The organism is Paenibacillus sp. FSL E2-0190 (genome assembly GCF_037992965.1).
Classification (GTDB): domain Bacteria; phylum Bacillota; class Bacilli; order Paenibacillales; family Paenibacillaceae; genus Paenibacillus_AQ; species Paenibacillus_AQ odorifer.
The window spans coordinates 230,687-288,357 of record NZ_CP150306.1 but is presented as its reverse complement, the minus strand read 5'-3'; the positions used below and the strand labels follow the sequence as shown (position 1 = coordinate 288,357).

Genomic DNA, 57,671 nt, shown 5'->3' with positions numbered 1-57,671 from the left:
ATTCCATGCAATGATTCTGGGCTGGGTATTTAATAAACCGGTATTCCCTGTAGCCTACAGCAAAAAAATGGTCAATGTAATGGAAGATGTTGGATTCACAGGTCTGTATGCCGATTTCAACACGCTGGAACAGGTCCAGCCTGCACAGATTTTTGAAAGTATGATCACCTGCTCTATGGATGTCACACTGCAAGCAAAACAAGCCGAAAGACATTTCGAGCATCTAGATACGTATTTACCGCTTTACGAAAGGGGGATTCGTTATGAAAGCCAAGCGGAGCATTCTTAACTTATCCTTTGGACTGGGAAGTCAACTCATCACGATTATCCTCGGTTTTTTTATACCCAGACTGATAATGGTCAACTATGGCTCTGAGGCCAATGGGTTGATCGCTTCGATTGTGCAGATTATTAGTTATTTGGCGCTGCTGGAAGCAGGTGTTGGGGCGGCCTCGATCCAAGCACTTTACAAGCCGGTAGCTTCGGATAATAAAAACAATATCAACTCTATTCTGGCTGCCACCTCCAGCTATTATAAAAAAACAGGTATTTACTATTTCTTCGCCGTACTGCTACTCGCCATCGTGTACCCGCTAGTGATCTCGTCTGAGATCGATAAATTATCGATTATGGTCATTATTTTGCTTACGGGGATGGGCGGAGCAATCAATTATTATTTTCAGGGGAAATTCAAGGTCCTGCTCGCTGCGGAGGGAAAAAGCTATGTAGAGACTTCTATTGTCACTGTGGCTAATATTATGAACAGCCTGATCCGGATTCTGTTATTACTGCAAGGTGTGGACATTATTGCGGTTCAAGCTTCCTATTTTATCTTAACTTTACTTCAAATCATCGCTTTCTATATTTATATGAATAAGAATTACAAGTGGATCAACCTGAATCTCAAACCAGACTATGAAGCCATTGGTCAAAAGAATTCCGTATTAGTCCATGAAATCTCCTATTTGGTGTTTAGAAATACGGACGTACTTATATTAACCATCTTTACGAATCTAAAAATCGTCAGTATCTATGTTATGTACAATATGATTTTTACGATCGTGGATAATATCGTCCAGACCATAAACGGAAGTGTGAAGGCTGCCCTCGGGCAAAGCTACCATGAGAGTAAAGAAGCATTTATTAAATTTTATGATGCTTACGAAGTGTATTTTATGGGGCTTATCTTCTCGATTTTAACGGTGGCTTACATTTTGATTTTACCCTTTATGAAATTGTATACCGCTGGGGTAAACGACGTGAATTACATTGATATGTGGCTGCCGGTCTTGTTCGTAGTCATCAAATTATTAACCAATGCCAGAACGTCTTCCAATAATGTGATTACCATCGCTGGACATTTCAAAAAAACACAAAACCGTTCCATTCTGGAATCCGCCATTAATCTGGTGGCTTCTGTTGTCTTCGTAATCTTCATGGGAATTTACGGTGTACTGATGGGAACGATAGTTGCCCTCCTATACCGCTCCATAGATATTGTGATCTATGCCAGCAAACATTTGCTGGACCGCAGTCCATGGGTCACTTTTAGAAGATGGCTTACGAATGCAGTAGTTTTTGTAGGCATTATTCTCATCACAACTGCCATCGACATCCCGATCCATTCCTATCTGGGGCTTATGATCTGGGGTGTACTTCTAGGACTAGTGATCTTGCCTGTATATTTTGTAATCGGCTCTTTAATGGAACGGGAAGTCTTCCTCTATACATGGGAACATCTCAAAAAGTATCGATACAAACTCAAAAATAAAATTAACGCTCAGCCTGAGGTAAGTGGTTTATCCAAATAACACAACAGGAGGACTGGAAATGGATCATAGCGAGGTTTTGCAGCAAGCCTGTTACGTCTTTCTAAACGACCTAAATGATGAAATAAACCATTCACCCACCATCCAAATAGAGGATACAGAACTATTGCAAAGATGCCGCCAGATCATAGATCAAGAACAAAATGTACAAATCAAACCTTATCTGGAAACCTTATCTGAGGTTATTCATGCCTTTCTGACGGGGAGGGCTTCAGAGGATACTTTGAAATTCTATCTGTCTGAACAATTCAACATTGTTGCCAGTGATATCGCAGGTTTAATTCAGGGGTTGGTTAAAATGGAAAGCCGCATTTCGGATACGGAAATTTCCTACCCAACAATCCAATCCTTATCCGATTCTCCCAAGATCAGTGTCATTATCACCACCTATAATAGAAAAGCATTCCTATACCAAGCGATCCAAAGTATCTTAATGCAGGACTATCCCAATAAAGAGATTACAGTGATTGATGATTGTTCTACAGATGGCACGGAAGAGTTAATGCAGCAACACTTTGGGGCGGAGCCACGGGTCATTTACATGCGCAATGCTACCAATAGCGGACCTGGAAATAATCGCCGAAAAGCTTTTGCTGCACATGGTGATGGGGAATATGTTCTTTTTCTCGATGATGATGATTATCTGATCGACATGAATTATTTCAGTAAAGCAGTCCGCTTCCATCTCCTTCATCCCGAAATTTCATTTGTAGCTGCGAATGTGTTTCTGGAGTATTCCAAAGCCAAACAACTAAAAATCTCCAATCTGCAGCTTAGCAGCATTATTAAGAAACGCGATTATTTCATGAATTTCGAGAAAAAAGGATATCCAAAACCCGCCTCTACTTTAACTACTGTCTTTAAACGAGAGGCCTTAATGGCTATGGATATCCTAGATATGAATATGGTCAACGATGCTTCCATCTATTTGCGTTCCCTGCTGGTAGGTGATGCGGGCTTCATTGATGTGATTGCCGGCGTGTACAGAATACACGGGAACAATATCACCTTTAATCTGAGCCAAGGATTCTTAATTGAGAATCTGGAAGAAAAGAAACTCATTAAGAATATGGCCGTGCAGAAATATGGATATAACGCACAGGAAATGACGGAATGGTTCAACCACAATGCTTACGATACGATCTCATACTATTTAATAAATTCTGCAAAGGACGCTACAGACTTTAAATTCATGTACCATTGGGCGCTTAACCATTGCCCGCTGATCTACAATCAATTAAAAAATGAGTTTCGCATGAAGCTTATTAAAAAACAACTATTACGAATCTCCTTACTCCGCACGCTACTCGGCAGATGATTCGCTCATTAGCTTATCGAGCAGCAGAAAAAACTCTTTAAGTTTTTCTTTTGGGATGTCGGCATACTTATCTCCAATGCTGATCTCACAATAAGAAGCATGTTCCCCGGTAGCTCTTATACCCGCGCTTAAACCGATTCCTGTCGCCTCATACACCGCTGACAGAATCGGTTCAATTTGTTCCTTAGACATTTGAAAATGCATGTGAAACATATTGGAGACAGGTTGAGCGGGCAGAGTGGTTACGTCGTGACATTGATTAACCCAGGCAGCAAGCTCCTTTGCACCTTCATAATACTGCTGCATGTTGCCTTCTCTTTGCTGGTAATAATAATCAGAAGAAATGATGTACGGATATAAGCTGATTAAGTCTCCACCATGCCGCCGTTTCCATATCTTTGATTGCTTCGTAAAATCTTCACTGCCTGCAAGAATTGCCCCAGCGATTCCTCCAATTCCTTTATAAAAGGATATATACACACTATCAAAGAGTGCAGAGATTTCAGCTGCTGACTTCCCGTAATACGGGAGGATCTCAAATAATCTTGCCCCATCCAAATGCAATTTAATGCCGCGTGCACGGCAATGAGCAGAAATAGCTTCAAGCTCCGTGTACTCTGGCAGCTGACCACCAATCTCGCGCTGGGGTAATTCCAGCAACAAACAGGCGATATCCTCCTTTAGGTTCGCCACATCCTCCAAAGTGATTAATCGGTTCTTGTCCGCAAGCAAGATAGGCTCAATATGATGTAATTCCTTCAGGCCATCCTGCTCATGGATCTCCAAGTGACATAAGGGATGATAGGCTACCTTTTTCACCTCTTTTTCATCGCACCAAATTCTTAAAGCGATTTGCTGCGCCATCGTTCCGCTCGGAAAGAAAACCGCGGTTTCTTTGCCCAGGATATTCGCCATTTTCGTCTGGAAATCTTCAATCACTTCGCCCGTTCCATAAATATCAGATGCCGTACTGTTCTCTACGGCTGCCAAGGCTTCCTTCAACACTTGCACATCTCTATTCCCATTCCCTGCGATTCGATAGGCCGTTTCATTAAAAGCCTCTTGTACGGTTTTTTTTCCGTTCATTCGTTGGATAACCCCTTCCGGATTTGCCTTGTCCCTAATATAGACGAATTTCCAAAAATCCCATCTTAATTTTACCCGATCTAAGGTGAAAAAACATGAGCGCTGTGCTACAATATTGGAATTGCAACGGCAATCTTAGGGAGGGTTATTGAATCACATGCTCATTATTGGTATCGCCGGCGGCACCGGCTCGGGAAAAACAACCGTAGCCCGCTCCGTCATTGACCGTCTTGGAACGGGAAAGGTAACTTTCATATCTCAAGATAACTACTATAAGGATCACTCACATCTCAGCTTTGCTGAACGTGAATCCATTAATTACGATCATCCTTTCGCTTTCGATAACGAGCTGCTCATTGAGCATCTTAAATCTCTGCGCGAAGAACAGACCGCATTCGCTCCCGTGTATGACTTTACAGTCCATGCCCGCTCCACTACAGAGACGGTAGAACTGAAGCCAAACAATATTGTAATCATCGAGGGACTCCACATCCTTTCTGACGAGAATCTCCGTGAAATGCTCGACATCAAGGTATTCGTGGATGCCGATCCTGATGTACGCATTCTCCGCCGGGTCCTTAGAGATATTGAAGAACGTGGACGGAGCATCCAGTCGATCCATCATCAATATTTGAGTACAGTTAAACCCATGCATGAAGCTTTTATCGAACCATCCAAAAAATACGCTGACCTGATCATCCCTGAAGGTGGCCATAATGAGGTTGGTATTCAGTTGTTGTCCATCCTAACGGAGAAGCATCTATATAACGATTGGACGTCTTAAAGTCTTAATTAAGCGCTTCTAGCTAGCTGCAGAGAATCTCTCTGCGGCTTTTTTGATATGCGTTGACCCATCCATGGTTCAGAATAATCCCACCTCATTCTGGTAATAGCTATATTTACAGCACCAGCGGAAGAGGGATAACAACTATGGGATTTCTGAACAGAACAATAACAAAAGTTTTTAAGAACCCTTCATTAGGGCACCCTAACCCCACTAAAGAATTACCCAAGGAACCCATTAAAGAAAAACTTCAAGATAATATTCAATATATAAAAACAACACTCGGCAATAGTACAGATCTCGTGATTAGAGAATTCTTTATTGGTTCCAAACACCAGATTAAAGCAGCTATTTTCTATACAGATGGATTGGCGGATAGTAAAGCTATTCAGGATTTCATTCTGGAATCACTAATCTTAGAACTTCCAGATCCAAGTCTTGATACACAAACAGCCAACTATCAATTATTAAAAGATCACATGCTCACTGTAGGGGATATTAAAGATGCGACGGAGTTCAATTCTTTATTCACCTCTCTATTATCCGGAGATGTGATCCTCTTACTCAATGGATATACCAAAGGGTTCACCATAGGCATGCGTGACTGGAAAGACCGTGGCGTAACGGAAAGTGCCACTGAAACGGTGATTCGTGGACCTAAGGAAGCCTTCACAGAAAGCTTACGCACGAATACCGCATTAATCCGGCGGAAAATAAAAGACCCCAATCTTTGGTTAGAAACACAGCAAATTGGACGTGTAACACAGACAGACGTAGCCCTCATGTATATCAATGGCATTGTTAGTGATGAGATTCTGCAAGAAGTCCACTCACGTTTAGATCGGATCGACATTGACGGGATCCTGGAAAGTGGCTATATCGAAGAATTAATCGAGGATGAAACCTATACCCCATTTCCAACGATCCATCATACGGAACGCCCTGACGTTATAGCAGCTGCTCTTATGGAAGGAAAAGTAGCCATATTAGTAGATGGGACACCTATAGTAATGACGGTGCCTACCTTATTTGTTTCCTTCATGCAGACGGCGGAAGATTATTATCAACGTGCCGATGTTAGCACCTTAGTACGAATGCTTCGATACTTCAGTATTTTCATTTCACTACTTGCCCCATCTTTGTATGTAGCTATTACTACCTTTCATCAGGAGATGCTGCCCACAACCCTGCTGATCAGTCTAGCCGCACAACGGGAGGGCGTGCCGCTTCCAGCATTTATTGAAGCACTCTTAATGGAGCTTGCCTTTGAGATTATACGAGAAGCGAGTGTACGAATGCCTCAAACCATAGCCCAATCTGTATCCATTGTAGGCACCCTAGTGATTGGGACTGCGGCAGTTGATGCCGGCATTGTTTCTGCTGCCATGCTTATTGTCGTCGCTATTACTGCTATCTCCAGCTTTGTGCTGCCATCCTTCGATCTTGCCCTGACCATCAGAATGCTCCGTTTCCCAATGATGTTCCTTGCTGCATCCTTTGGATTGTTTGGGATCATTATCGGCGTTATTGCGATAGTTCTTCACATGTGCAGCTTACGTTCCTTTGGAATTCCTTATTTGAGCCCGTTTGCTCCCTATAATCTCGCCGATCAAAAGGACACCTTTTTCCGAATGCCGCATTGGGCTATGTTTACCCGCCCTAGACTTATCAATAAAAAAAATATCGTTCGGGAAAAGAGTACACCACCGGAGAAACCGGGAGATCTCACGGAGGAATAGCCCCTGAAACCTTGACCTATGAAGTGATAAATTGGAGTGAAGAAAGCCATGCTCGAAAAAGGTAAAATAAGTACTCGCCAGCTTACCATACTGGTTATGTTCCTTACGATCGGGGATTCCATTCTCGTAATCCCTCCCTCCACTTCACACTACGCCAGACAAAATGCCTGGATTTCCGCATTAATTGGTATGATCGTAGGTTTATTAGCCATCTATATGTACAGCAAGTTCGTAAAGTTGTACCCCAAACTAACGCTTATTGAGGCGATTCAAAAGGCTTTTGGAAAATGGATTGGGACTATTCTATCACTCTTGACCTTAATGTATTTTCTTATCGTCACCGTTGGAAGTATGCGAGAACTCAGTGAGTTCGTTACATCCGAAATATTACCGAGAACCCCTATTCCGGCTGTTTTAATCTTATTCATGGTGATCGTGATTATGGCTACACGACTAGGTATTGAAGTCATAGGACGAGCTGGAGAGATCTTTACACCTATGATTATTATCCTATTTCTGATTCTAACGGTCGCAATTATTCCTCAGATGGAGATTGTCAGATTACTGCCCATATTGGAGGATGGCATAAAACCAGTGTTGAGAGGGTCTATTTCCATTACGGCTTACACCTTTATAGAACCGGTTGTTTTTCTAATGTTTCTCCCTTATGTAAACCAACAACAAAAGATAACCAAAGGCTTACTACAAGGCTGTTTCTTAGGCGGTATTATTATCTTCCTGACGGTTACTATTTCCATATTAGTGCTAGGTCCAGATCTGACAACCAGGGATATCTATCCCAGTTATAACATTGCAAGGCGCATATCCGTTGGTGGTTTCTTCGAGCGGGTGGAAGCCATGATAGCACTACTTTGGATGTTAACCTTGTTTATAGAAGTTACCTTATACTTCTATGCTTTCGTTCTGGGGTTGTCTCAATTATTCAAACTAAAAGAGTACCGGGTGCTAACTCTACCCACAGGATTAATTTTGGTTACACTAGCACCTCTTATTGCGCCAAATTACACCTATTACAACAAAGTATTCGATAATTATTGGGTGTACTATGTTATAACCTTCGGGTTATTTCTACCTTTGGTGTTGTTAGGTGTGGGAATGTTTCGAAGGGCACTGGACAAAGGCTTAAAATCTCGAAGCTAAAGATGGGCTGGGAGACATGAATACCGAAAGATCTAACGGAGGATTAAACCATGAAACGAAGATCGCTTCTGATTTGTGTTCTTATTCTCATGCAAATATTTGTAACAGGTTGCTGGAGCCGCCGAGAATTAAATGATCTTGCGATTGCTGTAGGAATAGGGATCGATAAAATTGGAGATCAATATCAAGTTTCTGCACAAGTGGTCTTACCCAGTCAAATCGCTGGCTCCAAGGGAGGCTCTCCTCAAGCACCCGTCAACCTTTATAAAGCGACAGGAAATACTGTATATGAAGCCCTTAGAAAAATCACAACCGTTAGCCCACGTAAAATTTATATCTCTCATTTACGAATCCTAGTCCTTGGCGAGGATTTGGCTAAAGAGGGAATCAACGATGTTCTTGATTTCATGTCAAGAGACACTGATACGCGAAATGATTATTTTATAGTGGTGGCAAAGGATGCAAAGGCAGAAGATGCGTTGAAAATATTAACCAGTCTTGAAAAGATTCCTGCCGTGCGATTGTTTTCCAGTCTGGAAAGCTCGGAGAAAAATTGGGCACCTACATCTACTGTGACATTAGGAACCCTAATTACAGAACTTGTCAGTAAGGGTAAGAATCCAGTCTTAACAGGTGTTGTCATCGAGGGGAGTGTAGATGTAGGAGAAACTCCGAATAATGTTGAAACGGTAGACTCTCCAACAGAATTGAAATACTCCGGATTGGCCGTATTCAAGGAAGACAAATTGATTGGTTGGCTAAATCCTGAGGAATCAAAAGTGTATAACTATTTAACCAATAAAGTAGAGAGTACTGTTTTCTATATCCAATGTCCCGAAGGTAAAAAGGTTTCGCTTGATGTATTTGAAGCCCGTTCCAAAATGAAAGGCAGCATCCATAATGACAAACCAGAAATCAGTATTGAGCAACATATAGAATCAGATATAGGGGAGGTTCAGTGTAGAAATCTTGAACTGACAGACACAAAAACTATCACCGAATTAGAACAAATCGCCAATAAAAAAGTCCAGAATTTATTCAAAACTACTATTAAAAAGGTACAGAATGAATACAAAAGCGATATTTTTGGATTCGGTGAAATCATCCATCGTTCTAACCCGCAGGCGTGGAAGAAACTGCGAAACAATTGGGATGAGACCTTTGTTAACCTTCCAATAAGCGTAAAGATGGATATTAAGATTCGCCTGTTAGGGAAAGTGACTAACTCTTTCCTAGAAGAGACGAAGTGATGAATTGGAGTCACAAAACCATGTATAACATCGCAAGGTGCCCAACTATTAAAATTGAAAGAGTATCGAGTGTTAACCAAATTACACTTATTACAGCGAAATTGTAGTAATGTTCAGAAGAGCACTGAGCAAAGACTTAATAGCTCGAAACTAGATGGTTTGGGAGGTTGTGAATATTGGGTATAGTAGTGATTCTCATAGTTGTAGCCGTTATAGCAGCCATTGAAGTTCCCCTGATGTGGAGGAAAAAATTAATCAAGGAGATGTGGGTTTTCTCATTTCTTCTGTTGCTGGGAACCTTCTTCAGTCTTATTAATGCGTTACATATTTCGGTCTCTAACCCATTGGGATGGATGATATTTATCTATAAACCCGTCTCCGATATGGTAAATGCCTGGTTATCCTAAAATGGGACTGAACCATTCCCTTGAGATGGCTTAGTCCCCATGATTAAACGACGTTGCCAAATCAGCAAGCGCCCTAAAGTTTGTTGCTAGCCGTTCACGCGCCAGCCAGTAATAGACTTCCTGGCCTCTCTTTTTATGATCAACAATGCGGGCATCCCGTAGGATTTTGAGATGATGTGAAATCGCTGGCCTGCTTATTTCGAATTCACCTGCAATTTCCCCAACATTCAGCCGACCTTTATTCCCTAATAACGTAACAATCCGAATCCGAGTAGGATCACCAAATGCGGTGAGAAACCGTGTGATGCTGTTGATATCGTTAGGTTTAATCTCTTGCGGTTCTATCTCCCCACCCCGATTCGTAAATAAACTTAAACATACTCACTTGTTGAAACTACAATAAAGACCTCGTAGACTCTCTAACAATTAATTCTGCCGGAAAAATCTGATGCGCATGATTAACCTTTTTATTGATGAGATCAAAAAGAATCTTAATCGTTGCTTCCGCAATCTCCACTACCGGCTGTTTGATGGTAGTAATAGAAGGATTATAATAGAAGGAAATATCCAGTCCGTCATAACCAGCCACAGAGTAATCTTCCGGGACTCGCTTGCCCGCTTCAAATATTGCCTTACAGGCGCCGATAGCCATACTATCTGATAAGGTGAAAATAGCGGTGAACTCTTCTCCTAATTCTAGCAATTCTTTTGTAACCGCATACCCATTCTCCATGCTGTAGCTATCAATATCCTCTTTCATTCGCCGTACCAGTTGTTCATTATAAGCTATGCCATGATCAGCTAAAGCCTTTTTATAACCCTCGTATCTCAACTTACCTATACTTACATCTTCTTCTGGAGCAGTAATGACCGCAATTTTCTCATGCCCCTGATTACATAAATAGTCGACAATTTTATAGCTCTCATTAAAGTCATCGACAGATACAGAAGAATAGTCGCTCAAATCAAACTCTTCCGTCATCCCAATCGTACTAAGGACAAATGGAACCGTTAATTGCTGTAATTTTTCTTGAGAGTGTGAGAATAGCCCTCCTAAAAAGACAATTCCCTTCAACCGTTTTTCTTTCTCCAGCTCAATCGCCACTTCGATCTCATCTTGATTCTCATCAACTCGTTGTAGGATGAAGGAGTATTTCTTGCGTTGGATCTCTTTTTCGAACACTTTGATCATCGGGCTAAAAAATGGATTGGATATCCCTTTAATCAATACTGCAATCGTTTTCGAATCAGAACGTTTTAAATTTCTTGCACTGTTGTTCGGGACATAATGATTTTCCTTGATAACCCTCATAACCATAGCTTTTGTTTCTTCATTAATATCCGGATGATTGTTAATAGCCCTTGATACAGTAGTCACGCCAACACCGCATAATTTGGCGATGTCTATAATAGTCAGTCTCTCCATTTCTATCTATCCTTTACTTGTTAGTATCTATCAAACTCCTTAATCCTTATTCAACTTCATAGTCAAAATAAGAAAGCAGGGGATTCCTGATGGTCACCCATCAAGAAAAACACCCTACTCGCTTCTTACATGAATATTAATTTATTTAACGAGGTAGATCAAGCTTAACCCTTAACCGCACCCGCAACGACACCTTCGATGATGTACTTTTGACAAGTCAGGTAGAAAATGATGATTGGCACAATAGCTAAGACCAGCATCGCCATCATAGCTCCCATGTCAATCGATCCGTATCCACCTTTTAGGTACTGGATCGCAATAGGAATCGTTTTATATTCTGTACCAATCAGCAGGTCTGGCAATAGGAAGTCGTTCCATACCCACATTACATTAAGGATAGCTACAGTTACAGCAATAGGCTTCAGGATAGGCAATACCACTTTAAAGAAGGCCTGAGGTGGATTACAGCCATCAATCATTACCGCTTCTTCAACTTCAAGCGGGATAGACTTCACAAATCCGCTAAACATAAACACAGACAGCCCTGATCCAAACCCTAAATAGATTAAGATAATCCCTATCGGATTGTCGAGATGCAGCACGTTTGCGGTCTTAGTCATTGTGAACATAACCATTTGGAAAGGCACGATCATCGAGAATACAAACGCATAATACATCATGCCTGTAAATTTGGACTTCACCCGGGTAATGTACCATGCAGTCATGGAAGTAAATAACACGATCACAGCCACTGAGCATACCGTGATAAACAAGGACATTCCGAAGGCACTGAAGAAATCAATCTTTGTTACACCACTAGTATAGTTCTTTAAACCAACAAATGTAGTCTCATTAGGGAATAAGAACGGCGTATCACTAATGTAGAACTTACCCTTGAAGGAGTTCATCAGAACAATAAAAATAGGAGATAAGAACGCAATGGCCAAGACCAACAAAATGGTGAATATAGAGTAGTCTTTTGCTCTAGTCTTTTGCATTAGTTCTCAACCTCCTTTCTTCTAGTAATGACAAGTTGTATTAAGGCGATTAAGGCTACTAAAGCAAAGAATACGACGGCTTTCGCTTGACCGACACCTTCCCATCCTGATTTTCCGTAGAATGTATTGTAGATGTCCAGTGCTAACATGGAGGTCTGCTTAGACGGAGCACCAGCGGTTAACGCTAAGTTCTGGTCAAACAATTTAAATGAATTGGATAAGGTTAAGAATAAACAAATAGTAATGGACGGCATTACGAGTGGAATAGTCACATTACGCAAAATCTTAGAACGTGAAGCTCCATCAATTCTTGCGGCTTCTACTATATCTTTAGGAACATTCTGAATACCTGCAACATAGATAATCATCATGTACCCTATCAATTGCCAATTCATAAGAACGATTAGTCCCCAAAATCCATACGTTGCATCAGAGGTCAAAGTGACACCAAATTTGTACAAAATCCCATTAAAAATCAACTGCCAGATGTATCCTAATACGATACCGCCTATCAAGTTAGGCATAAAGAAGATCGTTCTAAATACGTTGGTACCTTTTAGCTTTCTAGTTAATAACATCGCCAAGATGAAGGCGAACACATTAATAGTAAGAACAGATAAAACTGTGAATTTAACGGTGAAACCTAATGCATTTAGAAACTCTTGATTCGAAAAAGCTTTAGCGTAATTGCCAAACCCTATCCATGTTGCATCATTGACTGTAGTAAACTCTGTAAAAGACAAATATATACCCAAAAGAAAAGGGATCACAAAGGCAATTCCAAAGGCTATTATGGTCGGTAATGCAAAAAGAGCAAAATATTTTTTTATCGATTTTTCCATGGAGTCTTCTCCTATCTCAGTATGGAAAATGATGAAACAGATGTAGCAAGATCCACTCCAATTGTTGCTTAGTGCCACTGAATCCCGAGGGAGCCCAGTGGCACTAAGCTTTTATCTGTATGACAACTGAGAGTTATTCAAGCATCTTTCCATGCATTTATTATTTTGCTTTTTCAGCCTTCCAAGTGTCCTTGAAGATGGTTACAACTTCATCCCAAGTTTTGTTTCCTTGAGCGTATTGCAAGAGGGCATCACCAAAGACGTTTTTGAATTCTTCACTTGGGAATGCTGCGAATGTCCAAGCTACAGAAGTAAGATCTTTTTCCATCCAAGCAGATACTTCTTTAGCAAGTGGATCTGCTGGTTTTTCGCTGTCTTCAAAGGTGTTGAATGGAGCGATGAAACCTAGATCGTTAGTCACATAAGCTTTACCTTTTTCACTGGAGAACAACCATTCCAAGAAAGCGATAGAAGCTTGTTGGTTCTCAGCAGATACTTTGCTGTTGATTGCGAAATAGTTTTCTGTACCTACAGCCAGACCTTGTTTTTCTTCGCCTTCCATACCTGTGTAAATAGGCAAGAATTTAATTTCTTCAGCTTTAACTACGTTACCGTCAACATCGTTGATTTGTGACCAAGCCCAGTTACCATTTTGAACCATAGCTGCGTTACCAAGTGCAAATTCAGCCATGGAGTCAGCTACGGATTTACTACCCAGCAAGGATTCTTTAGTTACAGAGTTCTTGATGTACAGATCGAAGATGTTTTTAAATTTATCGTTGTATTTGAATTCAACTTCTTTAGAAGCTAGACCCGCAAGAACGGTGTTGTCAAACTCAGTATTGTCTTTGAATTCATAATACAGCGGCAAGTTTGCAAGGTGAGTCTGCCATCTCCATTGCTCACCAGCAGCGAGGGAAGTGGAGGCGAATACACCTTTAATGCCCAGTTGGTCTTTTTTAGCCGTCATATCTTCTACTACTGCTTTCAAAGTGTCGAAGTTATTGATCTCAGTTGTGGAGGAGATCGATACCGCTTTATCAGCCAAAGCGAAGTATTTTTTCATAATTGCGTCGTTGTAGATGATGCCGTATCCTTCAACTACGTAAGGGATACCATACACGCCTTCACCTTCAGTTACAGCCAAGCTTTTGTCAGACAGATAGCTGTAAAGCTTAGTATCTTTCAAATCCAAGGTGTAATCTTTCCAGGATTGAAAACCAACAGGTCCGTTAATTTGGAAAATAGTTGGCGCTTCAGACTTGGAGATTTCGGATTTCAATTTAGTTTCGTAAGTACCCGCAGCAGCCGTTACGACTTTTACCTTAACTCCTGTTTCTGCTTCGTAATCCTTAGCGATCTTTTCATATATTTCTGCAATCTCAGGTTTGAAGTTCAAGAAATAAACTGACCCTTTTTTACCAGATGTAGCGTTTCCATCATTGGTTGCAGAATTATTTTCTTTATTCCCACATCCTGCCGCTAAGACAACAACCATAGACATTACTAACATGAGCCCTAAATATTTTTTGATATTCTTCATTCTTCTTCCCCCTCGTACTTTTTATTAGATTACTTCGTATGAAGACGTTCCGATGCTGTTAGCGAAAATTATGTCAGCGTTTTCATTTGCTTAAGTAATCCCCAGCTTCTTTTTTGGTATCCTTCTCGGTATCCTTATCGGTAACGTTTTCAATTGAAATATTAGCACACCATTTTGAACTTTTCAATAGCCAATCTTTTAGAATCATTTTATGGAAAACTGCCCACGGCAAACCTTGCAAGCGTTATAATAGATTCATCCTTATTCATGAATGGTGAATGCTTAGGACATACTAATGGTTAAAGACCCATTAAATAACTATGAATAGGTGATTGCATATTTTATCTCTGATCGAACAGTATGAGCTACAATTCTCCAATAATAATTATTTTGGCGATATCGGGGTAGATCCCCCCTACTCGATTGTAGAAGGCTCCCTTCCTGTACTTGTCTCAGCTCCACATGCCATTAACCATTTTCGAGAACATGCTGTAAAACCAGCTGACATGTATACAGGCTCCCTTGCCCTCTTGTTACAAAAGCTCACTAATTGCTACTGTATTTATTCAAATAGCTTTTCCAAAGAAGACCCAAATTACATCTTAGGTGGAGAATATAAGGCTGCGCTACGAGCGCTTGTCAAAGAACATCGCATTCAGTTTGTGATCGATCTGCACGGAGCTTCCAAACTTCGAGAGTTTGATATTGACCTAGGGACACTGTACGGAACCTCTATACGAGAGAATAATTTAAATGACGTCATAGGCATCTTTAACAATAATGGTATTACCAAAGTTCGACAAAATCATACATTTTCTGCATCCCATCCTGGAACGATTACTTCATATTGCGCTAAGGAATTGTTAGTTCAAAGTATTCAAATTGAAATTAATCGAAATTATCGTAACCCGAATGCGTTTGATTTATTCCAAAAAACCATTCATTCCCTTGAACAAATCATTAAACTATTGGGCGGTGTCTGACATTATTATCGAGCAAACCTTTACTATTCTAGACAAACAAAGCCTTCAACCTCGTGAAGAAATCACAATGAACTCCGAAGAGTTAAAGGAATTAGGTTTAGTCCAGCATATCTTCGTTGACCTTACAGCAGAGAATGGTGTGAAAGTCAGCTGTTTAATTTTATCGGCAGATGAGGTGCCAAGAGGTACAATCCAATTATCCAAGCGGGCAAAGGACAAGCTCGGGGACTGCCTGACTACAGGATTAACAATAACGAAGCCAGAATACGACACAGTTCTTCGGGGAATTCCTAAAGTGGACGAGATTGCCAAACCCTATGTAAAAGCCTGTCCAGCACTCGTCCGTAAATATACGAATCAAGTGGAACTTATCAATCCCACAAACGGCTTCCGGGTAAACCTAACTTTACGAGAAGATAGCACAGCCAAACCGAATACCCTTTACTTCAACAGATACATCATGTTATTGCTTGAAACCCATTCCGAGGGGCATGACCCATTAATCATTACTCGCGCTAGGACGCGTTCTCAACCCAAGCCAGGCATACATAAACTTATAAATCAACTGATCCAACGGCCCTTAAGTGCATTAGGGAACTTTTTTATTGGCAAAAGAGAGCTCACCCTCAGAGTGGGTCATCCTTACCCTTTTGATGAGCACCAGAATTTATGCAGAATTCATCCGAATGTTAGAAAACTGCTAGGCATGGAAGAAACAGATCAGATCGTGATCTCCTATAATTCCAAACAAATCACCATCCCCATCTTAGACATCGATACGGAGCATATTGCCCAGTCAGTCAAGATTCATGCGGATAATGAGCAGCTTAAATTTATCGACGGCCACTTATTTATCGGGATCACCGCCTTATCGCGTAACGAGTTAGAAATCCCAAGCATCGGCACATCAGTTACCGTAAAAAGAAGTATGTACTCCTTATTCCTAAAGCACTTAAACAAACTGGTCTTACCTGTTATCGCTTTGTTGTTCACCATAGTACAGCTATATAAGGATTTGAACTGGAGCATCGCTCTGACCGTCATCATTTCTCTTGTGTTACTTCCGATTATCATCTACACAACACTATCTGAGGAACGCGCCAAAATTAATTAAATGGAGGGATTTCCGTGGAATTCACTTCACAATCCCAAGTAGAAGATATGATCTACAGCTCTTACCTAAGGGCCATTAACAACATTACAGAAACTTTGGATGAAGAAGTTAGAAAACCGGAGTTAACCAGAGCATTACTGGATGCAGTTGGAAGTCCGGATCGCAATCAAAACTACATACTGGTCACAGGCAGTAAAGGTAAGGGCTCCACCTCTAGATTTATTTCCTCTCTGTTAAGTCACTTGGGATATAAAGTGGGGTTATTCACCTCCCCTCACCTGGTAGATTTCAACGAAAGAATCCGGATCAATGGGCAGGCAATAGCCACAGAAGATTTTGTACGATTTGGTAATGTAATTCGCGGGGGCTTCTACGAGATCGAAGAGCAGCTTGCTGCTGACGAATATCAAGGTCCGGTTGGGGTTGCTTTGGCTATTGCGGCTTTGTACTTTAAGGAGAAGGGTACAGATATCAATGTGATTGAATGCGGTAGAGGAGGAAGGTTTGATGACACCAATGTCCTGAGCAATGACTGGGCTGTCATTACCCCGATTATGGAAGAGCATGTAGCCCATTTGGGACCTGATCTGAACAGCATTACACTGCACAAGCTGGGGATTGTCAAAAACAACACAACAAACGTCTATGTTAGCAAACAGAAATCCGACGTTCTTGCGATCATGAAGGACAACCTCTCCTCCAACCCTGTGCAATATTATGAAGAACAGTTTTTAGCTGAATCTATCACAACCACTTCTGTCGGAACTACTTTTGATGTCCGGACGAAGCCAGCCGTTTATCCAGCCTTGACCCTTCCGCTCTTGGGACAGTTTCAAGCGGTCAATGCTGCCAGCGCAGTCGCACTTTGTGAAGAGATTACAGGGGGACCCCTTGATCAGGAGATCGTACATCACTGTTTTGAACAATTACAATGGCCGGGGCGTTGTGAAGTTATCTATCATGACCCACTGACGATTATTGACGGAGCTATTCATAGAGATTCTGCAAGCTATCTGGCTGAACTTATTCAATTAGTGAATCCTGAGCGCAGCCGTACCGTCACATCCATCATCGGTGTCCCTAAGGATAAAGATTACACAGGGGTCATCGAAGTCATGAGTACAGTCTCGGATCAACTAATCGTAACCAAACCCGATATAAGCCATCTAATTTTCCCAACGGATGCCCTGCTTATCGCTAAAAGTTTTCTCAAAAAAAGTTTCGAATTCCCTTGTTTAGAGGATGCTCTTACGTATGTTAAAGAACAATCACCTTCGGAGATTATTGTAATCGTGGGTACGCAAACTCTAATCGGAAATGCCAAAAGATTATTCGGGCAATCGCTGCTGAATATCGGCTTATAACTGATTCATACGCTGAAGAATAACTTCCCTGTAAAGGTCTGAGAGGCCAGGTACTTCACTTGGATTTTGCTTACAATATTCATCTAACATCACCTTATGGTTGACCTCAATCACCATCAAGCCTTGATTTGTCTCTAAGATATCTACTGAGCAGAAATCAAGGCCCAGCGCTTTAGAGGTCCAGAAGGCAAGCTCCGCCAGCGCCTCTTGTTTGGCCTGATCTTTCACCTCAATCGTAACAGCTCCGTTAATCAAATTATGCTTCCACGAACGAACTCTTTTTTTGCCAAGGAATACACGCGCCTGATGATTAAAAGTTACAATTCTATACTCAATCTCCGCTTCATAATAAGGACCTATTGCCCCATTAAGCTGTAAAGAAAATAATAAATCCAGCTTTTCATGCAGATCGGCTATCTCATTGATTTTGTACACATGATTTCCCTGCGCCCCGTTATCCTGCTTCATAACTACCTCCCCATTGCACGCTTGGAAATAACGCTCAGCCAATGGATAAGGATTCAAATTGCTAAATTTGGAGTCTGGATGCGGCAAATAAATATGTTCTACGGCTGGGATATTCGCCTTATGCAAAACATCATAAGTTAGAGATTTACTCATGGCAATGATCGTAGAAGCACTGTTGTTTAGTCCGATCTCAGCGTCTACCATCACAAATGATTTCACTCCATCTGTCGCTCTATATACGAAATTCGGTGTAATTTCCTCAAAGCTAATCCCTGAGGCTGTAACAGAATGCTGGATCATTTTTAAGTAAGGTCTAGTCGTCATTCAGTTTCCTCATTTCTAACAAAATATGACCAAACCTAATCATAGCATGAGAAATATTAATAAAAAATAATAATATTACGTTATAATAGTTAACATAACAATCTCCCTAATCTTATTTCAGATCCCTTTTTCACAAAAATGACAGACTATATGTTACGTTTAATGACTGACAGCGCTTTTATAGTTAAAATAAGTGTTGATTATTTAGTGATCATCCTCTATGATAAGCTTATTAAAGCGAATCAAAAAGTTAAAGCGGTTAAACTTTAATCTCTAGGTACCTAGTATTATTGCTAATTAATAGTGTTAGTATGATCTAAAGTTAAAGCGCTTATACTTTTAAAACGAGAGGTTGGTGTGTCATGATCAATCGCGAGAACAGGCGGCAGACGTTCTACATGTATCTGTTCATTTCTCCTTGGATTATCGGCTTCCTAGTATTCGCCCTTTATCCTATCTTATCATCGCTTTACTTCAGCTTTACTGATTATGACATCATACACCCACCTAAATTTATCGGGCTCGCTAACTACACAGAGATGTTTCACAATGACCTGTTCTGGAAATCGGTGGTTGTCACGCTGAGATATACCTTCATCGGTGTACCTATCCAGCTTGCGCTCGGTCTTGGCTTTGCACTATTGCTTCACCAGACCATTCCTCTGCGCGGCTTTTTCAGAACAGCAATGTATTTTCCAAGCATGGTATCCGGCGTGGCCATGTCCCTGCTGTGGTACTGGATCTTCAACCCGCAGATCGGGCTCTTCAATTACATCCTTTCCTGGTTCGGCATTCATGGACCGGCTTGGCTGATGAACCCAGACACTGCACTATATGCCTTGATCATCATGACTTTCTGGACAGCAGGCTCAGGAATGATTTTATTCCTCGCAGGTCTGCAAGGCGTACCGGCTAGCTTGATCGAAGCCGCTAACCTTGACGGTGCCGGGCGCTTCAGAATCTTCCTGAACATTACCTTACCGATGATCTCTCCCGTGCTGCTCTTCCAACTGATTATGGGACTGATTGATTCCTTCCAAGTCTTTACCCAAGCTTTTGTCATGACTCAAGGGGGGCCGAATTACTCTACCTGGTTCTATGTCTATAATCTCTACACCAGCGCTTTCAAAGAATATCGTGCCGGTTATTCCTCAGCCTTGGCATGGGTGCTCCTTATCGTAGTTATGCTCTGCACCGCACTAATTATGAAATTGTCTAACCGTTATGTTCACTATGAAGGAGGCGGACGCAAATGAGTACAGTCAGAGCGCTAAGCCCCCGGACTAAAGGAACCAAACGCCGCCGGAAAGCGGAGCCTGTTAAGATTTTCAGCTTTATTACTCTAGTAGTTACAACATTTCTGATGCTGCTTCCTTTGTTCTTCATGGTCTCCACTTCACTTAAGTCCAAACGCGAGATGCTGAAGTTCCCACCCACCTTTCTTCCGGAGAGCTGGCAGTGGAGCAATTACACAGAAATATTTGATACCCTGCAGTTCGGTACACTTTATAAAAACAGTCTGATTATCGCCGGCTTTAGTGTTGTGGGAACCTTGATTTCTTCGGCGCTGGTTGCCTATGGATTCGCCAGATTCAGAGGTACAGGTAATCAGGTGTGGTTCATCCTGCTGCTGAGCACCATGATGTTACCCTATCCGGCCATTATGATTCCGCAATTTGTACTCTTTTCGCAAATGAACTGGATAGATACCTTTTTACCCCTGATCGTGCCTGCTTTCTTCGGCTCAGCCTATAATATTTTTCTGCTGCGCCAATTCTTCTCCACATTGCCTGAAGAGCTGTTTGATGCCGGACGCATTGATGGCTGTGGTGAAATACGGATGTGGGCTACCATAGCAATCCCACTCTCCAAACCTGCACTTGCAACCGTAGCTATCTTTGCTTTTATCTACAACTGGAATGATCTGCTTACGCCAGTGCTTTACTTAAGCTCATCAGATAAGTTCACGCTACCCGTCGGGATGGCTTCTCTTACCTCATCGAGGTTCCGCATTCCACCTTGGCATCTGCTAATGGTTGCTTCGGTTCTAGCTATGGTCCCAATCGTTACGCTGTTTGCTGTAGCCCAGAAACAGTTCGTCGAAGGGATTGTACTTACAGGGATTAAGTAATAATCCGCCATCCGGCGGCCAAATATACTTGAAATCATGGAGGGTTTAGCTAATGAACAAGAACAGGAAAAGTATTGCGCTTTTACTTGCAGCAACCATGCTCGTTGTTCTAGCCTTATCAGGCTGTAGCGGCGGCAAATCGGCGGGTAACGCCCTATCTGAAGGAAACGGTGGCTCTACTAATTCTGGAGGCAAAGCAGAAACGGTAACGATTACCCATTACACAATAGATTCAGAAGACCGCACATTTGTCGAAAAATTAATCCCTGATTTCGAGAAGCAGCATCCGAATATTAAAGTGAAAGTGGAAAAAGCGCCATATGAGCAGTTCGACAGCAAGCTGCAAACGCTAATTGCCGGCGGCAAATCGCCCGACGTGACAAGTCACTGGGGGTATGGAGGTTTCGCAGAATACTACAATAAGGGTATGTTGTTCGATATGACCGACCTTATGAAAGAGGATGGTTTCAAGGCAGAGGATTATAGTATCCCAGAGAATCTAATGGGTATCTACAAGGTTAAAGATCACACTTACGGCATCCCGGTCAATATGTATGTCACCTTAATGCTCTATAACAAAGACATGTTTGATGCTGCCAAACTGACTTATCCAACAAGCGATTATGAAGATAAGAGCTGGACGTTTGAAAAAATGGTCGACGAAGCTAAACAAATGACGCTTGTATCCGATGATATCGCCAAAACTCAATATGGCGTAGACTTCACTTGGTCCGAACGCGATATGCGGCCGTTATATTTTGGAGCGGAGCCTTACTCAGAAGATACATGGACTAATGGCGGCGTGCCTTCCGAGACTTATTTTGACTCCCCTGAAGTGATCGCTGCCTACAACAAGCTTTTTGATCTTGTCTTTAAGGATAAAGTCTCTCCTTCTTCCGAATGGAGCAAAAGTGTAGCTGGACAGAACGGCGATCCCTTTGTTGCTGGTAAAATCGGCATGTCTATCGGAGGCTCATGGAACCTTGCAGGTGCAAATGACTTCCCCTTCAAAATTGGCGTAGCCGCTGTACCATGGGGAGGAAACGAAAAGGTACGCAGCACCCTTTATGTCGATCCGCTGCTGATCTTGAAGGACTCCAAACATCCGAAGGAAGCTTTTGAATGGATCAAATACCTGATCACAAGCGAAGTGCAAGAGAAATCCATTGAGCTTAGTGGCGGTAACCCACCAGTCAACACCGAAGCTGCAGAAGCTTACTATAAACATTTTGAAGGTATCGATCCACAGGATATCAAAAATGTCTACGAGGGTGCTGTTAACTACGGCTTCGAATCCTATAACCACTTAATCACCAACTACTCGCAAATTAATGACATGTTCATTAATGAATTGCAGCCAGTAGAAACTGGACATAAGACGGTTGAAGAGGTGATGGCGACGATTCAGAAGAAGGTTACAGAGATCATTCAGCGATAACTGTTTGGCAGGTATACCGCCCCCTTTAGGGACGGTATACCTGCGTGAAATCATACGTTTAGCGGACAGTCTGCCAACCCTGTATACTTAAAGTAGAAAACAGGATCGGAAAATCTGCCGTGAGGAGAATTAAAGATGAAAGTTAGTATTTTTGATGTAGCCAAAAAATCCGGATTATCCGTTGTAACCGTATCCCGGGTGTTAAATGGGGCCGAATCGGTACGCGAGAATAATCGCCAAAAGGTGCTGGAGGCAATTAAAGAGCTGGATTACCGCCCTAATGCTGCGGCACGCAGTCTGGCAAGCGGTAAGACGGGAATTATCGGCATTATTGTCACTACCCTGCAAGATTCCTTTTTTGACGCAGTGGTCAAAGAGCTGAATGAAATATTAGCGATGCATGGTTATTTTTTAGCCATATCCATCTCAACAGGCATCGAATCGGATGATAGCCATTATTTAATTCAGGAGGATCGTGTAGACGGTTTAATTCTGCTCTCTCCGATGGAAGAGGACAATTATATTGTGGAGTTAAAACGGCGGGGTATTCCTTATGTGCTGATAGATAATCAGAAGCCCGAAAATGATACCTACTCCATCACGATCGACAACTTCAAGGGGGGATACGCAGCTACGCGTCATCTGCTGGAGCTGGGACACACTTCAATCGCTCATCTCTGCGGTCAGGAAATGTTCCGGAGTACGCGGGAGCGGCGCAGTGGATTTCTACAGGCGCTTCAGGAACAAGGACTGGCCCCCTTTGAGATCGTGCCTGGTGATTTCGATATTGGGATGGGATACGATACCTGCAAACGTTGGCTGAAGGAAGGAAAGCTGCCCACCGCCGTATTTGCCGGGGATGACAATATCGCGCTTGGAGTCATCAATGCCCTGATGGAAGCGGGCATTCAGGTACCCGAAGAGGTGGCAGTGGTCGGCTATGACGATCATTATATTGCTTCACAGCTTCATCCACATCTGACAACAATACGTCAGCCTGCAGACAAAATCGGGCTGGCAGCCGCGGATATGCTGCTCAAACGCATCTCCGGAAAGATGAAACGTGGAGCCGGGATGCGGATTGATCCTGAACTTATCGTACGTGAATCTACCGAAGCTGAGTAGATTAAATTTATACACTAGGAGTGACGACCATTGACTTACTACTTGGGGATCGATGGGGGAGGCACGAAAACCTATGCTCTGCTAAGCGATGAACATGGCAATGTTCTTGGCAAAGGCAAGAGTGGTAACGGCAACCACCAGACAGGCGCCCTTGAGGCCGCCAACAGTATTCAAGAGGCCACATTCGGGGCGCTGGCTGAAGCCGGACTCCGGTTGGAAGACATCCAGCATACCTATCTCGGACTTGCCGGTGCTGATCGCGAGGCCGACTATGCTATTCTCCATCCGATGATACGCCAGATAGGATTCACCAAATACACCATTAACTGTGACACTATGATCGGTCTACGCGCCGGAACGAATCGCCCATATGGTGTCGCGCTCATCTGCGGCACCGGCACCAATTCAGCAGGCAGAAACCTGCAGGGAGAGCATTATCAATGCGGCGGCTTTGACTATATGTACGGTGATTTTGGCGGGGGTGGCGCACTCAATATTGAGGTGTTTCGTTCCGTTATCCGAGCTTGGGACGGCCGGGAACAGCCCACCCTATTAACAGGCTTACTGCTAAAAATGTTAGGTTATGAGGAAGTTGGGCATATGTTTCACGATTTCCTTGATCATTGGAAAAAAGTCCCCGTAAATGTTGCTCGCCTGCTCTTTGAAGCAGCAGCTGAAGGAGATGCCGTAGCGCTGGAGATTTTACATCGGCAAGGGGTTGAACTAGGTAAGTCTGCGGCAGCTATCATTCACAAGCTAGGCATGGAGCAGGAGGCCTTCGATGTGGTGCTGGCAGGAAGTCTGCTAACCCGAGGGGATCGCGGTTGGATTCGCCAGCCTATCGAGAAAGCTGTACACGCTGCAGCCCCTCAGGCAACCGTGGTTACCCTTGCCACAGAGCCTGTAGTCGGTGCAGTATGGTCAGCTATGGATCAAGATGGGTTGACCATTAGTAGTGAAGTATATGAGAAAATGCGGAAATTTCAGGATTATGAATCGATCAAACAAACTACAAGACAGGAGTGATTAATCTTGGCAGCTAACCAAGGATTAAAGATTGCAGTTATCGGTGGAGGTTCTTCGTATACCCCAGAATTAGTAGAGGGATTCATTCTTCACTATAAACAACTTCCCGTGCGCGAATTATGGCTTGTAGATATTGAGCCTGGTCTTCGCAAGCTGAATATTGTAGGTAACTTGGCAAAACGTATGGTGGAGAAATCCGGCCTTCCGATTGAGGTTCATCTGACAACAGACCGCCGTAAAGCGATCGAAGGCGCCGACTTCGTCAGCACTCAGATGCGTGTCGGCATGCTTGATGCCCGTGCTCGTGATGAGTCGATTCCGCTCAAATATGGCGTTATTGGCCAAGAAACAACAGGTCCTGGGGGAATGATGAAAGCACTGCGCACCATCCCTGTTATTCTGGATGTATGCCGTGATATCGAGGAACTGGCTCCCAACGCATGGCTGCTCAATTTCACTAACCCTGCTGGGATGGTCACCGAAGCCGTTCTGAAATATTCTAAGGTAAAAAGTATTGGCCTGTGCAACGCACCTATCGGCCTGATCAAGCAAGTCTCTGCCAAATATAATGTAGCAGCAGACCGTGTATATGCCGAATTTGTGGGCCTCAACCACTTGCACTGGATTACTCGTATCGATGTTGAAGGTGAAGACAAGCTGGACGACATGCTTGCAGATACAACCAGCTACAGCGCTAAGAACGTACCAGCAAGAGAATGGAACCCGGAATTCCTGCAATCCCTTCATGCACTGCCCTCATACTATTTAAAATATTTCTATATGACCGATGCCATGCTCGAAGAGCAGATAGAATCCCATAAACAAGGCATTAACCGTGCTGAAGTCGTTAAACGTGTAGAAGAAGAGCTCTTCGAGCTTTATGGCAATCTAGAGCTAAGCGAGAAGCCGAAGCAGCTGGAACAGCGCGGCGGTGCTTTTTACTCAGAAGCAGCTGTTAATCTCATGAGATCGCTCCATAACGGATCAAACGACATTCAGACCCTAAATGTCGCAAACCATGGCATATTGGACTTCCTGCCAGATGACGCCAGCATTGAAGTGAACTGCGTGGTCACTAAAAACGGCCCGCTACCACTGCCACTGACCAAAATTCCAACCATGGCTAAAGGACTCATTCATGCTGTCAAAACCTATGAACAGCTGGCGATTGACGCCGCTGTAACCGGAGACCGCGCCCTTGCCCTTCAGGCGCTCGCACATCACCCGCTTGTTCCGTCCGTGGACGTAGCGATTCGGATGCTGGACGAAATGCTGGAAGCTAATAAAGAGTTCCTGCCGAACTTTTTTGCGAATTAATTCATACCTCCTATCGAGAAATAACTAAAAGAGACCGAACCCGGTCTCTTTTTTTGCGCTTGTTGCTGATACTCGCTACCGAAGCAAAAATGAATAAAGCATCTTGGTAATTTGCACTTAGCGAATTCGCTATCGGACACAGCTGACCTTAAAAGCGGCTTTTTCACATTTTTAGAGTGCTAGCGGACCCCATAGCCGTTATTAGCATGAAAACCACCCAATGTAACCCCTTTCTAATTGTATAGCGGCGCTGGTGTCCGAAAACCTGCTCCAAAGGCTAAAAACTAGCAAATAACGTTATCTGGGTCCGCATGACTCGGCCGAAGATTGCACAGAAAATGTGTTCGGATATTTATAGAAGAACCAGAGATTACTGCGAGTTGTACCGATAATGAGATCTGCTGTCCATCAGTTCACTGCTGCCAGATTTGCCAACGACCCACAACGCCAAAAAACGATCCCTGTTACTGGAGGAACGCTTTTTTATTTCTACTCCAATGGACTCCCAGCATTTCCACCATTATCATCCACTCATTTATTACTGCGCTCTCAGCGTATTTCTTGCATTACCTGTTCAATGCCAGAGCGAATATCCGGCTCTTTTACACTGGATACATTGAGCTTTAGAATCTTCTCTTTATTAAAAGAGGGCAGATACCCGCTGTCCGCCATTTCGATGCGAATGAACTTTTTTTGCAGACGTTTGATCATCTGTTCTGTCTTTATGCTGTCACTAAGCTTCAGATACGTATGCACACCAAGCTGGCCGGTTGGATGGTAGGAATAATGCTGTGCTGTCGCTGTATCTAACTCTCTCATAATCGATTCATGGAGCAGCGTGGATCTTTTTTCGTAGCAGGAACGCATCTTTTTTCGGTGGCGCTCGAACATTCCGCTTTTCAGATACAACTCCAGGGCAGCCTGAGACAGCATAGAGCTATCTATATCCATCAGTCTTTTGAATCGGTTAAAAGAGTCACACAGGACCGCTGGCAGGACCGCGACACCGACACGTAGACCCGGAAATATAATTTTGGAAAAGCTTTTTAAATAGATCACATGGGAAGCATCGTCATAAGCGTAGATCGGATCCTCTTTTGCATCCTGCTCCAAGTCCGCCATGTAGTCATCTTCAACGATGTATACATCGTATTTAGCTGCTAGCTGAGCAATCGCCTTCTTCTGGGTACGGGTATAGGAGACGCCAAGCGGATTATGAAATCGCGGGACGGTATAAAAGAACTTGAACTGGCCTGTCTTAAATAACCGCTCTAATTCATTCAAGTCCACCCCAGCATCCGAACGCTTTATCCCCTCTGTCTCAATGCCATACGTCTTCAGATATTCCATAAACAACGGGTAACTCGGCTGCTCAATCAGCACTCGCTGCCTGCCATTCGGAAAAGGAATTCGGGTCAATACGCCAAGCGCCTGCTGCACACCTGAGGTAATAAAAATCTGATCCGGATTGGCAAATACCTGATAAGAAGCCAGATGCCGCTGCATTTCACGAATAAGAGAAGGAAGCCCCTGCGGCGTTCCATAGATGAACAAGTCATTGCGGTACATATCAATCGCTTTATTAATACAATGTTGGAAATCCAGATACGGAAAAATATCCGGGTCGGGTGCAGACACCGTAAAATCGATCCAATGTGTACCTTCGTCTTTTCGCTGTCCGCTTCGTTTCATGACATAATAACCACTTTTTGAGGCGGCATAGATTAAATGTTTGTCCTGAAGATCCTGTAAAGCGCGAATTACTGTACTTTTACTACATCCATAACCTAAGGACAACTCCCGGATAGACGGTAATTTATCTCCCTCACGATACGTATCCTCGGCAATTTGCGCTTCCAGCTCGTTGATTAACTCCGAATACTTATACATCCCTTTCACCTTCCTCCAAGCTTATTCTGTACCGGTACAGATGAATAATAATTACATTGTAGCACAGCTACTCTAGCCTTAGAATAAAGAGCAGAACAGGACCGGTACCTAAATGCGCGCAACACTTTGGAGGTCTTTACTAATGAATACATCTTCTACTCAAAAAGCGATAGCAGCAGCTGTCATGAATGCTATTATCGTCGGGTTTTCCTTTATATTTGTAAAAATGGCCCTAACCGTCTCGGATCCTTTTGATACGCTAGCTCATCGCTTCACGTTATCTTTCCTTGCCGCTTCTTTATTTACTTTTCCAGGGTGGGGGCGGGTGAAGTTTGGAATATCCAAGGCCGCAGTGATAATCCCACTGGCTTTAATGTATCCAGCGTTATATTTCACCCTTCAGGCGTATGGACTTTTGTATACAACTTCCGCTGTAGCGGGTATTATTCAGGCGACAATGCCCATCTTCACCATCCTTTTGGCGGCGATGTTCTTGAAGGAAACCACGAGCAGCTTCCAAAAGATCTCTACATTAATCTCAGTTGCAGGCATTATTCTTATCTTTGCCATTCCAGGTTTGAGTATCTCTTCTTCTAGTCTTTGGGGCGTCTTACTTATCCTAATCTCAGCTTTATCCCTTGCCGGTTATAATGTTGCAGCTCGAAAGCTGACACGTACCTGGAGTCCCAAAGAACTTACCTATATGATTACTTTGTTCGGATTTATATTTTTTAATGGACTGTCGATCATTAAGCATGGTTCGGCAGGAACCTTGAGTCAGTATTTCACACCTTTTCAAGAGCCAAAATTTATATTCTCCATGCTCTATCTCGGCGTACTCTCTTCCCTCGTAACCTCCTTCCTCTCCAACTATGCTTTATCACGGATGGAAGCTTCACGCGTGAGCATTTTCGGCAGTCTTTCAACAGTTGTCTCTATTCTCGGTGGTGTACTTCTGCTGAATGAGCAACTGGAATGGTACCATTGGACCGGTACAGTGATGATCATCGCCGGGGTGATCGGTGTGAACTGGCGGAAGCAAGTAAGGGCCACAGGCAAAGCGTGAAGATTGATATGCATACAAAAAAGACACCCCGCGAGGTGTCTTTTATCTTTACCCTTTTCAGTATCTCTATTCTGTAGCAAGCCTCGCTAATCGCTGTTATTTGGCTGTTTCAAGCTCCTTGATTTTCTCTTTATATTGATCCAGCAGATTAGCTAAAGCTTCCTTGATCACAGTCGCATCTTTGGATTTAGCGGCACTATTCAGATCATCTTGGGCTTTGAAAAAAGCTTTATCCGCGTCGCTAAGATCTGGAATGGAAATAGCAATTGAAGTCGCGTCTACAGCTTTAATTGAAGTAGTGATATTGCTATCTACCTGCATATCATCGACTACAGGTATTACTTCAAGGTTACGACCAGCTTCAATATATCCTGCAGGTAGAGCTTCGGTGGATAGTATTTCTTTAGATAATTGAACTCCCTCCACCAGTTCCGCAGGCACAAGCTCGGCAAGTGCGGTTATACTAAATCCAGCAACCTTATAATACTGATCCAAGGTGTTCTTCCAATCTTCTTGGGTATTAGGTGCGTAGGTCTTAGCCAACTCTAGGGGATTTACCCAATCAATAGTGGTTACTTTAGTGGCAATTGTTCCTTTAGAGGCAGCAGTAACCACGGCTGCAGCCGTTGTTTTCGTGTTTCCGTCTTGCGCTCCACTTGCTGCGTTCGTTGCAGACGGTGCAGCAACGGCGGACACTAGCAGGGCGGACAGCGCTAACTTTTTAAATAACATCTGTTGATTCATAAATACAACACTCCTCGTCGATTCGAATGATCTTACAAGACCAAGCTTACAAAATGGGTGTGGCAGAACATTGGTTAATTTGTGGAAAAACGATGGCAGCCGCCCCTACCCACCTCTGGATTGATATACTTGTAGGAGAATAATCTGGAGGTAACCCTAAATGAATAATCCATACCTCATTGCCGTAGTCGACGATGATGAACATATACGCAATCTTGTTGAAGCTTATTTACAAAAAGAAAACTACCACACCATCGGCCTTGGCAGCGCTGAGGAAGCATGGACCTTGTGGCAGACTAGCCCCCCGGATATGTGGGTACTCGACGTTATGCTCCCCGGTATGGATGGTTATGAGTTCTGTAAAAGGATTCGTAACGAAGCCGAAGTACCGATCATTATGATCTCCGCAAGAGATAATGAAGTGGATAAAATATTAGGATTGGAGCTTGGCAGTGACGATTATCTAGTCAAGCCGTTCAGCCCTCGTGAATTAGTCGCCCGGATCAAACGGCAGCTTCAACGCTGGTACAAAATGAGTAATCAGGCCGAAAAGTTGAACAGTCAGACCACTTCCACCCGTCTTGAAATCGACCAGCTTCTACTATTGCCGGAAGAAAGACGTGTATTCTGGTGTGGTGAAGAGGTGGACTTGACCAGCAAGGAATTCACCATGCTAAAAGTATTCGCCGATGCCCCTAACCGGGCATTTACAAGAGATGAGCTGCTGAGCTATGTGTGGGGGGACGACTATTTTGGAAGTGATCGCGCCGTGGATCATCTAATTAAACGGATGCGCAAAAAACTGGAGTATTTGCCCATTGAGGCAGTATGGGGACACGGATACCGCATGAGAACAGATGGGGGTGAGCATACGAATGAAACTAGCACATCAGATTAATTTAGCCTTTAGTATTGCATTGGTATTGCTACTATCTATTACTGCAGTCGTGATCCATTTTGTACTACTCAACCATTTTGTCGGAACACAAAAAGAGGATTTAAGAACCATTGGTGCGGCGATGTCAGTTACATTGACTGAAGAAAGTAAATACATCGGGGAGATTGGCACTCAGCTGGAAGCTCTGCCGGTGACCTTACCTTCTCTAAGCACTGCAGGCGTCGAAGCCATTCTTAGCGATGAGACAGGAAAAGTCTTGTCCACATCATCAGAGATGAGTTCAATTGCAATAAACTATGATGCCAAGAGTGTCACAGGCCAAGCCACTGAGCTCCAGAACATTTGGAATGGAACAGATACACGGTATATTACTGAAGTGAAGGCTACACCTATAGGCACGCTAACTCTACTAACCCCTATGAGCGCAGTCACTGCTATTGAACAAGCTTTGCTCAAAAGACTGCTGATCGTTTTCAGCGCAGCGGGAGCATTTATGTTCCTATTTGGCCTTTTTATCACCAAGAAGCTGATTCAACCTCTAATGAGGCTGCAACAAGAACTCCGCAAAGTCAAAGAACGGCACTTCTCAGATGTTAAATTAATTAAAGCTGGTGGAGAGCTTGGATCTGTCGCTCAATCGGTATATGACATGGCAGATGAATTAAATCGTTTCAACCATGTGCAGAAACAATTTTTCCAGAATGCGTCTCATGAATTAAAAACTCCCTTAATGTCCATTTCCGGCTACGCTGAAGGGATTAAGGATGGTATTTTTGAGGGTGAGAATGTAGTAAAAGGGCTAGACATTATCATGAGCGAAAGCAGCCGCTTGAAGAAGCTCGTGTCCGAAATGACTTTACTTGCGAAGCTGGACAGCGAGGAAGATATATTCAAGCCTACGGTTATTTGTTTAAAAGATCTACTGACAGAAACCATCGAACGAATGAACCCTCTATTAATGAAAAAAGAATTAACCCTCCATATCTCCCACGATCATCAAGATTCTCTTACGATCCGTGCGGATAGGGATAAGCTGCTACAGGCGCTTCTTAATGTAGTTTCCAATGCAGCACGTTATGCTAATCAACATATCTATATCCATGTTTCGGTCAAGGAGGGCCGGGCTCTGTTATCCGTAAGTGACGATGGCCCTGGAATTTCGGACGATCTGCTTCCCTATCTCTTCCATCGTTTTGTAAAAGGAAAAGACGGAGAATCCGGACTTGGACTGGCTATTTCCCGCGCAATCATCGAGCGTTGTGGAGGTCAGATCAGCGCAGGCAACCGAAGAAATGGCGGTGCGGTAATCTCGATGGGGTTTCCTTTATAAATATCCATAAGAGGCTGTCTCAAAAGTAGTGAATTCTACTTGGGGGCAGCTTCTTTTTTATGGAATAGAAAAGTAATGGATTTTACTGTGCCATATGACTATATACCACGCGTAGTGTTCTCTGATATTGGGTTGGACGGTGGGCGGTTGGGCGGTGGGCGGTAGGTGTAGGCAGTGGGCGGTGGGCGACTTGCTAGGTGTGATTTTCATACGGCTTGCGGTAGGGTTTAAACTAATTAGGGAAAAACTCCCTGAAAATAACCGATATTCACTCTAAATGCACGAAATCAGGGAATTCCTCCCTAATAATTAGGGGGATTTCTTAATTAGTTACTAAATCGGCCGAAAATCAGGTAAGTTTTCCCTAATTACTCTAAAAATACTTCACTTATTGCATCACTTGCAGCATCACTTGGTGCGTCACATGAATCATCAATGCTCATCACTTGGTGCGCCGCTTAATTCAATCGCTCAACAAGTACATAAGAGCTGGAATAGGCCTCATCAGATGCTGTATTATTCATCATCACCCTCTATATTTATCTTGGTAAATGATGCCGTTTCTACTTCATGGTAAATATAGCTACTATTTTGGGTAATATATAGTCGAAGTAACAATTACACCTTACCTCTGATAAGAGTTAGATACTACATTTTTTCACAAAAAGGAGATACCAACATGAGCAGACTTACAGGAAAAGTAGCTATTATTACTGGTGGAGCAGGCGGTATTGGTAAAGGGATGGCCTTGGCTTTTGTAAAAGAAGGCGCTAAGGTAGCTATTATTGACCTCAATGAAGAAACCGGCAAAGAAACAATTAAAGAATTACAAGAATATCAACCTGAATCTATCTTTATTCAAGCGAACCTCAAGGAACACGATAAAATAGCTCACCTTGTTAAACAAGTAGCTGATAAATTCGGAAAAATAGATATTTTAGTAAACAATGCCCACGCATCCAGAATGAAATCTATCGAAGAAACTACACAGGCTGATTTCGATTTATCTTTTGATACAGGCTTCTATCCAACCTTCTATTTTATGCAAGCAGCACTACCGTATTTAAAAGAAACACAAGGTAAAATTATTAATTTTGCATCGGGCGCTGGCCTCAACGGGGATACCAATCAAGGAACATATGCTGCTGCAAAAGAAGCCATCCGTGGAATTACCCGGGTAGCCGCTAATGAATTTGGTCCATTTGGTATCAACGTAAACATCATTGCTCCAATTGCTAATTCCCCTGGCATGATTGAATGGGCAGAAGCAAACCCTGAGTATTACCAAAACATGATTTCAAAAATACCTTTGAGAAGATTGGGTGAACTGGAAAGTGATATTGGTCGTGTTGCGGTATTCCTAGCGAGTGAAGATTCCGATTATATTACGGGCCAGACTATCATGGTAGATGGCGGGTCTATTAAGCTTCGTTAATTTCAAGCAGATACTCGACTTAAAATGAATAAATTTGATGCTAAATAAATAAGCCGGAAGTGAACATCGTAAAATGTTCGCTTCCGGCTTTACTACTTTCTATTTAATCGTGATTTCGTCCACATATACGGTAGCACTACCTACTGGATCAGTTGCTGTGGTCATGACTTGAACGCCAATCGCTTGGGTCAAATTACGATCCGCTACCTTGCTGATATCCAGTGTTATTGTAGTAAATCCATTGGCATCTACTGGTGTAGCCCTAGAAGCAGTCCATGTTCCCCAGCTTGAGCCACTTTGGGTAAACAGCTGAGCCATTACACCGCTAACATCGCTTGCATCAATAGGTACAACCTTGATTTTAAGCGTAATTGTTGATGCATTCGCTAAGTTGGTAACCACCATACGACGCAGCTGGAATTGCCCTCCATTCAATGTTAAGTCCGCTTGCATCGAATGAGTTCCCTCAGCATACACAGCATTGCTCACCGATAGATTCTGAGCCAGCGCTGTATTATATTTATTATTTTCATCCACATTGATGCTGAAGCCTTGCAGTGTATTGTCCTCGAAGCCATAGACGACAGCTTCAGGTGCGGTACCATTCTTCAGGGTCCGAACATCATCCAGATACAGCGTAGAAGCTCCCGTACCACTGAATCCCTCGAGCTTGATACCTATGGCTTTTACACTATTAAGATCTGCAATACCTGCCAAGTTGAGCGAAACCGTAGTAAATCCGCTCGAATCTACTTTCACAGCTCCACTGTCAGCCCAAGACCAGGTTGATCCCGTCTTAATATACAAACGTGCATCCGCTGTTCCGTTCGACAGTTTAATTTGTGCGCTTAATTTATCAACCGCGCTCAGATCCAGACTGCCATTTTTGCTGAGCTCAAAAGCTCCATCTGAATCAAGTGAGAACAAGGTGCTTAACGAATGAGTTCCCTCAGCAGCCTCATCAGTCGAGATTACCGCCGCGCTTGCACTCGCATTATTTTGCTCTACTGTCCAGTCCTGAGTATCTTTTTCGAAACCATACAACAGCTTCGCCTGTTCTGGCGTGCTGCCAGGGCCTTCGCCCCCATTAGGAACGCCACCCGTTCCATCATTAAACGCTGCAATATCGTCGAAGTACAGCGTACCAGACGTACTTGCTACTATGTCCTTTTTATTTACGTAGATAGACACTGCCCGAATGTCCTTAAGGTTCTCTTTAGTGATTACTTTACCGGCATTTCCTGTATCCCATGGCGCTGGAGCGAACTGGCTGAATGGAATTTCCACCAAGCCAGGTGTCGTACCTGCCAGTGAAGGATAAGCTTCAAAAGAAATGCCGCTTGCATTGACCTGAATAACAAGCTTGTGGTCGCTGCCATCAGGTGCAATCCAGAGCTTCAATTTGTTGGCGTCCGACCAGTCGGCATTATTCATGTTTTTGGTACGACCTGTATAACCCTGGCCATCCACATTATAATCGAATCTCAGGCCATACTTGCCATCATTTTTATGGTCCGCATCAAGTGAGATCGTATTTAGATCACCCGCAGGACTTAATGCCGCACGAAGTAATTCATCATTCCCTTTGTAATTCTCAAAAGTATCTACAATCAATGGGTCCCCATTGCCCTCTACGTCACTTACAAAGATTTGGATCGTTTGTGAAAGTACAGAACCATCCTTTGCATAGGACTTAACAGTAAGCATCACGCCAGTTTCGTCGAAGGCTACACCTGGTGTCCAATCTGCCAAGTAATAGAAACCTTCTGCGTCAGCTGCCATGCTGTACTCTGTTGTGTCATCCCCAATCAGGTAGGTTACTTTATCCACATCCTGATTCAACACACGAACACGAAGGGTCGATGCTTTTGTCGTGGGCACTGTTTGGTTTGCCGTTGGTGAGGCAATGTGTAAAAAAGGTTGCTCGGTTTCTGTAGTTACCTGTTTCGAATACGCATCCGCAATAGCCACTTCATGGCTGAAGCTTGTATACGGATCATTATAATAGTCTACAAAATCAGGGAGCAGTTCATGATCCCCTAGCCCGTTTGGAGCATTTCTATAAGGGACAAAGATAGAATCTGTATTGAAATTCGCCCAAGTCTGCATGTACGCCATCCGTTTAGCATCCGGATCAGACTGCAGTGCAGCGATTAGCTTGGTAAAGAATTTCAGGTCCTTCGTTCCAGTTGGCTTCACACCCGAATAACCGAACTCAGTAAATGCTGCGATTTTCCCCTTATCATCCGCCAGCTTCGAGATCAGCTTAGCATCCTTCACGACTGAATCAAACCAACCCTCAGTGGTTCCGTCATAATAATTATCGAAGCCAAGGATATCGACATAGTCATCTCCCGGATACGTCTCAAGGAATGTCGCATCTGTGCCGTTAAATGGACTTCCCGGTGAGAACGCATATAAGAAGTTATGCACATCTTTTTTGTCCCTTAAGTATTCAACGGTATAACGATAAATTTCAGCATACTGCTCCTTCGTACGGTAAGGCGCACCCCACCAGAACCAGCCACCATTTTGCTCGTGGAATGGACGGAAAATGACTGGAATAGCTTTACCATCATCATCTTTTAAGTTATTTGCAAAGTCCGCAATCATATCCAGGAATGCATTAAATTCCGCATGTTTGTCACCGCCGGGTAATATATGCGTAAGCACATTCCCTTTGGTGTCATAAAAGTCCTTTCCTGTGACGAAGTTCGGCATATGCGAGCTTAATGTAAGCACGCCGCCTTTTTCATAAGCAGATTTCATCACGCCGATTAATTTATCACGATTCTCCAGCTGGGTTGCGCCTAGATCGCCTGGTTTCTCAAAACCTTCAAGACTAAGCGTATCCCAGCCGAACAGCCCCGGAAGGTCGCCTACTGCATTCTCGACCTCAGACTGCGTTCCGTCCTTTTCAGTAATAGAAAGTCCTTCTGTAGTAGCATGCTGATGTCCAAACAAGATCTCACTGCCGCGGATATCCTGTAAATAGGCGAATAGCGATTTAGTCTCACTACTTGCACCAACATCCGCTAAATTCTCGATACGTCCCACAGGACCCGTCGGGTCTGTCGGTGTCGGTGTTGCTGTTGCTGTCGGTGTCGCTGTTGGTGTCGGTGTTTCCGTTGGTATTGGTGTCGCTGTAGGTGCCGCGGTTGGATTAGTCGGACCTACCGGCGTTGTTGATGAGCCTGATGCCGAGGTAGGCGCTGGGGTAGTCGTTGCTACAGGACCTTGATTGCCTTTGATAATGACAATTGTGCCAGGAGCAATGGGCTTACCGTTCAACGTTACTCCTGTTGCTTTAACGTCCGCTTTTGCAATGTCGCCCTGACCGGAAAGAGTGGTTCCAGTCGCTTTGACAGCTACGTTTAGATTAGCAATCGATGCGCCTTCACCTAGGATCAGCCCCACAGTGCTATTTAGAATTCCCGTGGTGATCATCGTCCCAGTTCCAAACTCCAGTCTTGCTAGACTATCTACCGTTAGCTGAGAAATTTGGGTTGTACCACTCGTGAGGACACGAACCTCACCCTCTTTACGATTTATATTTACTTTGCCTAATGAGCTATTCTTAATAAGAATGGAGTTTATCCCGCCACCTGCAATAAATGTGGTGCCCGTAACCTTAATACCCTCAAGGGTCACTTCGCCGTTACCGATCCCAGCAGTTAGATACAGGTTTCCGTTTATCGTTGCATTTTTTAACACAACACCATCCTGATTAACGACTACATTCCCAAAAACTATTCCTCCTTCAAAGCTTCCAGATTGCGAGTAATAACTCTTCACTATTTTATTAATTAACGTTATAACTTCGGCACGGGTGATCCTTCCAAGCGGCTTAAAGGTTCCATCCTCATACCCTGTAATCAAACCTGAGAGCGCATGAACTGCATCCTTAGCATAAGCCTGAATCTGAGCGGAATCACTAAATCCGCTCATCGATGAAGCGCTTTCAATGTCTTGAAGAGTAAATATCCGAGCCAACATCGTCACCGCATCCTGACGCGTTATATAATCAGTAGCTTGTGCTTTATTCTCTGAGTATCCTTCATAATACCCAGCATATCGTGCCAACGAAAGCTGATCTGCATACCAATCGGTCGCTTTTACATCGGAAAAAGATTGATCTGACTTCATATAGAAACCAAATACCTTATTCAAGATCGTAGCAAACTCAGCTCTTGTAATTCCTTCATTGGGATGAAAAGAACCATCCTGATACCCGTTTAATACGCCATTTTCTACCCACTTCGCAATATTTTGTTGTGCCCAGTGACCCTGTGTATCACCGAATCCCACAGTCGATGGCGCTGCTGCTGCAGAAATTACAGAGGGGAAAGGAGACATTATCATTGCACAGGCAAGTATACTCCCCAGCCACTTTTTCGCTTTTTTCATTCCTAATTCTCCTTCGAAAATGAATGGATTTGATAATAAGAATAGCCAACCAGCTGTTATGAACCCAATAACTATCTGTCCTTATAGAAGACAATTACAGACCTACTCGCTAACTATTCACCTCCACATACTCAGCTTCGTTATTAATAACAAACACTAACAAAATATTTTAATTTCGTTAGATATTTCGGTATATGCAAGATTATAGCGGTTACATTGGCATAAAACAATCTAAATATTCCCTTTTGTTATAATTATTTTATTGTTTACGTTAGTATTAATGTTAGTAATTCCGAAAATAAATAACAAAATTCAATTTAATATAACAAAAACAGACACCCCGCAGGAGTGCCTCCCAATAATCATATAGATGAGATCCGATTCATTTATCATGTTTTATTGGTGGCACGGAAACACAGTTGTACCTTCCCGCACCTCTTTCGTCAGATCGTCCATAGTGACAAGATTACGTGTAGTTCCGAGAACGATAATGACATAATACGATTGCCCACTTGAATCCTCGAGCACTACCTGATAACCCGACCCTCCAAATAAGGGTTTGCAAATCGTTGCAACTCTCAGCGACGCACTTTCCGTGTACTCTTTGCGCACATAATCCATTCCAAGGCTTCCTGCTGCCTGCTTGTTCTGACGCTCCGAATTCCCGTGAATTACTGCTATTATTACCGCTCCAATAATTATGATAATAAGGACTAGATAACCTAAATGTTTTTTTCTCATCTTTCCTCCTTATTACATAGAGTGATATTGGCACAGCAACGGGGCGATTAGCAATAATCTCGTTTCCGTAGGCACCCTATCCCGTGATTAAGTATGCCGAAGCCGATACCTATAAGCATAATTTTACCCCTACTCTACTTCAACAGCTTAACCTATATAAAAACAAAAGGCACCCCCAAGGGCGCCTTCATTATCACTACATATTAGTTGTGCTAGTTATTTATAAGACTCTGCCAGCGAGTTCGCCACCACTATCGCATTGTACACATCTTCCGGAGTAACCGGGAACGGCATATTGCCCATTGTGTCTCCTTCTGCACAAGCAGCTTCAGCAACTTGGCGCCATTCGGATTCGATAAATTCCGTGCACCCCAGATCGGCGAGGGTTAGCGGAAGATCTACATCCTTGATAAGCTTAATGACAGTTTCCAGCTCCTCATTTGAGGCATTTTCCAGTACTAGCTGGGCTAAAAGACCAAACGTAACCTTTTCACCATGCTGAGCTTTGTGTAGTGAAGGAACGGCTGTCATCCCATTATGAATAGCATGCGCGGCAGCCAGACCACCAGATTCAGCACCCACACCACTTAGATAAATTGTCGCTTCAATGGTCTCCTCCACCGCGCGTGTATAGAGCTTCTGATCAACCGCACGTTTTGCTTTTACCGCATTCTTAAGTAGAGCTTCATAACAAAGTCTTGATATACCTAGACCCGTTGTAGAAGGTTTCATAAGTACGAGATTGTCGCCATTAGAGGCATAACAAGCACGGGCTTCAAAATAAGTAGCCAGTGCGTCGCCAATTCCAGCTGCGAAAAAACGGGAAGGCGCTGAAGCTAAAATCGCTGTATCCGCCAAGACCACATCCGGATTACTTGGGAGGAATAAGTATTGATCAAATGAACCATCTTTATTATAAATGACAGCCAGCGCTGTACATGGTGCATCAGTAGATGCAATCGTCGGAAAAATAACTACAGGCAGCTTCTCATAATACGCAGTAGCTTTGGCAGTGTCCAGTGTTTTACCTCCCCCGATACCGACGATGATATTCGCCCCAGCTTTACGGGCAAGTTCCCGATTACGATTAATCTCTTCCTGAGTACATTCATAATTGAATTTTTCAAAAGTAGCCTTATTCCCCGCACCTTCGATGGAACTCCCCGCCTCTTTCTTAGCACGTTCCAAAATGAACTCATCACAGATCACATAGGCATGATCGCCAAACGCCTTAATATACTCATTCAGATCTGACAGTAAGTTATGGCCGGAGATAAATTTCTTTGGTGAAGTAACGGATCTAACGAAATGTGACATTGTGCAAGACTCCTTGTTGTGTGTTTTAGTAAGCATAAAGACGCAATTCCTACATATTATTACCCCGCTACCCAAGAAATACTCAAGCTGCATTCTCCAAAGGCACTCATCAGAGCATGCAAAAAAAGACACCCCTCAGGGCGTCCTTTGATTTTTTTATATCTATTATATAACACGATGCTGAACCCATTTCTTGCCCATAAATCGCCGCAGGAAAATCAAACCTCTGATCCCCCACTCACAATTCATCGCCAGCCAAACGCCGAGTATACCAAAGTTCAGAACAATACCTAAGATGTATCCGAGCACTACACGGAACAGCCACATCGTAAGCATCGAAACCATGGAGGTGAATTTGGAATCCCCTGCCGCTCTAAGCGCCGAAGGCGTAATAAAGCTTATAGACCATAACGGAATTTGCGCAATCGTATTGATGAGCACAATCAGGAAGATATCACCCACAATCTCAGCAGGAGGATGGAACATAGACACTAATGGATTGAAAAAAGGCATAATCAGCAACCCCATCACCACCAGGGAAAGAGAAGAGGCGACAAGGAATGATTTAATAAATTTTCGAGCATCCTTAACATTATTGCTTCCCATACATTGTCCCACCACTGTAATAATCGTCAAGGACAACGCATTCCCCGGGATTTGCATAATCCCTGCAAAGGAGGAGGCAATCGCATTAGTCGCAAGTGCATACGTACCCAGACTAACGATGAAGATCTGAGTCAGAATTTTACCACCATTAAAGAACATCTGCTCTGCCGCAAACGGCATCCCGATGAACATTATTTTTTTCAGCATAGACAGCTTAACCGCTACAAGATCGCGAATACGGATATGCAGATCGTTGTCCAATCGGAATAGATAATAAAGTGCGCAGAACGCCCCCAGGTATCTAGCTATATTTATAGAAATGGTCATCCCCAGAACACCCATATGCAACAGGTTAATAAAGACGAGATTCAATAAGACATAAGTTAAATTCATAATTAGCGAAAGTACAAGCGAGGCCCTCGTTCTACCAATTCCACGAAGAGCACCACATACCGCTTCCACAACAGCTATACCAAGATAAGAGATACAGCTCCCGATTAAATATATTCGGGCGTTCTCCATAACCTCCGGTGAGGCCGCTCCAAATAGTAAATTCAACAGCGGATTGTGAAAAAGAATTCCGAACATCCCAATAGCAAATGCCATCAGCGAAACAGATGACGTAGCACCTGCCGTAGCTTTTGACACCATGAGGTCATTGCCGCTCCCTTTATACTGCGCAACAACAACCGTCCCACCTGTTGAGACGGCAATAAACACACTAATGAGAAAAATATTAAGAGAATCTATCATATTGACCGCACTGATAGCTGCCACACCAGACGAGCTTATCATAGCTGTATTCACTAGATTAAGACCCACCACAAAGGCCTGATCCACTAGGATAGGGATGAATAAAGCAATCATCTGACGATAATCTATCGATTCACCAGAGAAATACTTTTCTAGAAACCGCACACTTTGCTTCGTATTTACACCTACATTAGGCTCCATCTTTGCTTCACTTCTTTTACATAGAGTTTGTCAAATTGAATTATGCGTATAAATAGAAAAAGGCTCTTCAGGTTGAAGAGCGATTCAAAAGTATTGCCTGTTTATATGCACTTAGGTATGCGGTCGAGAGGACTCGAACCTCCACGGGGGTTAGCCCACACGGACCTGAACCGTGCGCGTCTGCCAATTCCGCCACGACCGCACAAGATATAAAAAAATACAGTGCAGAATATAAGTTAACATGATTTCACAGAAAGAGCAACAACAAATTTAACAAGTAAAAGCGTCTTCGGTGCCCTTGTAAGGGCAGTAAGCGTTTAAGGGAAGACTATAAGAGTATTGGTGTCACTTATACTTTCTTATATTTAAAAAAAGTGTATCGGTGCCCTCAAGAGGATCATCGATACACTTTTAGTTAGAACAATAGAATTATGATGCTTGTCCAAGCATGCGATAGATGATAACCGCTGCTTGAGCGCGATTAGCTATACCCTTAGGTGCAAATTTCCCACCATCAACACCGTTGACGATTCCCAATTGAGTTAGCTGTGCGATAGCCTCTTGTGCATAAGGAGCAATACTGGATTTGTCTGCAAACTTACCCAATGCTGCATTTTTATCAATCGGCTGTAGTTTGTCTTTCAGTGCGTTAGCAACCATAATGGCCATCTCTTCACGAGTCACTTCACGACCCGGTTCAAATTTGCCATTTCCAGAGCCTTGTACAAGTCCAGCCTTCACCGCAAGGGCGATAGAATCCGTGTACCAAACTCCTTGTTTAACATCATTGAACGAACTAGTTGTTGCTGAACCCGTAAGATTCAGTGCGCGTACCAGCATCGTAACGAACTCTGCTCTAGTCACTGTTTTGGTTGGCGCAAAAGTATTTGCATCCAGACCTTTCAGAATGCCCTTAGCAGCCAATGCTTCAATAGCTTCTTGCGCCCAAGCTACCTTGCCCAGATCCTTGAAGTTTGCTGCTGGCGCAGTAGTTGGTGCAGGTGTTGCCGTTGGTGCTGTTGATGGTGCTGGTGTTGCTGTTGGTTTCGCGGTTGGAGTAGGCGTTGGAGTTACACCGGTAGAACCGCCTCCACTGCCACTGCCTGATCCCGAATCAGCCTTTAATTTATTAATAATACGACCTTCAATGGCTGCTTTAATCTCTTTGCCATTAAACGTTTTTACAATGTAGTCGTAGAACACGTCCAAATCAATAGGTCCAGCCAATGAATCACTAGCTTGAGTCAGAACCTTGTAGTTATCTCCACCCGCAGCCATAAAGTTATTTACTACTGCTGTATATTTCTGCGTAGGATTAATTGGTGTTCCATCAGTTAGTGTGAGGATCGCAATACGATCGGCTACTGGCAGATACATATTCGCTGTATATTTCAGTCCGGAAATTTGCAGCGTTTTGATATCTGGTGTTCCATCAGCTTTTACATTCCATTGCTGTTGCAGCAATGTTTTGATTTGCGCTCCGGTTAGTGTCAGCTTCACAAGCGTGTTGCCGAATGGCTGAATTTTAGCCAGATCGCCGAAGGTAACAGGACCTTTCGGAAGGTCCGCACGGATACCGCCTGGATTCATAAAGGCGAAATCGGCAGCTTTTGCACCATCGCCGAAGTCAGCATTACGCATAGAATCAGCAATCAGATTACCAAGTGCAGCCTCATTATTGTAAGCATCGGTACGAGTGATAGTTCCGTCCGTTGTACCCACTGGTTGAGTGAGCTCAGGATGCTTCTCAAGGTAAGCATTAACCAGTGCCACACTTTCCGGATCTGGTGTTACCCCATCATGGAAGGTGGAAGTTACCACAGCAGACTTGTCCTTCACGTCACCTGTTTTAGGATCAATGATCAACTTGATATCCTCAAATGCTGTACCGTAAGAATAAGCTTGTACAATCAGCTTGCCGTTTACTGTTCCATTTGCAAGTGCATGGTTATCACCAGCAACGATAACATCAACAGGGGATTCCGCAGGAAGCGCATTGGCTAGATCAGCCGCTTCACCTGTAGTCACACCATCTTTGGTTGTTGCAGGATCATGTGCAAGCACGATAATGGTCTCAACACCTTTAGATTGAAGCTCCTTAGCGTATTTCTCAACAGCCGCCACTTCCTCTTCAGGCGTGAGGAAATGCACGCCAGCCGTACCGGAAGGTGCCACCTTACTTGGTGTGGATTTCGTTACAAGACCAATAAAGCCGATCTTCACACCGCCTACTTCTTTGATTACATAAGGATTAATAATTGGCTCGCCAGTTTTGGCATCCACTGCATTCGCATTAACATAATCAAAATCAGATCCAGCATGGTTAACTTTATTATCCTTAGGGTCGATACCACCATAAAGCTGTGTCATCAGTGCATCAACACCTTGGTCAAATTCGTGATTACCAAGAGAACCCACATCAAATTTCATCATGTTCATCCAAGCATGAGTCGGCTCATCGCGCTCAAGGGATGATACTGGAGCGGATGCTCCAACGGAGTCACCATTATGGAAGAGTAATGAGTTCTCATATTTTGCACGAGTTGCTTTCAAATAAGTCGCGAGATAGGCTGCTGTGCCTACAGACTTATTGTTCACTGTAGAAACAGTGTCGAGTTGACCGTGGAAGTCATTAATTCCAAGAAGGTGAACCTCCACATCTTCCGTCGGTGCAGGTGTCTTCACACTTAGATCTAGCTTGAAAATTCCAAAGCCCTTATTATCTTGCTGTCCAGTATCGGAAATGTTCGCTGGGAGTACATTTGCCGCTTTAGGTGTTGTTGTAAATGTAACATTCACATTGCCTTTGATGGGTGCCAAGGACCAGTTACCATCAGCAGTTGGATCAATCGTACCAGCTTCACTGATGTAGTCCATCAGAACCTGACGATTCTCATCTTGAGAGTCTACAACCAGCTCTGCACCTTTAACACCCGGGAAGTTCCCGCCACCACTTGCGCGGTAATTATTAGTAACAACAATGAAATCCTGATCTAGATCTAAAGGTTGATCATTGTAAGTGACATCCGTTACACGACTCGAAGAAGCATCATTAATCGTACCATCCGGATTGTACTTCGCGTTTTTCGTCACATCAATTTTATATTGAACCCCATCGATTACATCGAAGTTAAAAACTGAAAATTTCGTATTCAACAGAGACTGCGGAGTCGAGATCCCTGGTTTGATGCGGTTAAATGCGCCCGCACTCATTTCCAGCCATTCTTTTACAACAGTACCCTTAACTTTGATTGCTTTAAGGGTATTATCGTATAAATACAGGTCACTTGCGCTACGAATAGTCAAGTCACCCTTATCAATACTGGTGTACTCATCAGGTCCGTTGCGTCCTGCTTTAAAAGGAGCACCAACACTAAGAATGGCAAGGTCCTTATATTGAGGAACATTGATATCAATATAATTCTGAACGTACCACTTTTGTGCATACGTAACAAGTTGAACCGTAGGATCATCCTGAACCATTGCGAAATAGCTGTTCATCGGAGCTGTTGTAACACCAAGCTTTTGTCCAGTATAAGCAATAGTAGCCTCATGTGCTGCTGCAACAGCTGCATCTACAGCCGCATCAGGCTCAACCAGTGGTATATTCACTTTATTCTCTGTCTTATAAATAGAACGAGCAGAAGCTTTTGAACTTTGCTTGTCTACCGTCCAGTCACTACCATCGTATACAATGTTCAGATCGATTAGACCCAAATAAGCTCCGCCGTAACCAGCTTGTACAGCAGGCGTACCGTTAATGTGGCCATTCACATTATCGATCACAGCCTTTTCGTTTGCATACGGTTGTTTAGTAACAGGATCTTTGAACGACGCGTCCAACGTATCGTTATTCCCTGTTGGGAATACCTTATGCGTATGAGAGAACGTAATCGCATCAATATCAGGAACCTTACTCAAAGCGTTAATATCATTCTCAGAACCGTCTCCAACAACGGCGTTAACATCAAACCCCGTATGGGCCATAGCAACAATAATATCTGCTCCCTTAGCTTTCATTTCAGGAACAAATTTTTCTGCCGTTTTAGCAATATCTTCAACGACAACTTTGCCTTCCAGATTAACCTTGTCCCACTCCATGATTTGAGGAGTAACTAGGCCGATTAGACCAACTTGAATCGTCTGCTCATCGCCGTTACTATCCGTTACTTTCTTAGGAATAATAACATAAGGTTGATAAGCATTTGTAACGCCATCCATTTTATATATATTGGCATTCACATAATCAAAATTGGCTCCAGTAGTCATCTCATTACCAGCGCTACCGTTTATCGTACGATCTAAAAATTGTAATCCATAATTGAATTCATGATTACCAAAAGTCGCAGCATCATATCCCATAGCGTTCATGGCTGCAATCATCGGATGGATATCAGTAACATTAGTAGGATCCTTCAGATCCGATTCCTTCGCCACATAAGTACCTAGCGGAGTTCCTTGAATCAAGTCCCCATTGTCGAGCAGGAGGGTGTTGGGTTCTTCACTTTTGGCTTGTTTCACCAAGCTTGCTGTGCGGTCAAGACCGACAGTTACTGAAGCCGCATTCTTAAAATAGTCCCAGCCGTAGACATTGGTGTGCACGTCCGTCGTGCTCATCAGCCGGAGTTTGGCTGTGGCTGCGGATGCTGCTTCAGCTTTATCTGTACCCCAAGCTGCACCCAAACCAATACCTCCAAACACCTGCAAAGAAAGCACTGCAGTTGCTAATACAGAAGCAATCGGCTTATTCCATCGTGTCTTCCATCCCATAATAATATTAGTCCTCCCTATCATTTTCACATAATTTCTGTGATATTATATCACACAAACATAACCAATTATCATATAATTGTAAAAATAATATAAAACAATGTTAAATATAATAACATAAGAAGAAAGACCTAGACTTATGAATCCGTTTTTATAGGTCAAGAGTCAATAGATGCAAAAAGAACACATCTTCACCAGATGTGTCCTAAAAACAATCCTATATAAAGTCTAGAAAAGTCGAATCTATATCTGGCACTACTTTTTACCCATTCATAGCAGTAATCCCAAAACAAATTGCAGTTATTAGAGATAAGGGTGTCATTACAAGTTTTTCTTTCATGCTCCTCGACAATAAGTTCATTATAGTATTAAGCATTAAATAGACGGCAAAAAAATAACATACCCTTCTATCAAAAGGTAATCCAATAGAGATCACATTCCCTGCCTGCAATAAGTACAGGATGGCAATTAGCTGTATCACTACTGAAACTCCACACGCGACTCTCATTTGTGGAGGCATAATTCTATGCCTTCCTCCCATTGCAAATTCCCCATAAGGCAATCCCAGAGACAGCAGTATATAAAGAATCACTGCTCCCAAAAAAGTAATACTCCCAATCCATGCTGATATCAAGTTTTCACCCCTCCATAATTTATTTATCGCACATTAAATTATATGAGTGTAATGAATTATTATGGGCATCAATTCAAGTGGCAGCTCTTTCACCCAAATATTTTTTTATGATGAACTAGCACAAGCAACACAAAAATATCTGAGTAATATAGAAGTAAATAGACCAATGAGGTGATCCACAAATGGCAAATACAACGAAGATTCGCAAACGTGCTGAACAGCTGAAAGGTAGACCCGTGTGCATTACGTTACATGATGGACGTACGTATATAGGATGGATAACCGGCCTCGATAAGAATGGACTGACCCTTTCCAAACCACGTAAAAACAAACACAGAAAATCAAAAAAACACTCTTCTTCCCGCTCTCGGAAAGCAAACGTATCAGGATTAATGCCCTTATTCGGCTCACTTTTCGGAATGGGTGGAGGCGCTCTAGGCTCCGCAGGAGCAGGGGCTGCCAGTTCTGGAGGCGGTGGTTTTGGCGGATTTGGCGGGTTCGGGGGAATCGGCAACTTTATTGGAATGGTACAAAAAACTATGCCGGTTATGAAGATGGGCTACAATATGATTAAATCTATTTCCCCCTTCCTTAACGGGCTAAAAGGATTAATGGGATAATCAAAAGACACCCCTCAAGGTGTCTTTTATTTTTGCTCATAATCTTATCAGGTTCTTTAACAATCTGCCTGCAGATCTTAACCGTGGACGTTTTAGATGCTCCTGTACATAACGATAATTCGTCAATTCAACCTTAGCATCACTGAGGGCATAGGTAAAATCATCATCAAAGGGCAACTTATACTCCCAAACTCGCTTACTCCAGTGCGGAATATTTTCTTGCATCCATGGATCGTCTATCCCGGGATGAATATAGGTCTCACTAACGCCATCTGGCAACGAATACAGCTTAGCAATAATAGATCTTTTAAAACTTTCATACGTCTCGCCTTCCTCTACACCAAAAGGATGCGATAGCAAGTAGTCGGGAATCGGCACCCCAAACGTATCCGCCAGCCCTGCTCCAAGGGCAACTGGTCGTTCAATATTTTTCAGCGATGCCAAAAGCGGATCCTCAGCATGGATGTATCTGAAGAATCGTGAGGGCAATCCCCAGCGCGAAATTTTCCACAACGTCTGCGGTAGCAAGCTGCGTCCTGTTTCCATTCCGTATAAACTACCCATGTGGTTGTCTACATGGCTAATCACTATTCCCGACTGTTTTACTCGCTCGTACTGCGCATCTATCTCCTTTAGTACGGCTTTTGTCTGCGCCCCCTGTTCGAACTCTTTTACCGTCCTATATTGATGTCCGCTCTCGTCATGAAGAGAAGTCTCTCCCGTCAGGCTCGCCCAGCGCAAAGCCTCAAATTCACTAGTCATCGTCAAGTGAAGTCCCACATTCCGTTGTTGCCTGCGAATACACCATGCAGCTGCCTCCTCAAACCCAGGGGCCACCGCCATAATCGTTGCTGAGGATACCTTTTCCTCTTCCAGCAGATGTTTAATCGCCTGATTCATGGGGGGACTTTGCCCAAAATCATCACAATTGATGATTAATTTTTTGTTCATAGTCAGCCTCACCTCTCAAAGAGTCCATAAATGTAAATTTCATTGTGAAGGATATGACAACAGCTATGGCCAACAGACATAATGGCACCACACTTATTAAATACCTAAATGTCGCTTCAGGATTGGACCCTGGGTCATCGCCGCCTTGATAGCCAAAGATCATACCTACAATGAAAAAAGCTAACGCAGAGATTAACCCGCTTGAACGAGTAATGAATCCGCTTACAGCCGTGTAGATTCCTTCTCTTCTCAGACCTGTTTTTTCCGCATCCTCATCAATAATCTTGCCACCTACTATTGCTGGGGTTACTAGAAATCCGGCTAATCCGAAACCGACAACTACGCCAGCAGCCACGCCACTTAAGAGGTCATAACCAAACCATAACGGAATTACCGATAACGCATATAAGATCAGTGATAACCGCCACGCCTTGACCCCGTCCATCTTACGAATCATCCAGTACCACACGAATACTAATGGAATGACCGAAACAAAAACAGCTGCGAGTAAAATCGATACCTGAGCCTCGGAGATATGAAGTACATATTTTGCATAAAAAGGGATCATCGAGCTTACAAGTCCATTCACCGTTTGGGCAAAAGAGTTCGAAATATTAAACACCCAAAACTTTTTATTCCGAATGGTCTCCCGAAAAGCCGGAATCAACTTCAAGGGTTCCTGCTCTGTGAGCTCCTTCTTTTCTTGGACATTCATCATACATAAAAACATAAACACTCCAAAGAGACAGGCATACACTATAGCCATATTAGAGAAACCAATAGCTGCAAAAATAATTGGAGTTAAGGCAGTACCGATTAACAAAGCTACAACTTGATAGCCTTGCTGAATCGCGGAGGCTTTTGCCCGAATACGGTCTCCACGGAAGAGCTCCGGGAGTAACGCTCCATAATTCACCCATAACACAGTGGCAACAGCCTCATAGAAAATAAGTGTGACTAGAAACCAAGTGAACAATCCATTTTCAGATAATCCGCCGGGAGGGGAGAAAACCAGTACAAATGCCAGCATGAATAACGGAATTGAGCCAAACACCCATGGTCTGCGTCGACCCAAACGAGTATCTGTGCGATCTGACCAATAGCCGAATAACGGATTGTTTACCGCATCCCAGATCAGAAAGATGGTTCTGGCTAATGTAGCAAGTCCAATGCCCAATCCTAATTTTTCAACATAAAAGTAACTGTAAAATGAACTAAATGCCTGACTGGGAACCATCATCGCAAACATCCCTAAAGCAAAGGTGTACGGCGAATTGATCCATTTATGCTTCACTCACATACCTCCCCTATGGTAAAGATCCGGTTGTAATATATTACCATACCGAAGAGAGAACGCCATCAAATTTTTCCTTAGCAGAAACTACGGATAAAAAAAGAGGCCCCGCAGGCCATCAACAAATGGCTGCGGAGCTTTTTCATAACTAGACTATAAAACATCCTTCAGCTTGCTTCGGCTCTGAACATCCAGGGCTAGATAATCACGGATTTCGCATCTTTTTCCATTGATATCCGTAAGAATGATTCGTTTATGACTTGGATACTGCATATGCTCGTGCAGGTTCCGCATAACGATCCGGGTCTGGCCCAGATTCGTTTGCAGCTCCCAAATCCACATATCCGCTTTTTGCTTAATAGAATCAATGCGGGTTACAACCGGGAGAAAATACCGCAGCCGGAGCTCTGTATCCACTTCCACCCGACTTTCTTCATCGAGCTGATTAATGTCACGAATGATCCCGATTTCCTCGCTCTTGGAGTTACGGACGGAAATATACTCCGTGGTGTATTGAAAAGGAAATATTCGAAAAAGAATTAATTCCTCATATACCTGACCCTCCACCACTCCTTGAAACACGCCACCTTGACTGCGGCTAAAAGAGATTGCACCCGGTTCAAGAATGTTAATCTCATAGGGATCTTTAGGATTCAATTCCCCGTTAACAAGATTCGGATCACTCATGCATCTCAACCCCCTTAATCTGCGACATTTCCTTCTGTGCCTCAACTAGCTTGAAGTAAGCACCTTCTGCAGCAAGCAATTCCTCATGTGTACCCACTTCAATGATCTTCCCGCGTTCAAGCACTACAAGACGGTTCGCATTTCTTAGCGTGGATAATCGATGGGCAATCGCGAATGTCGTTCTGCCTTTTACCAGTCGCGAGATCGCTTCTTGAATTTGCCGCTCGGTCACTGTATCTACAGAAGCTGTTGCTTCATCTAGGATTAGAATTCGCGGATCGTGAATTATTGCTCGGGCAATAGACACTCGCTGCTTCTCTCCACCGGACAATTTATGCCCACGTTCCCCAACTCTTGTATCATAGCCATCCGGCAATTGAACGATAAAATCATGGGCATTGGCGATTTTTGCAGCACGCATGATTTCTAATTCCGTAGCGTCCGGTTTAGAATAGGCAATATTCTCAGCAATCGTTCCGTCGAATAGAAACGTCTCCTGCAGCACTACACCGATCTGACTACGCAGATCTGACTGGCTGATATTTCGGATGTCCACACCATCGATGGTAATGGTTCCCTCATCTGTGTCATAGAAGCGACAGATCATATTAATGAACGTCGACTTACCGGCACCTGAATGTCCGACCAGACCAATCATCTCGCCCGCACCCACTTTTAAATCCACGTTCTTGAGCACAGGATGATGTTTTTCGTATCCATAAGTAACCCGCTTAAACTCAACCTCACCGTTTACGCGGCCGATGGCTGCTGGATTCACAGTATCAGGCACATCTGACGGTGTATCCATAATTTCAAAGACCCGATCTGCTGCTGAAATCGCATGGCTGGCCCAGTTGATCATTTGGCTCACCCACTGCAAAGGTCCGAGAAGCATCCCAAGGTAGGTCACCAAAGCGATTAGCGTACCGATGGATAATTGGCCCTGTAGCACCGTTTTCCCGCCATAAAACCAAATTAATAACGTACCCACACCAGCAACCAACGCAAAAGCAGGAAACATCCCCTGCCATAAGCCTTCGATCCGAATATTATGCCGAACCAGCTCCTTATTGGCGACTGTATAACGTGACATCTCTGTTGTTTCCTGACCGAATGCTTTGACTACACGAATCCCCTGCAAAGAATCGCCAACCAAAGCGTTTAATCTAAAAATAGATCTCCACTGCTGGTACCAACGTCTGCCAATCATCGGCCATAACACGGTCGACAGCACCACCATAAGCGGCATAGGCAGCATAGCAAGCAGCGTTAGCTTCCAATCCATACTGAACATAATAGTGAAAATAGCGATTACCCGCAGCGATTCACCCGAGACCCAGATTACACCGTCAGTCATAAATTGCCGCATCGCCTCTGAATCATTATTCACCCGTCCAATAAATTGCGAAGATTGTCTTCGGTCGAAAAAAGATAAAGATAATTTCATCAAGGAATGATACACATCATGACGAAGATCACCCATGATTTTGGAACCAATCCATACCCCTATAAGTCCACGTACAGTCTGCATTAAAGTAATTACTAAGGACGTGGCTGCTAGCCCGATCACAATCCATAGAAGCGTTGAGCCCTTATCCTTTTCTGTCAACACATTATCAACGATCATCTTCGTCAAAAAAGGTGGAACAAGCTCTACCAATGTAGTAAAAATCAGCATAATCGCCGCAGCGATCATTTGGATCTTATAAGGCTTGGCATAGCTCAGCATCCGAAATAGAACCTTGCCGTTACTCTTGCACACCGGACAAGCTTGCGAATCTTCCGGCAGCGGATTGCGGCATTTTGGACAATTCCTTGGAAACTCTTTTTCAGAAGCGGTTGGCCGTTCCTCGCCTTTAGCTACAGCGCCAATTAATTTAGAAGCAAAACCAAATATAGAGGTAAGTGATGCTGTATAACGTATAATTATAATAGGCCCCTCTTGGGTATCCACAAGCAACGATCCGCCGCCTACCCCGCCTACTACCCGGGCATCAGTAATATTCGAGACTAGAAGCTTTGAGACCAGTTTCCCGTCCGTTCCCCAAACGGAAATCTCCTTCTCAGTCAATACAAGCCACTGCTCACCGAATTGCCCATCTTTCATTAAATCAGATACAGAGTGAAATAAAGGTTGTTCTGTAAGCTGTATTTCTATAGACTTGGGAAGTTTATCAATAGATGTCATACATTTCTCCCCTTTCTTTACCCACCTATTTACTCACATATATTTACAGTGGTAAAGATGAAAAAATGATTATAATTGTTTTGTATGGTTATTTAAACAAATAAAAAGACACCTCTAAAGGTGTCTTTTTGTATTACTTCCTATGGTACTGGCTATACGCTTATTTCAAAGCTTTCCATTCCCAGTTCTCTACTTCTGGCAAATCAATACCCTCTTCACGAATGAATTGGTGATGTTTCTTAACGATAGCATCCATTTCATCTGCGATCACTTTATAGTCGTTAGCATTAGGCAAGCTCAGAACAGCTTCCTTCGCCAAGTCAAAGCGGTCCATTTGATTCAATACGCGCATATCGAATGGTGTTGTGATATCGCCATTCTCGCGGTATCCGTGTACGTGCAGGTTATGGTTATGGCGATCAAAGAACAAGTCTTTAATCAGACCTTCATATCCGTGGAAAGCAAAGATAACTGGTTTATCTTTTGTGAAAAATTGATCAAACTCTTCGTCAGATAAGCCACGCGGATCTAATTTTTGACTTCTCAGTTTCAACAAGTCTACCACATTGATATATCTAATCTTAAGGTTCGGCAGTTTTTCATGCAGGATAGAGATGGCAGCCAAGCTTTCGATAGTTGGTTCTGTACCTGCAGAAGCAAAGACAACATCAGGCTCTCCACCTTGATCGGTGCTTGCCCAGTCAATAATCTTCAGTCCTTTATCCACCAGCTCTTGTGCTTCATCCGCACTGAACCATTGTGGACGAGGATGTTTGGAAGAAACAATCAAGTTAATTTTTTGACGGTCATTTAAGACGGTGTCAAAGACAGCCAGCAAGGAGTTGGCATCAGCCGGCAAATACTCACGGATAAATTCTGGTTTTTTATCAGCCAAGTGACCTAGCAAACCTGGATCTTGGTGAGTGTAACCATTGTGGTCTTGTTGGAATACAGTTGAAGTTGCTACCACATTCAATGATGGAATATCCGCACGCCAGCTTTGATCTGTTGCTTTACGCAGCCATTTGAAATGTTGAGTAATCATCGAATCCACGACACGCAAGAAAGCTTCATAGCTTGCAAAGAAACCATGGCGACCTGTCAATACGTAACCTTCAAGCAAACCTTCTGCCTGATGTTCAGACAATTGGGAATCGATAACACGGCCATAAGAAGCTAGGAATTCATCATTCGGCTCAATCACTTGATCCAACCATTGACGTTTCGTTACTTCAAAGACAGGTCCCAGACGGTTGGACATTGTTTCATCCGGTCCGAAAATTCTGAAATTGCGGTTCTCTTCGTTCAGAGAGATAACATCTTTCATGTATTTACCCAGAACGGCCATATCTTGTGCTATTACTTCACCTGGTTTGGAATTATCAAGTGCGAACTTACGGAAATTCGGTAAGTTTAGATCTTTAATTTGGTTGCCAGCATTAGTAACTGGGTTCATTCCCATACGTCTGTCGCCAGTTGGCAGAATCTCAGCAAGTTCAGCGTTCAGACGACCATTGTCATCAAATAATTCTTCTGGTCTATAGCTGTTCATCCACTCCAATAACGCCGGAGCATGCTTCATATTTTTTTGATCCACTGGAATCGGCACCTGATGGGCACGGAAAGAGTTCTCATTCGGAACACCATCCCATTGCTTTGGACCCGTCCAGCCCTTAGGAGAACGGAAGACCAACATTGGCCAAACCGGACGCGTAAGGTCATTGTTGTCACGTGCATTCTTTTGAATCGCTTCAATTCTTTCAACGATGGTATCAAGCACCTTAGCCATTTCCGGATGCATTAGATCAGGATTTTCGCCTTCAACGAAGAACGGTTCCCAACCCATACCTTTAAAGTATGCAGTAATTTCTTCTTTGGATTGACGAGACAGAATCGTTGGGTTACTGATTTTGAAACCATTTAAGTGCAAGATCGGCAGAACTGCACCATCAGTAACTGGATTGATGAACCGGTTGGAGAACCATGAAGCCGCTAATGGGCCAGTTTCAGCCTCTCCATCACCAATAACAACAGCGGAGATCAAATCTGGATTATCCAGAATTGCACCTACACCATGGGATAGAGAATAACCTAATTCGCCACCTTCGTGGATCGATCCAGGTGTTTCAGGGGCAGCATGGGAAGCAACTCCACCTGGGAAAGAGAATTGTTTGAACAATTTCTTCAGACCTGGGATATCTTGTGTGATTTCCGGATAAATTTCAGTATAGCTACCATCGAGATAGGAGTTCGAAACCATGACCTGACCGCCATGACCGGGACCCTCGATATAGAACATATTCAAATCATATTTAGTAATGACCCGATTCAAATGGGCATAAATAAAGTTCTGGCCAGGAATAGTTCCCCAGTGTCCAATGGGCTTAATCTTTACGTCTGCTTCTTTCAGCGGTTCTCTTAACAACGGATTATCTTTCAAATACAGTTGACCTACAGAGATGTAATTAGTTGCGCGCCAGTATGCATCAAGCTTCTCTAAATAAGTTTTTGATGAGTAATCAACATCCATGGATAATACCATTTCTTCCACTCCCCAAAATTTTTTCTGTGTCTACATTGCCGTAATTTCTTCCACAAGTACATCATACCGCCGCGAAAAATTAATTCAACCTTTTCAACAAATGATACGGTCCAATTTTGTGAAAATATGAACATAGTATGAAAAACGGTGTAAATTGTCAGTAAAAATAAGTCAATATTAATATATATGTAAAAATATGGGCTGGAGTTTGCGGGGGATATTTACTACTTGCCCTTCATCTATTTTGCGCAAAATAAAAAAAATAAGACCGAGAAAAATTCCCCAGTCTTACTTTTAATGAACGGACACAAAGGTATTAAATTTTAAGTATTTATAGTGGAAGCGCATATGGGAGAATTCAAATGGCGTGCCATTATCTAAAAAGAAAATCCCTTCCATAATGCTTACTGGCTCATTCGCCTGCAAATGCAGCAGCTCTTGATCCGTAGCCTCAGAGGGTTCTGCGGATATCGATAAAAAGGATTTGGTTACCGCCAGATTTCGTGAATCCTCCAAATAATTAAAGATAGATCCTTCAATAATGGTCTGATTTAAATTCTGTACAATTTTGATTGGGATATAACCTGTTTCAATCATAAAGGGTTCATCATCAAAAAGACGCAAGCGAACGATTTTGTATACAAAATCATGTGGGCCTAAAAACAGATCCCGTTGCAGATCTTCCGTTGGTGGAATGACCTCGAATTTCAAAACTTTAATCTTTGGCTTCTTCCCATTCATTTGAAAATTGTCGGTGACACCTAAATTAGAGCCTTCGTAGTTAAAAATAGATTCATTTTTTATGTATAAAGGATTTATAAATGTCCCTGAGCCACGCTTTTTAAAAATAATGCCGGCATTTGCCATTTTAGTCAGAGCACTTTTAATAGAACTACGACTCACTTGATAAGTTTCACTAAGCGTTCGTTCATCCGGTAATTTCATATCGGGAAACTGCCCAGCAAAAATTTTCATTTTTAAGTCATCAATAATTTGTTTGTAGACAAACTGTGTCATGAAGTACTCCTTTTCAGGTCGATACAAGTTTTATTTCAATCTTTACTATAACATAATAACCAGACGTTTATAATCTATCCGGCCAGCTTATTTACGTCGGCGATTTGTCATGCGATTGTACATCACTAAACCGGCAATGACCATGCCCAGCGTCCCCATACTACTTGCTGATTCAGCCTGCATACCAAACAAAATACATAGGTTAGTGACCAAGCTTTTTGTAAGTACAGCAACAATAATTAACATCAACGGGCGCCAAATGTTGTATCTTCTCATCCAGGCAACACTCCTAATCCAATTTTCTCAAACTATTGATCGATTTCATCTATTATATCACAAGATAGTAACCGCATTCATTTCCTATAACCGTAAAGAAATCGAAGCCGATCAGCATTTTTTACTTCACTCTATCTTTTTCTGTATTCTAGCCTAGCGAACGTGACGTCTATGTGTCATATTCGCTTTCAATTCTTCAGCTCCTCCTATCCGTCAATTACGCCTTTATTCGACTTTTGGTCTGGACTTATCCTTTTTCACGGATTATAATAACGAATGCACACCAAAAGACGAACATTAAGGCGGAAATCATGAGAAATTATATGCAAATATTCCTAGGCACTTCATTTTCTAGCCTATCCCCAAAAGAAATACAAATTTTAAAGGATCATCTCTTCTGTATCAATTCGGATGGGATGATAGAAATGATCGTTGCACCGGATCACCCCGACTATCAACCCTTGCTTGATGCTTATCAAGGTCAGGACAATTTTCATGTATTAGCCGAAGGCCAGTATTTTTTGCCCGGCTTTATCGATCTGCATGTCCACGCGCCACAATGGGCTCAATCTGGAACTGCATTAGATATCCCGCTCTATGATTGGCTAAATACTTATACCTTCCCACTGGAGTCTAAATTCTCGGACCTGGCTTTTGCAAAAAAAGTCTACGATGACGTGGTTGGCACTTTGCTCGCAAACGGAACCACTACAGCACTTTATTTTGCAACGGTGCATAAAGAGGCCAGTCTATTATTGGCTAAAATATGTGCGGAAAAAGGGCAACGTGGACTCGTTGGAAAAGTGGTTATGGACGATCCACAGGGAAATCCTGAGAATTACCGTGACTCCGACACCCACACCGCACTAGTGGATACGGAAGAATTTATACTAGCTGTACAAGAACTCGCTAAATCTACTAAACAAGGCGTTTATCCAGTAGTGACACCAAGGTTCATTCCAAGCTGCACTAATGAGGCTTTACAAGGCTTGGGAGAACTAGCCGCTAAATATGATACGTATGTTCAATCGCACTGTAGTGAAAGTGATTGGGCACATGGTTATGTGCAAGAACGGTTCCAGAAGAACGATGCTTTTGCCTTGCATGATTTTGGTCTGCTCAGTGATAAATCTGTCATGGCACATTGTAATTTTTTAGATGAAGATGATGTGAATTTGTTTGCAGAGACAGGAACAGCTATTGCGCATTGTCCGATATCCAACGCGTATTTTGCCAATAGTGTCATTCCGATCGCTGACTTCCATGCCAAAGGCGTTGAGATTGGTTTAGGCTCTGATATTTCCGGAGGTTTTTCACCTAGTCTCTTCGACAACATTAGACAAGCCGTAATGTCTTCAAGAATGCTGGAGGATGGTGTGAATCCCTCACTTTCTGCACAAAACCGCGGAGTACCGGGATCACGAATTACGATCCATGAATCCTTTTATCTTGCTACCGCTGGCGGCGGAGAAAGCTTAAGCTTACCTATCGGCCGGTTACTAGAAGGTTATGCATGGGATGTTCAAATAATCGATACGAAAGTACCCTCGGCGAAATTGCCCGTCTTTGATGAGAGTGAAGATTTGCAAGATATTTTTCAAAAGATAATGTACCTGGCTAGACCTGAAAAT

Annotated in this window: 43 protein-coding genes and 1 tRNA gene (2 of these 44 running past the window's edge); 23 read left to right on the top strand and 21 right to left on the bottom strand. The window is 43.1% G+C overall.

What is annotated here, in order from left to right; translation table 11 throughout:
- The 3 genes in view from NST25_RS01305 to NST25_RS01295 are tightly spaced (at most 19 nt apart) and all read left to right on the top strand, a layout consistent with a single transcriptional unit that may run on beyond the window.
- On the top strand, positions 1-289 hold the 3' end of the coding sequence (locus tag NST25_RS01305) for a polysaccharide pyruvyl transferase family protein (protein WP_076126981.1). It extends 839 nt beyond the left edge of the window; only the last 289 of its 1,128 coding nucleotides appear in the window; its start codon lies off the left edge, out of view; the stop codon is at positions 287-289.
- A complete protein-coding gene (locus tag NST25_RS01300) occupies positions 264-1,811 on the top strand; it encodes a sugar isomerase (protein ID WP_076126979.1) in 1,548 nt (515 codons plus the stop codon). The genes NST25_RS01305 and NST25_RS01300 overlap by 26 nt, the downstream gene beginning before the upstream one ends.
- 19 nt (positions 1,812-1,830) lie before the next feature.
- Positions 1,831-3,147 (top strand): glycosyltransferase family A protein, encoded by a 1,317-nt coding sequence (locus tag NST25_RS01295; RefSeq protein WP_340393212.1) that lies wholly within the window; start codon positions 1,831-1,833, stop codon positions 3,145-3,147.
- On the opposite strand, the gene NST25_RS01290 is transcribed toward NST25_RS01295, so the two are convergent.
- A complete protein-coding gene (locus NST25_RS01290; RefSeq protein WP_076126976.1) occupies positions 3,133-4,233 on the bottom strand; it encodes a beta-eliminating lyase-related protein in 1,101 nt (366 codons plus the stop codon). The genes NST25_RS01295 and NST25_RS01290 overlap by 15 nt on opposite strands.
- Positions 4,234-4,390: 157 nt before the next feature.
- Between NST25_RS01290 and udk the strand changes: the two genes are divergently transcribed.
- From udk to NST25_RS01265, 5 genes are all read left to right on the top strand, one after another.
- Positions 4,391-5,017 carry a uridine kinase gene (udk, locus tag NST25_RS01285; protein WP_340394347.1) on the top strand — a complete coding sequence of 209 codons (627 nt, stop codon included), beginning with the start codon at positions 4,391-4,393 and terminating at the stop codon, positions 5,015-5,017.
- Between the two features lie 146 nt (positions 5,018-5,163).
- Entirely contained in the window at positions 5,164-6,756 is a 1,593-nt protein-coding gene (locus NST25_RS01280) for a spore germination protein (RefSeq protein WP_076192561.1), read from the top strand.
- Positions 6,757-6,804: 48 nt separating this feature from the next.
- Complete coding sequence (locus tag NST25_RS01275; RefSeq protein WP_076282651.1) at positions 6,805-7,917, top strand: endospore germination permease; 1,113 nt, start codon at positions 6,805-6,807, stop codon at positions 7,915-7,917.
- A gap of 50 nt (positions 7,918-7,967) precedes the next feature.
- On the top strand, positions 7,968-9,167 hold the full coding sequence (locus NST25_RS01270; protein WP_076282650.1) for a Ger(x)C family spore germination protein: 1,200 nt from the start codon (positions 7,968-7,970) through the stop codon (positions 9,165-9,167).
- 176 nt (positions 9,168-9,343) lie between these two features.
- Positions 9,344-9,574: a hypothetical protein gene (locus NST25_RS01265; protein ID WP_254847760.1), complete on the top strand. Its 231-nt coding sequence runs from the start codon at positions 9,344-9,346 to the stop codon at positions 9,572-9,574.
- A 394-nt stretch (positions 9,575-9,968) separates the two neighbouring features.
- Here the strand turns inward: NST25_RS01265 and NST25_RS01260 are convergent, their stop codons facing one another.
- From NST25_RS01260 to NST25_RS01245, 4 genes are all read right to left on the bottom strand, one after another.
- A complete protein-coding gene (locus NST25_RS01260) occupies positions 9,969-11,000 on the bottom strand; it encodes a LacI family DNA-binding transcriptional regulator (protein WP_076186227.1) in 1,032 nt (343 codons plus the stop codon).
- 164 nt (positions 11,001-11,164) lie between these two features.
- Positions 11,165-11,998, bottom strand: coding sequence for a carbohydrate ABC transporter permease (locus tag NST25_RS01255; protein WP_076192570.1), 834 nt, complete (start codon positions 11,996-11,998; stop codon positions 11,165-11,167).
- Positions 11,998-12,840 (bottom strand): sugar ABC transporter permease, encoded by an 843-nt coding sequence (locus NST25_RS01250; RefSeq protein WP_036687240.1) that lies wholly within the window; start codon positions 12,838-12,840, stop codon positions 11,998-12,000. Before NST25_RS01250 ends, NST25_RS01255 begins: the two co-directional genes overlap by 1 nt.
- A 160-nt stretch (positions 12,841-13,000) precedes the next feature.
- Positions 13,001-14,383 carry an ABC transporter substrate-binding protein gene (locus NST25_RS01245; RefSeq protein ID WP_076186229.1) on the bottom strand — a complete coding sequence of 461 codons (1,383 nt, stop codon included), beginning with the start codon at positions 14,381-14,383 and terminating at the stop codon, positions 13,001-13,003.
- 332 nt (positions 14,384-14,715) lie between these two features.
- On the opposite strand from NST25_RS01245, the gene NST25_RS01240 reads away from it, so the two are divergent.
- The 3 genes from NST25_RS01240 to NST25_RS01230 are packed head-to-tail and all read left to right on the top strand — an operon-like array spanning position 14,716 to position 17,844.
- Entirely contained in the window at positions 14,716-15,366 is a 651-nt protein-coding gene (locus NST25_RS01240; protein ID WP_280753366.1) for an N-formylglutamate amidohydrolase, read from the top strand.
- A complete protein-coding gene (locus NST25_RS01235) occupies positions 15,332-16,480 on the top strand; it encodes a hypothetical protein (protein ID WP_340393211.1) in 1,149 nt (382 codons plus the stop codon). The genes NST25_RS01240 and NST25_RS01235 overlap by 35 nt, the downstream gene beginning before the upstream one ends.
- 14 nt (positions 16,481-16,494) lie before the next feature.
- Entirely contained in the window at positions 16,495-17,844 is a 1,350-nt protein-coding gene (locus NST25_RS01230) for a Mur ligase family protein (RefSeq protein ID WP_340393210.1), read from the top strand.
- On the opposite strand, the gene NST25_RS01225 is transcribed toward NST25_RS01230, so the two are convergent.
- Entirely contained in the window at positions 17,839-18,636 is a 798-nt protein-coding gene (locus NST25_RS01225) for a hypothetical protein (protein ID WP_340393209.1), read from the bottom strand. The two genes, NST25_RS01230 and NST25_RS01225, sit on opposite strands and share 6 nt — an antisense overlap.
- A 362-nt stretch (positions 18,637-18,998) precedes the next feature.
- Between NST25_RS01225 and NST25_RS01220 the strand changes: the two genes are divergently transcribed.
- The 6 genes from NST25_RS01220 (at position 18,999) to NST25_RS01195 (ending at position 25,673) form a co-directional block, all read left to right on the top strand.
- On the top strand, positions 18,999-19,892 hold the full coding sequence (locus NST25_RS01220) for a sugar ABC transporter permease (RefSeq protein WP_036687229.1): 894 nt from the start codon (positions 18,999-19,001) through the stop codon (positions 19,890-19,892).
- On the top strand, positions 19,889-20,767 hold the full coding sequence (locus tag NST25_RS01215) for a carbohydrate ABC transporter permease (RefSeq protein ID WP_038568194.1): 879 nt from the start codon (positions 19,889-19,891) through the stop codon (positions 20,765-20,767). Before NST25_RS01220 ends, NST25_RS01215 begins: the two co-directional genes overlap by 4 nt.
- Positions 20,768-20,819: 52 nt before the next feature.
- Positions 20,820-22,205, top strand: a complete 1,386-nt coding sequence (locus NST25_RS01210; RefSeq protein ID WP_076192581.1) for a sugar ABC transporter substrate-binding protein — start codon at positions 20,820-20,822, stop codon at positions 22,203-22,205.
- Positions 22,206-22,340: 135 nt separating this feature from the next.
- Complete coding sequence (locus tag NST25_RS01205) at positions 22,341-23,330, top strand: LacI family DNA-binding transcriptional regulator (RefSeq protein WP_076303197.1); 990 nt, start codon at positions 22,341-22,343, stop codon at positions 23,328-23,330.
- 30 nt (positions 23,331-23,360) lie between these two features.
- Positions 23,361-24,356 (top strand): BadF/BadG/BcrA/BcrD ATPase family protein, encoded by a 996-nt coding sequence (locus NST25_RS01200; RefSeq protein WP_076303198.1) that lies wholly within the window; start codon positions 23,361-23,363, stop codon positions 24,354-24,356.
- A 6-nt stretch (positions 24,357-24,362) separates the two neighbouring features.
- Entirely contained in the window at positions 24,363-25,673 is a 1,311-nt protein-coding gene (locus NST25_RS01195; protein ID WP_076192586.1) for a 6-phospho-beta-glucosidase, read from the top strand.
- Positions 25,674-26,222: 549 nt separating this feature from the next.
- On the opposite strand, the gene NST25_RS01190 is transcribed toward NST25_RS01195, so the two are convergent.
- The gene (locus tag NST25_RS01190) at positions 26,223-27,563 is read right to left on the bottom strand and encodes a PLP-dependent aminotransferase family protein (RefSeq protein ID WP_340393208.1); all 1,341 of its coding nucleotides are present in this window, start codon (positions 27,561-27,563) and stop codon (positions 26,223-26,225) included.
- Positions 27,564-27,705: 142 nt separating this feature from the next.
- On the opposite strand from NST25_RS01190, the gene NST25_RS01185 reads away from it, so the two are divergent.
- Positions 27,706-28,629, top strand: coding sequence for a DMT family transporter (locus tag NST25_RS01185; protein WP_076303201.1), 924 nt, complete (start codon positions 27,706-27,708; stop codon positions 28,627-28,629).
- Between the two features lie 96 nt (positions 28,630-28,725).
- Here the strand turns inward: NST25_RS01185 and NST25_RS01180 are convergent, their stop codons facing one another.
- Positions 28,726-29,373 carry a hypothetical protein gene (locus NST25_RS01180; protein WP_312150771.1) on the bottom strand — a complete coding sequence of 216 codons (648 nt, stop codon included), beginning with the start codon at positions 29,371-29,373 and terminating at the stop codon, positions 28,726-28,728.
- Positions 29,374-29,533: 160 nt separating this feature from the next.
- Between NST25_RS01180 and NST25_RS01175 the strand changes: the two genes are divergently transcribed.
- The 3 genes from NST25_RS01175 to NST25_RS01165 all read left to right on the top strand — a co-directional run bounded on the left by NST25_RS01175 (position 29,534) and on the right by NST25_RS01165 (position 33,036).
- Positions 29,534-30,271, top strand: a complete 738-nt coding sequence (locus NST25_RS01175; protein ID WP_340393207.1) for a response regulator transcription factor — start codon at positions 29,534-29,536, stop codon at positions 30,269-30,271.
- Positions 30,249-31,601, top strand: coding sequence for a HAMP domain-containing sensor histidine kinase (locus tag NST25_RS01170; RefSeq protein ID WP_076126942.1), 1,353 nt, complete (start codon positions 30,249-30,251; stop codon positions 31,599-31,601). Before NST25_RS01175 ends, NST25_RS01170 begins: the two co-directional genes overlap by 23 nt.
- A gap of 679 nt (positions 31,602-32,280) precedes the next feature.
- On the top strand, positions 32,281-33,036 hold the full coding sequence (locus NST25_RS01165; protein WP_340393206.1) for an SDR family oxidoreductase: 756 nt from the start codon (positions 32,281-32,283) through the stop codon (positions 33,034-33,036).
- 99 nt (positions 33,037-33,135) lie between these two features.
- Here NST25_RS01165 and NST25_RS01160 read toward each other — a convergent pair whose 3' ends face one another.
- The 6 genes from NST25_RS01160 to NST25_RS01135 form a co-directional block, all read right to left on the bottom strand.
- Positions 33,136-37,443: a glycosyl hydrolase gene (locus NST25_RS01160; RefSeq protein WP_340393205.1), complete on the bottom strand. Its 4,308-nt coding sequence runs from the start codon at positions 37,441-37,443 to the stop codon at positions 33,136-33,138.
- A gap of 396 nt (positions 37,444-37,839) precedes the next feature.
- The gene (locus tag NST25_RS01155) at positions 37,840-38,184 is read right to left on the bottom strand and encodes a hypothetical protein (protein ID WP_076179139.1); all 345 of its coding nucleotides are present in this window, start codon (positions 38,182-38,184) and stop codon (positions 37,840-37,842) included.
- A 216-nt stretch (positions 38,185-38,400) separates the two neighbouring features.
- Positions 38,401-39,501: a glycerol dehydrogenase gene (locus tag NST25_RS01150; protein ID WP_076101108.1), complete on the bottom strand. Its 1,101-nt coding sequence runs from the start codon at positions 39,499-39,501 to the stop codon at positions 38,401-38,403.
- Between the two features lie 165 nt (positions 39,502-39,666).
- Positions 39,667-41,061, bottom strand: coding sequence for an MATE family efflux transporter (locus NST25_RS01145; protein WP_076218289.1), 1,395 nt, complete (start codon positions 41,059-41,061; stop codon positions 39,667-39,669).
- 118 nt (positions 41,062-41,179) lie between these two features.
- Positions 41,180-41,263, bottom strand: a tRNA-Leu gene (locus tag NST25_RS01140).
- A 227-nt stretch (positions 41,264-41,490) separates the two neighbouring features.
- Positions 41,491-45,831 carry a bifunctional 2',3'-cyclic-nucleotide 2'-phosphodiesterase/3'-nucleotidase gene (locus NST25_RS01135; protein ID WP_076306824.1) on the bottom strand — a complete coding sequence of 1,447 codons (4,341 nt, stop codon included), beginning with the start codon at positions 45,829-45,831 and terminating at the stop codon, positions 41,491-41,493.
- 816 nt (positions 45,832-46,647) lie between these two features.
- Here NST25_RS01135 and NST25_RS01130 point away from each other — a divergent pair.
- On the top strand, positions 46,648-47,085 hold the full coding sequence (locus tag NST25_RS01130) for a hypothetical protein (RefSeq protein WP_076126935.1): 438 nt from the start codon (positions 46,648-46,650) through the stop codon (positions 47,083-47,085).
- A 36-nt stretch (positions 47,086-47,121) separates the two neighbouring features.
- On the opposite strand, the gene NST25_RS01125 is transcribed toward NST25_RS01130, so the two are convergent.
- The 7 genes from NST25_RS01125 to NST25_RS01095 all read right to left on the bottom strand — a co-directional run bounded on the left by NST25_RS01125 (position 47,122) and on the right by NST25_RS01095 (position 56,040).
- On the bottom strand, positions 47,122-48,036 hold the full coding sequence (locus NST25_RS01125) for a polysaccharide deacetylase family protein (protein ID WP_340393204.1): 915 nt from the start codon (positions 48,034-48,036) through the stop codon (positions 47,122-47,124).
- The gene (locus NST25_RS01120) at positions 48,008-49,330 is read right to left on the bottom strand and encodes an MFS transporter (RefSeq protein WP_248549190.1); all 1,323 of its coding nucleotides are present in this window, start codon (positions 49,328-49,330) and stop codon (positions 48,008-48,010) included. Before NST25_RS01120 ends, NST25_RS01125 begins: the two co-directional genes overlap by 29 nt.
- Positions 49,331-49,483: 153 nt before the next feature.
- Positions 49,484-50,017 (bottom strand): DUF1854 domain-containing protein, encoded by a 534-nt coding sequence (locus NST25_RS01115; RefSeq protein WP_340393202.1) that lies wholly within the window; start codon positions 50,015-50,017, stop codon positions 49,484-49,486.
- A complete protein-coding gene (locus tag NST25_RS01110; RefSeq protein WP_340393201.1) occupies positions 50,010-52,205 on the bottom strand; it encodes an ABC transporter ATP-binding protein in 2,196 nt (731 codons plus the stop codon). The genes NST25_RS01115 and NST25_RS01110 overlap by 8 nt, the downstream gene beginning before the upstream one ends.
- 160 nt (positions 52,206-52,365) lie before the next feature.
- A complete protein-coding gene (locus NST25_RS01105; protein WP_340393200.1) occupies positions 52,366-54,747 on the bottom strand; it encodes a phosphoketolase family protein in 2,382 nt (793 codons plus the stop codon).
- Positions 54,748-55,041: 294 nt separating this feature from the next.
- Entirely contained in the window at positions 55,042-55,764 is a 723-nt protein-coding gene (locus NST25_RS01100) for a GntR family transcriptional regulator (RefSeq protein WP_076206068.1), read from the bottom strand.
- Positions 55,765-55,851: 87 nt separating this feature from the next.
- On the bottom strand, positions 55,852-56,040 hold the full coding sequence (locus NST25_RS01095) for a hypothetical protein (RefSeq protein WP_036687195.1): 189 nt from the start codon (positions 56,038-56,040) through the stop codon (positions 55,852-55,854).
- Positions 56,041-56,351: 311 nt separating this feature from the next.
- Between NST25_RS01095 and guaD the strand changes: the two genes are divergently transcribed.
- Positions 56,352-57,671 carry the 5' portion of a guanine deaminase gene (gene guaD, locus NST25_RS01090; protein ID WP_340393199.1) on the top strand. The gene runs 45 nt beyond the window's last position, so 1,320 of the gene's 1,365 nt are visible here — the first part of the coding sequence; it begins with the start codon at positions 56,352-56,354; the stop codon falls past the right edge of the window.

What these genes read in the sequence shown, in the direction of transcription:
- NST25_RS01300 (WP_076126979.1), top strand. Translation starts at nt 264, where the DNA reads ATGAAAGCCAAGCGGAGCATTCTTAACTTATCCTTTGGACTGGGAAGT.
- NST25_RS01295 (WP_340393212.1), top strand. Translation starts at nt 1,831, where the DNA reads ATGGATCATAGCGAGGTTTTGCAGCAAGCCTGTTACGTCTTTCTAAAC.
- NST25_RS01290 (WP_076126976.1), bottom strand. Translation starts at nt 4,233, where the DNA reads ATGAACGGAAAAAAAACCGTACAAGAGGCTTTTAATGAAACGGCCTAT.
- udk (WP_340394347.1), top strand. Translation starts at nt 4,391, where the DNA reads ATGCTCATTATTGGTATCGCCGGCGGCACCGGCTCGGGAAAAACAACC.
- NST25_RS01280 (WP_076192561.1), top strand. Translation starts at nt 5,164, where the DNA reads ATGGGATTTCTGAACAGAACAATAACAAAAGTTTTTAAGAACCCTTCA.
- NST25_RS01275 (WP_076282651.1), top strand. Translation starts at nt 6,805, where the DNA reads ATGCTCGAAAAAGGTAAAATAAGTACTCGCCAGCTTACCATACTGGTT.
- NST25_RS01270 (WP_076282650.1), top strand. Translation starts at nt 7,968, where the DNA reads ATGAAACGAAGATCGCTTCTGATTTGTGTTCTTATTCTCATGCAAATA.
- NST25_RS01260 (WP_076186227.1), bottom strand. Translation starts at nt 11,000, where the DNA reads ATGGAGAGACTGACTATTATAGACATCGCCAAATTATGCGGTGTTGGC.
- NST25_RS01255 (WP_076192570.1), bottom strand. Translation starts at nt 11,998, where the DNA reads ATGCAAAAGACTAGAGCAAAAGACTACTCTATATTCACCATTTTGTTG.
- NST25_RS01250 (WP_036687240.1), bottom strand. Translation starts at nt 12,840, where the DNA reads ATGGAAAAATCGATAAAAAAATATTTTGCTCTTTTTGCATTACCGACC.
- NST25_RS01245 (WP_076186229.1), bottom strand. Translation starts at nt 14,383, where the DNA reads ATGAAGAATATCAAAAAATATTTAGGGCTCATGTTAGTAATGTCTATG.
- NST25_RS01225 (WP_340393209.1), bottom strand. Translation starts at nt 18,636, where the DNA reads ATGACGACTAGACCTTACTTAAAAATGATCCAGCATTCTGTTACAGCC.
- NST25_RS01220 (WP_036687229.1), top strand. Translation starts at nt 18,999, where the DNA reads ATGATCAATCGCGAGAACAGGCGGCAGACGTTCTACATGTATCTGTTC.
- NST25_RS01215 (WP_038568194.1), top strand. Translation starts at nt 19,889, where the DNA reads ATGAGTACAGTCAGAGCGCTAAGCCCCCGGACTAAAGGAACCAAACGC.
- NST25_RS01210 (WP_076192581.1), top strand. Translation starts at nt 20,820, where the DNA reads ATGAACAAGAACAGGAAAAGTATTGCGCTTTTACTTGCAGCAACCATG.
- NST25_RS01205 (WP_076303197.1), top strand. Translation starts at nt 22,341, where the DNA reads ATGAAAGTTAGTATTTTTGATGTAGCCAAAAAATCCGGATTATCCGTT.
- NST25_RS01190 (WP_340393208.1), bottom strand. Translation starts at nt 27,563, where the DNA reads ATGTATAAGTATTCGGAGTTAATCAACGAGCTGGAAGCGCAAATTGCC.
- NST25_RS01185 (WP_076303201.1), top strand. Translation starts at nt 27,706, where the DNA reads ATGAATACATCTTCTACTCAAAAAGCGATAGCAGCAGCTGTCATGAAT.
- NST25_RS01180 (WP_312150771.1), bottom strand. Translation starts at nt 29,373, where the DNA reads ATGAATCAACAGATGTTATTTAAAAAGTTAGCGCTGTCCGCCCTGCTA.
- NST25_RS01175 (WP_340393207.1), top strand. Translation starts at nt 29,534, where the DNA reads ATGAATAATCCATACCTCATTGCCGTAGTCGACGATGATGAACATATA.
- NST25_RS01170 (WP_076126942.1), top strand. Translation starts at nt 30,249, where the DNA reads ATGAAACTAGCACATCAGATTAATTTAGCCTTTAGTATTGCATTGGTA.
- NST25_RS01165 (WP_340393206.1), top strand. Translation starts at nt 32,281, where the DNA reads ATGAGCAGACTTACAGGAAAAGTAGCTATTATTACTGGTGGAGCAGGC.
- NST25_RS01160 (WP_340393205.1), bottom strand. Translation starts at nt 37,443, where the DNA reads ATGAAAAAAGCGAAAAAGTGGCTGGGGAGTATACTTGCCTGTGCAATG.
- NST25_RS01155 (WP_076179139.1), bottom strand. Translation starts at nt 38,184, where the DNA reads ATGAGAAAAAAACATTTAGGTTATCTAGTCCTTATTATCATAATTATT.
- NST25_RS01150 (WP_076101108.1), bottom strand. Translation starts at nt 39,501, where the DNA reads ATGTCACATTTCGTTAGATCCGTTACTTCACCAAAGAAATTTATCTCC.
- NST25_RS01145 (WP_076218289.1), bottom strand. Translation starts at nt 41,061, where the DNA reads ATGGAGCCTAATGTAGGTGTAAATACGAAGCAAAGTGTGCGGTTTCTA.
- NST25_RS01135 (WP_076306824.1), bottom strand. Translation starts at nt 45,831, where the DNA reads ATGGGATGGAAGACACGATGGAATAAGCCGATTGCTTCTGTATTAGCA.
- NST25_RS01130 (WP_076126935.1), top strand. Translation starts at nt 46,648, where the DNA reads ATGGCAAATACAACGAAGATTCGCAAACGTGCTGAACAGCTGAAAGGT.
- NST25_RS01125 (WP_340393204.1), bottom strand. Translation starts at nt 48,036, where the DNA reads ATGAACAAAAAATTAATCATCAATTGTGATGATTTTGGGCAAAGTCCC.
- NST25_RS01115 (WP_340393202.1), bottom strand. Translation starts at nt 50,017, where the DNA reads ATGAGTGATCCGAATCTTGTTAACGGGGAATTGAATCCTAAAGATCCC.
- NST25_RS01110 (WP_340393201.1), bottom strand. Translation starts at nt 52,205, where the DNA reads ATGACATCTATTGATAAACTTCCCAAGTCTATAGAAATACAGCTTACA.
- NST25_RS01105 (WP_340393200.1), bottom strand. Translation starts at nt 54,747, where the DNA reads ATGGTATTATCCATGGATGTTGATTACTCATCAAAAACTTATTTAGAG.
- NST25_RS01100 (WP_076206068.1), bottom strand. Translation starts at nt 55,764, where the DNA reads ATGACACAGTTTGTCTACAAACAAATTATTGATGACTTAAAAATGAAA.
- NST25_RS01095 (WP_036687195.1), bottom strand. Translation starts at nt 56,040, where the DNA reads ATGAGAAGATACAACATTTGGCGCCCGTTGATGTTAATTATTGTTGCT.